Below are 56,643 nucleotides of genomic sequence, written 5' to 3'. Positions count from 1 at the left end.
GTACCGCAGCGGTGGGATCGAGCTGTACCTGAGCCTCCAGGAGGCCGGCCCCTTCACCATCCCCGCCTCGCTCCTCGTCACCCTGGCGCCCCTGCGCCACGCGGAACCGCTCCCGCCGGAGGACCTGGCACGCGTCCTCGCCGAGGACGCGGAGGCGGCGGAGGACGGGAACGCAGGCGCACCGGTGTCCGAGATCGCCGTCGAGGAACTGGCCGCGGGCACGGCCGTACGGGTCCGCAGACTCACCCGGCAGCCGGGCGAGAACGGCCCGGACGCCCCGCAAGCAGCCCATGCCTCCGTCTCGGTGGAGTACCACCTCCCCGTCCCCGGCACGACGGCGTACCTGCTGCTCACCTTCTCCACACCCCTGGAGCCGATCGCCGACGCGATGGCCGGCCTCTTCGACGCGATCGCCGGCTCGCTGACCTGGACGGAGTGACCCCGGACATGACCGCCGACGACCTGTCGAACCTCGGCCTGGAGTGCTCGGAGGACTGGGTTCCGTTCCCCGTCGCCGGGACGATCGACCTCGACTACTGGGCCAAGCACCAGGCCGGGGAGCTGGTCGAACGGTACGCACGCGATGGCGAGAAGGGCAACGCCCGCCTCCTGGCCCGCGATCTCAAACGTGCCGCGGCCGACAGCCGTACCCGCGAACCCCTGGGCGCCTTCGGCTGGTACCTCAGCGGCCACCAGACGGTGGCGGCCGTGCTCGAACTCGACGCGATCCACCCGGACGCCACGTTCCCGGAGGTCACCCTCCCGCTCCTCACCGAGCACATGACGGCGAGGGACTTCGGCGAACCCGACGTCCGCGAGGTGCGCCTTTCCCTGGGCGACGCGGTCCGCATCCGCCAGAACGTCATCGAGGAGAAGAAACGCCTCCTCGGTCCCCGCCCGGTCGTCCACACCCTCTTCTACGCCGTCCGCCCCGCGACGACGGACGCGGCCATCACCCTCCTGGTCTCCTGGACGGAACCGGTCCTGGACGAGCCACTGGAGAGCATCGTGGACACCATCGCGGGGACGCTCCACTTGTGACAACGAGGGCCGGAGGGCGCCGCCCGCGACTGGGCCGGCGGGACCCCGACAGCGCTACTTGTTGCTGCCGCCCTTGCTGCCCCGCTTGTCCTCCGTCTTCACGGCGTCGTTGACCTGCTTGGTGAGTTCGTCGTCAAGCTTCTTGAACTCGCGGACCACGGCGTCCGACATGCTGGCGAGTGCGTCGAGCTGCTGGGTGATGTCCTCGCGGCCGTCCTCCCAGTTGGACTCGAAGTCGCCGAGGGCGTCGTTGACGCTTCCGTCACCGATGTCGTCCTTGTAGGACTCGAAGAGCTTCTTCGTGTGGTTCAGCCGCGTCTTGAGCGACCGCAGCCGGCGTCCGTAGTCCTCCAGCTCGGTCAACGGCAGTGCGAGGTCGCTCTTGCCCATGGCCCGAAGTCCTCTCTGCGAGTCAGACGAAACGGAACGTGCCGGTCACAGCGTCGAAGATGTCGTGGAACGCCTCGGCGAGATCCAGCACCGGGCTGGCTCCGGAGACGAGGACGACCTGGTCGGTGGTTCCCGGGACGGGGATGTACGTCTGCGTCAGCACCATACGAAGGGTACGACTGTCGCCCGGCGCCACGGGCATGTCTTCCACGCCGTACGTCCGCGCAGCCGGGCCCACTTCAGGGATGTCGACGGTCGTCACCTTGCGCCAGGCGTCGCCGTCACGGCGCGCGGTGATCGTCCGCAGGCTGTCGGCGATGGCCCGGGGATCGGTGGACAGGGTGACCCCCTGTTTGTTCTTGGCACCGACGACGGACACGGTGACGGTCGCGGAGAGCGGAACACCGTCGAAGTTCTCGGCCATGCAGCCCAGGTAGAGTGCACCGGAGTCGTGAGCGTCCTTGGCCATCTTCCGGAGCATGGCGGTCAGGTCGATGCGGTAGGGGGCCAACTCCGGTGTCTCGTCGAGACGTTCATCCACCAGGGCTCGGATCGTCGCCTCCCGTCCTTCGGGACGGATGTCGAACTCCCACCACGACTCCGGAACCGAGATTGACATACCGAATGGAGCGTCCTGTTGCTCCTCGCCTGCCGACTGTCCGTCAATCATGCTTCATATCACCCAACCTGGTCCGGTGCGCATGTCATGTCTCCCCTTATTCGGGCAGCGGAATTCCTTCGGCTTCAGCAATCTCAAGTGTTCGCTCAATGGTAAGTTCCGGCGCAGTGAAGCTGAGAGATCGAATGTGATCGAGGAAATCGCGCGGCGGAGCTACTCGGTGATACTTGACGTAATCTGCCCAGGCGAGCTGCCAGACCCATGTTCCATCAGTCATGATCCCGACGCGAACGTGCATATCCGATGAATCGGAGAAGGGGTCGGGAACAGTTCCTGGCGAGAAAAGTACGGGCTCCGCCTCCTCAAGGAAGGTGGAGAGCTGATCGGCCAGTTGCTCATCGAGCGTGCCTGGCGCGAAGTCGGCCTCCATCTGAGGCTCGCCGATGCGGTGAGGTACAGGAACCCTAGTCATTTCTCTAAGCTCCCCCATTCGGGTAGAAGGTTTCGAACGCGCCGCGAAGTGTCGGGTGCATATAAGTCCCGGCATCGTTGAACGGTGCTACAGCCGTCCTGCCGTGAGGCCAAACCCAAAGGAAGTCATTAGGGGCCTCGACTTTTACGCCGAGAGTGTTTGCCAGGTTCTGTGCGAAACCGTCTGCTTTCATGCCGGTTTGGCAGGACAGGAGTCTAACAGGTTCTCCGTTCCACCCATGCGCCCGCATCAGCGACGCAATCTCGCGATGGTTGAAGCTGTGCCAGTTCTCGGCCAGGTGGGCGGCACCCTCCTTCACCTGGTAGCCCACCGAAGTAGGAGACCCATGCATCCCCACGTCGAAGGTGCCATTGTTTTTTACCCGGTTCATGCTTTTGAGGAGACGATCTCCCGGAGCGAAAACGAGCATGCCAGGGCGACCATCCTTGAAGGGCGTGACCTTGAGGGAGAGTGGCCTTTTACCACGGGACGCGAGCCCCTTTACGACCGAGACAATGTTGGCCGACCCGGATCGGATGCCGCCGGCAAGCCCCTTCAGGCCCCCGCCGATACCGCCCATGATCCCTGTACCGAGCGCCCTCAGCCCGCCCGCCTTCCACAGCTTGCCGAGCTTGGCGAGGCTGGTGAAGCCCTTGGTCGCGGGTATGCAGTCCAGCGCCGCCCATAGGAGATCTCCCCAGCCGGCTTCTCCCTTGATGACCTTTCTTATCGTGTCGGCCATCACCACAAGGGCTGCGGCGAATACCAGCCAGCCCAGCGGGCCGCCCACGATCATCACGATGATGCCGACGATCGTCACGACCCACTTGCATATGGTGACGATCTCGTCCCAGTGGTCGGAGACCCAGTCGCCGATCTCCTCCCACCAGTGCCGGTTCGGGATGCCGGCGTCGGAGGCTTCCCGGAGCTTGGTCACCGTCCGGCGAGCGGCCTCCTCGCGCAGGCCCTTCGCCTGACCGGCGAGCTTTTTGGCCGCGTCGAGGGCACTCTGGGCACTCGCCACGTTCCGCTCGGCCGCCGCCTGCCGGGCCTTCGCGTGCTGGGCGTCACGGGTGGCGCGGCGGACGTCGGCCTCGTCGGGCTTGGGGACGTCCTTGCCGCCGTTCTTTGCAGGGTCGTACGAGTCGGTCTTCTCGGTTGCCCTGCGCACCCAGTCTTCGGCACCGGTCAGTGCGGTCTGCGCGGTGGTGAGCTCCTCACGGGCCTTGCGGCCGTCGCGCAGCGCCTTGTCGGCCTTCTCCTGGGCATCCTGGAGATCGGGCCAGAAGGTGGCCAGCGCGTCGCCGGCCAGGTTGTACGACTTCTTCAGCTTGCGCAGCTTCTTCGGGGCGTCCTCGAACTCCTCGGCGAACACCTCCGCCGTCTTGCCCGCCCAGGAGAGGATCTCCTCTTCCTTGGCGATGCCCTTGAGGTCGCGGAGGACGTCGGACACGTCGTCGGCGAAGTCGTGCAGGGTACCGGCGAGTTTGCGAATGCGGTCAGGGTCGCCCGGCGTCGGGTCCTTGTCCAGGTCGAGTACGTGCCAGTCCGCCGGCCTGTGCGTCACCGTGTTCTCCCCCGTGCACGTGCGATGCCCTCGCTTTTGAACGCGCGTCCGAATTTATCGCATCCGACCGTGCGACCGGTCAGACAGTGGTCCTCTTGAGGCTCTGTATGAGGGCGCCGAAAGAGCCGACGGGGATGGTGAGCGTGCCCTGGGAGGGTGCCTTCGAGTCGCGTATCGCCACGCGCGTGCACAGGGCTGCGATCTCCACGCAGGTGTTGCCGTCGCCGCCGCCGGAGAACGACGACTTCCGCCAGCGCAGCGTCTCGGTCACTGCTCGCCTCACAGTTCCTTCGTCAAACGGTGGATGAAATCACGGGACGCCGCCGGGCTCAGCGACGCCTTCTCCACCTTACGGAACAGTGTTCGAAGCTGGTTCAGTTGAGGTTCCGCATCGATGAACGCAGTGCCTGTGGGCGAGTCCCGGAGCACCGTGTCCAACTGGGGCACAGGGCCGCATGCCTGCATCATCGAAGCTTCGGCGCCGGCGAAGCCGTCTTGGTCGGCGGGGATCACGCGGACGGTCGCGTGACCGTCCTCGCTCTGCGCCAGGATCTGGCGAAGCTGAGCCTGAGCCACGGCACGGTCGGCAACACGAACCCTGAGCGCGAACTCGTGAATGATCGTCTCGTACGGCGTCGGGTCGGCCCCCTCGATCACGCAGCGCCGCCGCATACGGTGTTCGACTCGCGGCGTCAGCTCGCTGTCGGGCAGTCCCGGCATCATGTACGTGTACACCGCACGAGCGTAGTCAGTGGTCTGGAGAAGTCCCGGGACGTGGGTGATCACGATCTCGCGCAGGGCTGTCGCGTGATGTTCCACCTCGGCGGTGTCCAGGAACACCGAAGGCAGTACACCCCGGTACTCCTCCCACCAGCCACGCGTGCGGTCGGTGGCCATGGACACCAGTGCCTCGATCAGCCCTTCGTCCGTGCAGGCGTAATGGGCCGCGAGACGGCGTACGCGGTTGGCGCTAACTCCGGCGACCCCAGACTCGATCTGGCTCATCTGGACCGAGTCGGCGCCGAGCAGTTCGGCGGCCTCCTTGGACTTCATGCCCATTGACTCGCGCAGTTTGCGCAGCTCAGACCCCAACCGCACCCTGCGGGCCGTGAGGTGTCTCTTCGGCGGCAACCAACGCCTCCTGATCTCAACTGCTCGCGCTGCGTAGCTCGTTCGGGGGTCAGAATACGGCAGGTGCTTGCAGTTTCCTAAAACTAGGAAATACCGTCGGTGACGTAACGCGCACTGTGTGATGTCAACGAGTGTCGGAAGTGCACCTTTTCATCATGTCTTGGTGAGCGGCGAAGCCACCGGCCAACCATCCGACCGACGAACGGGGTTCACTCATGCCCGAGAACGAGCCTGTCGATCCTGCGGCCCCCTGGGAGTACACCCTCTACATCCCCAACGACCCGCGTGCGGTGACCATCTGTCGCCGCACTCTTCGTCTCATCCTCACCATGCACGGCCTCATCCGCCTCGTGGACACCACCGAGCTGCTCGCGACCGAGCTGGTCTCCAACGCCGTACGGCACACCAAGGGGCCCGCCGCGTTGCGCGTGCGGTGGGCCGGCGGTGTTCTGCGGGTCGGGGCGTGGGACGCCGACCCGGGACCGCCGGAGCCGCCCGGGAACCTGGACGCGCTCACGGACGCGGAGGAGGGGCGGGGCCTCGCGCTCGTGCGGGCGTGCGCGGACTGGTGGGGGTGGCAACCGCTGGCCAGGGGCGGGAACCGGGGGAAGTACGTGTGGCGTGACCTTGTCGCGGCGTAGGGCGTTGATCACGTCGTACAGGAGGGAGAGCTGATGGTCGGCTCGTCGCACGAAGCGCTGCACCGGGTCTTTCAGAAGGACCCGGCGCTGCTGACCCGGGCGTTTCAGAAGGTGCTGCGCGTTCCCTTTCCGGAGCCGCGTGCCTTCGCGGTCCTGAACGCCGACGTCACGGAGATCGAGCCCGTCGAACGGCGCGTGGACACGCTGATGCGGGTGGAGACGGACGAAGGGGCCTACCTCCTCGTCGTCGAGGCGCAGGGGAAGCAGGACGAGAGGAAGCGGGGCAGCTGGCCGTACTACCTCGCGTACCTGTACGAGAAGTACCGCTGTGAGCCGGTACTCGTCGTGATCACGCAGAACAGCACGACGGCACGCTGGGCTGCGCAGCCCAGCCGGCGCGGGTTGCCCGGTTGGGAATCGCTGACGGTGCGACCGTTGGTGATCGGCCCGGAGAACGTGCCGGTGATCGCGAGTGAGCGGGAGGCGGAGAGGGACGTCCCGCTTGCCGTTCTGTCGGCCATGACACACGGGCGGGGCGCACGGGCCGCCGCCATACTGGAACCGTTGGCTTTCGCTCTGCGGACCGTCGACGGCGACAGCGCCGCGGTGTTCGGACAGCTCATCGAGTCATGCCTGGCCGATTCCCGGGCCAAGGAGATCTGGAGGGACCTGATGTCGGAGATCCGCTACTTCTTCAACAACCCGGTGGCCGAGCAGGTCCGTGAGGAAGGCCGCGTGGAGGGCCGTGAAGAGGGCCGTGAAGAGGGCCGGCTTGAGGATCGGGCCGGGATGACCCTCCGGATTCTGGAGTGGCGGGACATTCCGGTTTCCGAGGCCGTGCGTGAGCGGGTGCTGGCCTGTTCGGACCTGGGTCAACTTGAGGTCTGGGCCCGCCGTGCGGTGACCGCCGAGCGGGCCGAGGATCTCTTCAGCGGTTGATGGACTGGATCTCCTGGACTTCCATGTCCTGCGTGGTCTCGAAGGTGCCGTCCGGCAGGTCGCCCTGGGCTCCGCCGGTGCCCTCCCAGGAGATCTCCCAGGTGATCGAGGCCTTCAGCTGGTATGGCTCGCCGTTCGACGCGCGCAGGTAGCGGATGCCGCAGGGCGGGGTCTGGTCGGCCTTGCCCTTCGTGTACGGCGTACCGATGGAGCCGTCGGCGTTGATCTCGCAGTCGCCGGAGGCGGGGAAGGTCTCGGCGTCGTCCGTGCCGGGTTCCAGGTGGAGGGCGACGGGCTTGGCGGTTGTCTCCGCCCACAATCCGGTGCCCGGCAGCTCGGCCCCGACCTTGACCTCCTTGAAGGTGCCCTTGTCCAGCCAGACCCAGGTCGGCAGGTTCACCGTGGACTTCGCTTCCGGCTTCAGCTCGACCTCGGTCTTCGGTACGTCGATCTGGTCGTACGCGTAGGCGGCGAGCGTTTCGGGAGTGGGGGCGTGTTCGTCGTCCGGGATCGTGCCGGCGTCCTGCCAGAACATGACGCGGCCGCAGTCCCAGGCCTTGGTGTCGTGCTCGTGCCCCTTGCGGACCACGCTGCGCCAGAACATCCCGTTCTTACTCAGGTTGTAGTCCTTGTAGCCCTTCGCCATGGTGTTCTTCGACGAGTTGATGTCGAAGTTGTCCTGTTCCTCGCCCTCCTCGTAGTGATCCACGAAGATGCCCGAGGTCCAGAACTCATGGGCGTTCACGGCCCCCAGGCCACCGTTCTTCTTCAGGTCGGCGACGGCGGACTTGAGCTGCTCCGGGGTGAATACGGGTTCGTACCAGCAGACCGGCGGCTCCCAGTTGGGGTCGACCGAGGTCAGGTCCTCCATGGATCCGCTGCCGGTCCGGCCGTCGGGGTAGGTGACCTGAATCCTGGACTGGGAGACCGAGGCCAGCAGGGTGCGGTTGTTCGCATCGCCCTGTGGTTTGTCGCTGCCTCCCGGCGTCGGTGTGGTGCCGCCCACCGGCTTGTCGGCATGGGCCACTCCCGCGGCCCACAACATGGAACTGGCGGCAAGCGCCACGGCCCACTTCGTGCGGCCGGCAGCGATCAGCCTCGGCATTCCGTGGCCTTCCCCTCGACGGTAATCTGCTGAGCCCGCCACACCGGCGAGTCCTCCTGAGGAGCCATGAGGAGGCTGAACTTCTGATAACTGGCCAGGCTCTCCTCGGTGCGGTGAACCTTTCCGGTCTTCACCTCCTTGCCGTAGGCCTTGGACTGGTCCTCGCAGAACGTGACAAGGATGGACTTCGCCTTCTCGCCCTCACCCACAGGGCTGGTTTCCGCCTGGTAGTACCGGTCCTCGCCCGTCAGGGTCCAGCCGCCGTCCACGTACTCCTGGATCTGCGACTCGGCGTACCGGGCGGCACCGGCCGCCGAGTAGAAGCCATACGCAGGATCCTTGACGTCCTGCTCCGTGATGCCGTGATTCAGCGCTTTGATGTAGTTCGCGGCGTCACCCAGCGCGGCAGCGGCATCCGCGTCCGACGGCCTCTCGAAGTCGAAGGCCAGCTTCAAATCCTCGGGCAGGCTCACGTCCGGACGCTTCACGTCGGCCGCGCCCGATGCCGAAGCCGACGGTGAGGAAGTGCTCGCCCCCGTCCCCGCCCCCTTGATGTCGTCCGGCGACGTGCTGTCGTCGCCTCCGCCGCACGCGGTCAGGAGAAGGGCCGCCGTCGCGGCGAAGGTGGCGGCGGTCGTGGTGAGGGCGCTGCGGGCCACTGGTGTTCCCCCCGAGATACGGCGTGTGCGACAGGGAACGAAGCTACCAGCGGTGCGTGCACGGCCTCTGACCGGTTTTCGGGGATTGTGTGCGGAGTGTGAAGGGAATGCTCGCAGAATCGGACAAACAGCGTGAAGCGGGCGGAAGTTGTGATGTGGGCCTCCCTCGCCCCTTCGCCGCCGTCGGTGGGAGTCCATAAGATCTCGGTAGGCTCAGCACACCCCTGATACCGGACGCCCTCGTGGCCTCCTCCGCCCACGACCACGACCCAGGACTCCGCCCATGCCGCGACGCCGCACCTCAAGCTCCTCAAGCTCGACGGCTCCCTCGGCGCCCTCGGCTCCGAGGAACCGGACACCTCAGCCGGTAAGGGTGCGGCGGCGGTCGTTCGGGGACTTCGTCAAGGCGTTCCTCGCCTTCGTCGTGCTGGCGGGACTGGTCGTCGGGGTGCCCCTCGCGCTGGCCGTGACCGTCGGGTGGCCGCTCCCGGGGGGCGCGCCGAGCCTCGACTGGCTCCAGCGTGAGATCACGGTCCACACGTTCCTGTCCATCCTCACCGTCATCGTCTGGCTCGCCTGGGCGCAGTTCACCGCCTGCGTGCTCGTCGAGGTCAAGGCCGCGGTGTCCGGCGTCGGCGTGCCGGGGCGGGTGCCGGGGTCGGGGCCCAGTCAGCTGTTGGCCCGGCAGCTGGTCGCCGCTCTCCTCCTCGTCGGTGCCACCGCGGCGAGCCTCACGCCGGGGCTGTCGCAGCTCGGACAGAGCCTGGAAGGGAACCAGAAGCCGTCCGTCGCCGCGGCCCAGCAGACGCCGGGACTCTTCGGCCAGCAGCAGGAGCAGGCCGCCGCCACAGCCAACGCCCTTGCCGAGCAGGCGGGTCAGGCCGGGCAGGCCGCCGCCCGTGCCGACGGTGGTGCCTCCGCGGCGCACGGTGACACGAAGTACTACCGGATCCAGCCGCCCGAGGGCCGTCACCACGACTCCCTCTGGGAGGTGGCCGAACGGCACCTCGGTGACGGGCGGCGCTACAAGGAGATCTTCGAGCTCAACAAGGACCGGGTGCAGCCGGACGGGTCCCGCCTGTCGGAGGCCTCCCTCATCCGGCCCGGCTGGATCATGGAGATGCCCGGAGACGCCCGCGGCGGCGAGCTGGTCGAGATGCCCGACGAGGCGCCCAACGTCTCCGAGCAGGTGCAGCAGCAGATCAGCGACTACGCCCGGACCGGCGATCACGCGCAGGGCGGCGGGGGAGCCCAAGGCGGCGGCGACGTCCAGGTCTCCCTGCCCGAGCAGCGGCCCGCGCCCACGCCCGCGAACCCCGTCACACCGGCCACGCCCGCGACCCCGGCTCCCAGTGCCGGGCAGGAGCACGCCACCCCCGCCGCCGGACAGGCCGAGGACTCCTTCGGGCTGTCGGAGGCACTCCTCGCCGCGCCCCTCCTCGCCGCCGGTCTCCTCGGCGCCCTCGGGCGGCGGCGCCGGCAGGCGCTGTGGCAGTCGGCGCTCGGCGCGGTCGGCGGACGGCGCGGCATGGAGCCGCCCACGCCGACCGGGGACGCCCAGGACGTGCAGGACGCGCTGCTGGTCGGCGCCGACCCCGAGGGCGTACGCCTGCTCGACCGGTCGCTGCGCGGGCTGGCCGCCTCCCTCGCCGCGGAGTCCCGCCCGCTGCCCGTCGTCTACGCGGCCTGGATGAGCGGCAACGGCGACCTGCACCTCCAGCTCGCCCAGCCCGCCGGGAAGCCGCCCGCGCCCTGGCAGCAGGGGCAGGACCAGACCTTCTGGATGCTGGCCCGCGCCGACGCCGAGCGGTACGAGGAGGCGGAGACCGCCGCGCCCTACCCGGGGCTCGTCAGCCTCGGCACCATGGACGATTCCCGGCTGCTGCTCAACCTGGAGGCCGTGCCCGGCATCGTCTCCCTCAGCGGGGCCGAGGCCGACCGGGCCGCCGTGTTCGCATCGGTCGCCGCCGAGCTGGCCACCAACGGTTGGTCGGACCGTATGACCATCACCCTTGTCGGGTTCGGGGACGATCTCACTCCACTCGCGCCGAACCGGATCCGTCACCTCGACGGGTTCGAGGACCTCTTCGAGACCATGTCGGCCGAGACCCGGCAGCGGCGCGGCGCGCTCGGTGCCGCCGGGCACGACTCGGTGCTCACCGGCCGTACCGGACCCGCCCAGCACACGCGTTGGGCACCGCACCTCGTGCTGCTCGCCGCCCAGCCGTCCGACGAGGAGGCCCTGCAGCTCGCGGAGCTGGCCGCCGACGCGGGCCGGCTCGGCATCGGCTACCTCGTCGGCACCGGGGGCACCGACCTGCCCGGCGCGGCGTGGGAGATGGAGATCACCGGCGAGGGGCGGCTGCTCGCGCCGCTGCTCGGGCTCGAGCTGGACGCCCAGTTGCTGCCCCTCGCGCAGCAGCGTGCCGTCGTCGAGCTGTTCACCGACGCCGATCCGGACTCCGACCCGGGCTCCGGTCCCGGGGGCGCGCCCGGGCGGGCCAACACCCCGCCGTTCCTGGTCGACATCAGCGAACAGGGGCGGCCCGCCGTGTACGCCCGCCTCGTCGGGTCGTACGAGATCATGGGCCTGGACGCGCCCGACGGCGAGCGCAGCGCCCTGCTCCACGAGGCGCTGGCGCTGCTCCTGCTGCACCGCGAGGGAGTCCACCCGCGTGTGCTGTCCTCCGCTCTGTGGCCGCGCGGCGTGACGGCGGATGTGCGCGACGCGCTGCTGGAGCGGCTGCGGGCCTGGCTGGGCACCGACCCCGACGGCACGCCGCGGCTCGCCACCGACGCCACCGGACGGCTCACCCTCGCCAAGTCCGTCGTCTCCGACCTCGACGTCCTGCGCTCCCTCTACTACGAGGCCACGCAGGGCCGGGGCGTGGACAGCCGTCAGGTGCGCGGACGGCTGCTCACCGACGCGCTGGTGCTGGTGCGCGGGCCGCTGCTCGCCGACCGGCCCGAGGGCCGCTACCGCTGGCTCACGCACGAGATCATCGACGCCCAACTCCCGTTGCTCGTCGCCGACACCGGGCTGGCGCTCTCCGAGTTCCACCTGGAGAAGAACCGCGCGGAGAAGGCCATCGAGGCGCTCAACGCGGCCCTGCGCACCGCCCCCGCCGACGAGCGCCTGTGGCACGAACTGCTGCGCGCCACGCACACCACCGACGACCCCGACCGGCTGCGCGCCCTCGCCGCCGACCTTGTCGACCGCAGCGGGGCGCGCGGACTGCCGCCGCGCACCGAGGCGCTGCTCGACGAGTTGCTGCCGACCTGGCGCGAGGGCGTCGCCGCCGCCGGATGAGCATCAACATCGGCACCAACATCGGCATCGACCACGCCATCGACATCGATCTCGTGGTCGTCCTCGTCGCCGCGCTCTGGGGCGCGGCGACGGGCGCGTTGCTGCCGCGTGCCGCCTACCGGTTCTCCGCGCCTTCCGGGGAGGCGTGGCGGGACCTGTGCCCACGGGAGCACCCCCTCCGGGGCTGGCTCGGACCGGCCAGGTGCGGGCAGTGCGCGGCCGGCCACACCTCCTACGGCCTCCGTGCCGCATCCCTGGCCGTCGCCACCGCCCTCGTCTGCGCCGCCCTCGCCGCCGCCACCGGGCCCCGGCCCGAGGTCGCCGTCTGGCTGCTGCTCGCGCCGGCCGGAGTGCTGCTGGCCGTCGTCGACCTGAAGGCACGGCGGCTGCCCGACCCGCTCACCCTGCCGCTCGCCGGCGCCGCGCTCGCCCTGCTCGGCCTGACCGCGCTCGTGCCCGAGCACGCGGGGGAGTGGACCACCGCCCTGCTGGGCGCCCTCGCCCTCGGCGCCGGCTACTTCGTACTGTTCCTCATCAACCCGGCCGGCATGGGCTTCGGCGACGTCAAGCTCGCCCTCACAGCCGGTGCCGCCCTCGGCTGGTACGGCTGGCCCACGCTGATGCTGGGCACCTTCGCCGGGTTCCTGCTCGGGGCGTTGTACGGCGGCGCCCTCCTCGTCGCCCGGCGCGCGGACCGCAAGACCGCCATCCCCTTCGGTCCTTTCCTCATCGCGGGCGCCTTCCTGGGCGTCCTGGCCGGGGCGTACGCGGCCTGACCACGAGCGCGCGAGAGGCCTGGCGTACGCTGGTGCGGTCCGTCCACAACCCTTACGAACCTTGCGAAAGGGACGCCGGTGACCGAGAAGGCCGACCTTCAGCCCATCCTCGACCGCGCCGCCGCCGGTGGGCGGATCACCCCCGAAGAGGCGCTCGACCTGTACCGCGACGCCCCGCTGCACGCGCTGGGCGCCGCCGCCGACGCCGTACGCAGGCGCAAGTACGCCGGTACGGAGCACATCGCCACGTACATCATCGAGCGCAACATCAACTACACGAACGTGTGCGTCACGGCGTGCAGGTTCTGCGCCTTCTACGCCGCGCCCAAGGACACCGCCAAGGGCTGGACCCGCGACCTCGACGACATCCTGCGCCGCTGCGCGGAGACGATCGAGCTGGGCGGCACGCAGATCATGTTCCAGGGCGGCCACCACCCGGACTACGGCGTCGAGTACTACGAGAAGCACTTCGCCGCCATCAAGAAGGAGTTCCCCGAGCTCGTCATCCACAGCCTGGGGGCGAGCGAGGTCGAGCACATGGCGCGGATCTCGGGTGTCTCGGTCGAGGAGGCCATCACCCGTATCCACGCCGCCGGGCTCGACTCCTTCGCCGGTGCCGGTGCGGAACTCCTGCCCGAGCGGCCGCGCAAGGCCATCGCGCCGCTGAAGGAGTCCGGCGAGCGCTGGCTGGAGATCATGGAGATCGCGCACGGGCTGGGCGTCGAGTCGACGTCCACCATGCTGATGGGCACCGGCGAGACCAATGCCGAGCGCATCGAGCACCTGCGCATGATCCGGGACGTGCAGGACCGCACCGGCGGCTTCCGCGCCTTCATCCCGTACACCTACCAGCCCGAGAACAACCACCTGAAGGGCCGCACGCAGGCCACGCTCTTCGAGTACCTGCGGATGATCGCCATCGCCCGGCTGTTCATGGACAACGTCGCCCACATCCAGGGCTCCTGGCTGACCACCGGCAAGGAGGTCGGCCAGCTCTCCCTGCACTACGGCGCGGACGACCTCGGCTCGATCATGCTGGAGGAGAACGTCGTCTCCTCCGCCGGTGCCAAGCACCGGTCCAACCGGATGGAGATCATCGACCTCATCCGGAAGGCGGGGCGGGTGCCCGCCCAGCGGGCCACCACGTACGAGCACCTCGTCGTGCACGACGACCCGGCGAACGACCCGGTCGACGAGCGGGTCGTCTCGCACATCTCCTCCACGGCGATCGAGGGCGGCACGGCCCACCCCGAGCTGAAGCTGCTCGCCTCCAACTGACGCCGCCGTGCTGACGATCCACGTCTGTGAAGCCTCGCCCGAGGCGGCCGTCCTGGTCGACGGCGCGCATCTCGCCGCCGTCGGCCCGTACGAGGCACTGGCCGCCGACCACCCGCGGGCGCGGGTGCGCCGGTGGCCCGGACTCCTGACGCCCGGACTGCTCAACCCGTACGGTCCGGAACTGCTGGAACAGGCCTACCACCCCGACCCGCGCGAAGCGGACCGGCTCGGTACCGAGCCGGTCTTCGGGGAGCGCGCGCTCGCACTTCTCGCCGCCAACCCGTCCGCACGGGGCGCCAGCGCGCGCCGCGGAGTACAGCGCATGCTGGCGCACGGAACGGTTGCCGTCGCGGGTGAGCTGCGGGGGCGCGCGGCGCTGGACGCGGTGCGGGGAGCGGGGCTCGCCCTGGCGGGGCGTCCGGCCGGTCTGCCCGGGCCCGCGTCCTTCTCACCGGTGCCGCTCGTGCTGCTCCCCGGGCTCGCTCCCGGGAAACCCGCGCGGTTCGCGGTGTTCGACGTACCCGACCGGGCCGCGCTCGTGCGGGACGGCGCGTCCACGTGCGTGGCGACCGTCGTCGCGGGCCGGATCGTGTACCGGCGTCGCTGAGCGCGCTATCCCGCGAACGCCTTCGCGAACGCGCCGCTCTCCTGCTCCACCCCGCTGCAGTCGGTCAGCGCGTCCTGTGCGGAGGCGTCGTCCCCGCACTGCCGGTCCCGGAACGTCGCCCACATCGACACCCACGCGATGCCCTTCTCCTCGGCGAAGGCGCGGACCTCGGCCGCGTCCGCGAGCGTGAACGTCTCCCCGGCGACGTCGTTGACGCCGAGCATCGAGGTGAGCGCCATGCCCCGCCAGGCGTCCGCGTCGGAGGTGCCGAAGACGTTCTTGAGCTGGGTGTGGGCGGCCTTCGCCGAGGTGAGGGCGTAGTCGCCCATGTCGTCGGTGTAGGACTCGCCGTAGTTCATGGTCATGAGGTTGACGGTGGAGACCTGTACGCCATGGTTGTTGGCGGACGCCAGCAGCGCCAGGCCGTCGGTGTCCAGACCGGAGGGCATCACCGGGAGGGTGAAGGAGACCTCCAGGCCCTCCCGTTGCTCCTGGAGCAGCGCGATCGCCTCCGAACGCAGGGCGCGGGACTCGGCGTCGGCCAGCTCGTCGCCCTCGATGTCGAAGTCCGCCTGCGTCGCACCGGCCGCGTCCAGGGCCGCGCCGTACGCCTCGGCCAGTGCCGAGGCGCTGTCGCAGGCCGCCGCCAGCTCCGTGCCGGAGGCGCCGCCGAAGGAGACGCGGACGGTGGCGCCGGACGACTTGAGCTTCTCGACGCGGGAGGCGACGGAGGCGTCGTCGATGTCCTGGACGCCGTTCCAGCGCGGGACGCAGTCGTCGCCGGAGGAGATGACGAACGCCAGGTTGTACGTCGCCGGGGAGCCCGCCGCGTCGGTGGCGGAGGCGGTGGTGGCGCTGACGTAGGGGGCGTAGGCGGTCCCCGGCGACGACGACTCGGCCGGCGACGACGACTGGGCCGGCGACGACGACTCGGACGGTGCCGCCGGGGCCGCGTCGGTGGTGCCGGCGGCGTCGTCCCCTCCGGCGCAGCCCGCCGCGGCCAGGGTGAGCAACAGGGCGCACCCGGCCGCCGCCTTCCGGTAAGCCCTCATGTGCGTACGCTCCCGATCTCGTCGGCGTCTGTGTTCGGACGAGCGAAGATGGCATGCCGGCCTGGGTCTTCGCTGAGGAAAGGGCGCCTTCGGGCGCCATCTCCCAGGAAAAGGACAGGATGGGCCCCTTTTCACCGGGATCTCTCAAGAACCTCCCAGGTTGCGACAGGTAAGTCTCCCTAATGTCCGGGACATGCACTCCGAGCCTGCCTCCGCATCCCGCGCCGCGCCCGCTGCCGCCGCGCGCGGTCGCCGTCGCAAACGCGGCAAACGGTCCGCCGAGGGGCCCGTGTTCGTCGACAGCACCGGGCGCCGGGCCCGGCTGCTGCGCCGGCTCGGGCTCCTGCTCGGGGCCGTGTGCGTCGGCTACACGGCCGTCCTGGGCCTGGCCTTCATGGGCGTCGGCATCTCGGTCAACCCGTCCTCGCTGCTGCCCTTCGGCGTCGGCGGTGGTGGTGGCGGCGGACCGGAGGGCGGGCCGGGGCCCGGCGGCGGTACGCGCCCCCAAGGCGGCGGCGCTCCCACGGGTGCCCCGCCCAGCCCCGCGCCCTCCGTTTCCCCCAGCGCGGTCCCCAGCACCGCTCCCACCGCCGCCCTCACCGACTGACCGGACGCCTCCATCCTCATGACCACGCCCACCGCACCCCCCACCCCGCCCGCACGGGGTCGCCGCCGTGCCCCCTCCCGCATGGAACGGGCCGCCGGCCGGGCCGCCGCACTGCAACGCCCCCGCGTCCTCCTCGCCCTGCTGCTCCTGCTCGCGCTGACCTGCGTGATGCTCCTCGACGGCTATCTGCGCGCGGAGGTCGGCGGCGACCAGCGCGTCCGCTCCGGCGCCTCGGCGAGCGACGTCCCCGACGACGTACTCGACGGCGGGCCGATCCTCTCCTTCCCCGGCGGACAGGCCACCACCGTCTCCGTCCCCGACAAGACGATCGTGCTGACCTTCGACGACGGTCCGGACCCCACCTGGACGCCGCAGGTGCTGGAGATCCTCGAGAAGTACGACGTTCCCGGCACGTTCTTCCTGGTCGGCTCGATGGTCTCGCGCCACCCGGGCATCGTGCGGGACCTGGTCGAGCAGGGCAACGAGGTGGGCGTCCACACCTTCACCCACGTCGACCTCTCCTACCAGAGCCAGGCCCGCGTCACCCGCGAGATCGAGCAGACCCAGCTCGCCCTGGCGGGCGCCGCCGGCATCACCACCACGCTGTTCCGGGCGCCGTACTCCTCCCAGACGGACGCCATCGACAACTACAGCTGGCCCGTCTACGAGAGCCTGGGCGAGGACGGCTACACCAGCGTCTTCATCGACACCGACAGCGACGACTGGAAGCAGCCCGGCGTCTCGAAGATCGTCGAGTGGGCGACGCCGGAGGACGACGAGGGCGCGTCCGTCCTCTTCCACGACGCCGGGGGCGAGCGGTCGCAGACGATCGAGGCGCTGCCGAAGTACATCGAGAAGATGAAGGCGAAGGGCTACACCTTCACCACGGTCAGCGGTGTCATGGCCGAACAGCAGCCCACGGGCGGTCCCGCCGCGGCCCCGGACGCGACCGGTTCCGGCGACAGCCTCCAGGCCGCCCACCACAAGGCCACCGGAGCCACCCTCTACGAGGGCAAGGCGCTCGTCGCGGCCGTCGCGGTGGCCGAGTGGACGGTCCCGGCGCTGTCGGCCGGGCTCGTGATCGTGGGCGTGGCCGTCATGGGCCGGTTCGCGATGATGCTGGTCCTCGCCCGCCGTCACCACAGACAGCGCAACAGACGCCGCTTCAGCTGGGGCCCGCCCGTCACCGGGCCGGTGAGCGTGATCGTCCCGGCGTACAACGAGAAGGAGTGCATCGAGGCGACCCTGCGCTCACTGGCGGGCAGCACCCACCCGATCGAGATCATCGTCGTGGACGACGGCTCGACGGACGGCACGGCGGAGATCGCCGAGTCCCTGGGGCTGCCGGGCGTCCGCGTCGTGCGGCAGGCCAACGCGGGCAAGCCCGCCGCCCTCAACAACGGCGTCCGGCACGCCCGGTACGACATCGTCGTGATGATGGACGGCGACACCGTCTTCGAGCCCGACACCGTCCGGCACCTGGTGCAGCCCTTCGCCGACCCGTCCGTCGGCGCGGTCGCGGGCAACGCCAAGGTCGGCAACCGGCGCACCCTCATCGGCGCCTGGCAGCACATCGAGTACGTCATGGGCTTCAACCTCGACCGGCGCATGTACGACCTGCTGCGCTGCATGCCGACCATCCCCGGCGCGATCGGCGCCTTCCGGCGCGAGGCGGTCCTCCAGGTCGGCGGCATGAGCGACGACACCCTCGCCGAGGACACCGACATCACCATCGCCCTGCACCGCGCGGGATGGCGGGTGGTCTACGAGGAGCACGCCCGCGCCTGGACGGAGGCGCCCGGGTCGCTCGGCCAGCTCTGGTCGCAGCGCTACCGCTGGTCCTACGGCACGATGCAGGCGCTGTGGAAGCACCGCCGGTCCCTGACGGACAAGGGGCCCTCGGGCCGCTTCGGGCGGGTCGGGATGCCGCTGGTCGTGCTCTTCCAGGTGGTCACGCCGGTCTTCGCCCCGCTCATCGACGTGTTCACCGTCTACTCGATGCTCTTCGTCGACTTCCGCGCGGCGCTCCTCGCCTGGCTCGCGGTGCTGGGCGTGCAGCTGGTGTGCGCGGCGTACGCCTTCCGGCTCGACCGGGAGCAGTATCGGTACCTGCTGATGATGCCGCTCCAGCAGCTGGCGTACCGGCAGATGATGTACCTCGTCCTCATCCACTCCTGCGTCACCGCCCTGACCGGCGGGCGGCTGCGCTGGCAGAAGCTGAAACGGACGGGCGAGGTGGGGACCCCGGCCGGGACCACGGGGGCCGGCTGATGGGCGCGCACCGCAAGGGTGCGGTGCGCGGCGAGGGGCTGGTGCGCGGCGAGGGGGCGCGCGGCGAGGGGGCGGAACGGCGTGGCCCCGCCCCGGGCGCGGCGCCGGGGCGGGACCGCTACTTCGACACCCTGCGCGCCCTCGCCCTTGTCCGGGTCGTCGCGTACCACGCCTTCGGCTGGCCCTGGGCCGGGCTGGTCTTCCCCTCCATGGGGGTCATGTTCGGCCTGGCCGGCACCCTGATGGCCCGCTCGCTCCAGCGGCCCGCGGCAGCGGTGGTCCGGAGCCGGCTGCGCCGCCTGCTGCCGCCTTTCTGGTGCTGGGGCCTGTTCGTGGTGGGCGCGATGCTGGTGCGCGGCTGGATGCCGGGCCGGCAGATCGTCTACTGGGTCGTGCCGCTCGGCGACCCGCCGGGCAGCGCGTGGGGCGAGCAGGCGTGGGAGATCCTCTGGTACCTCAGGACGTATCTGTGGTTCGTCCTGCTCTCCCCGCTGCTGCTGCGGGTCTTCCGGGTCGCGCCCCGGACGGTGCTGCTGCTGTCCCTCGCGCCGATCGCGGTGTTCCAGTTCCTGTGGCAGCCGCCGGAGAACCGCTTCGGCACCGGACTGCTCGACCTGGCGACGTACCTCTTCTGCTGGATCCTCGGCTTCGCGCACCGCGACGGCGTGCTCGCCCGCCTCAGGCCGGTCGCCGTCGTCGTCCTGTCGCTCGCGGCCCTCGCCTTCGGCGCCTGGTACGCCTTCGCGCACCGGGCCGAGTACGGCACCTACGACCTCGACGACATCCCGTTCGCGCAGGCCTTCTGGTCGGCCGGGTTCGTGACGCTGCTGATGTACTCCAAGGCGCGGCTCGGGGTCGACTTCGCGGGACTGGCCCGGCTGCGGCGGCTGGACCGGCTGGTGACCGTGCTCAACGCCCGCGCTGTGACGGTCTACCTCTGGCACGAGCTGGCCCTCGTCCTGGCCGTGCCGCTGATCGACCGGTTCTGGGACGTGCCCGCCTTCGAGGCGTACCTGCCGCTGGAGAGCCAGTGGTTCCTGCTGGGGGTGGGCTGGGTCCTGATCGCGGTGTTCGTGCTGCTGTTCGGGTGGGTGGAGGACGTCGCCGCGCGGAAGAGGCCCCGCCTGCTGCCGTGAGCCCGTCCGCGGCGACAGGGGGAGGTGCTGCAACAATGGGCCCGTGACCCGCGCTTCCCTGAACAAGCAGCCGCACGAAGTCGCCTCGATGTTCGACCACGTCGCGGAACGGTACGACCTGACGAACGCCGTGCTCTCGCTCGGCCAGGACCGGGCGTGGCGCAAGGCGGTCGCCCAGGCCGTCGACGCCCGCCCGGCGCAGAAGGTCCTGGACCTGGCGGCCGGCACGGCGACCTCCTCCCTGCCCTTCGCCCGCACCGGCGCGTACGTCGTCCCCTGCGACTTCTCCCAGGGCATGCTCCAGGTCGGCAAGGAGCGGCACTCGTGGCTGCCGTTCACCGCGGGCGACGCGACCCGGCTGCCGTTCAAGGACGACGTCTTCGACGCCGTGACCATCTCCTTCGGGCTGCGCAACGTGCAGGACACGGACGCCGCGCTGCGCGAGATGTACCGGGTGACGCGGCCCGGCGGCCGGGTCGTCATCTGCGAGTTCTCGCACCCGACCTGGGCGCCGTTCCGCACCGTCTACACCGAGTACCTGATGCGCGCCCTGCCGCCGGTCGCCCGCGCGGTGTCGTCCAACCCCGACGCGTACGTCTACCTCGCCGAGTCCATCCGTGCCTGGCCCGACCAGGCGGCGCTCGCCGAGCGGCTGGGCAAGGCCGGCTGGTCCAGGGTGGCGTGGCGCAACCTGACGGGCGGCGTGGTGACGCTGCACCGGGGGTTCAAGGAGAGCTGACGGTCGCGCAGCGCGGCAGCGGCGTGTCCTCGACGGGCTCGGCCAGCTCCCGCCGGAGCCCGCCGTGCGGCGGTCCCGGCAGCCGCGGCTCGCGGATGCCTCCGCCGCCCTCGCCCTCCCCGAAGTCGAACCACACGTACACCATCGACTCCCGCGGCACCCGCGCGCCGGGCTGCGGGTACTGGCGTACGACGTGGTCGACGAGGGCGAGGTGGAGGTCCGGCCGGTCCGGCGCGAGCAGGGACAGGCCCCGCTCCCGGACCGTCTCCCGCGCGTCCACGGCCATCAGGCCGACCAGGCGCGGTACGCGTACGTCGGATTTCTCGGGTACCAGGCGCACGGACGTCACCCCCCAGCGGTACCGGGCAGAGTAGCCCCGCGGGGCACCGCCGGGAAGCGTCAAGTGGCTTACTGTGACAGTCGACTACTCTCCGTCACGCTCTCTGCAGGGGGAGCCGGTAGCAGTGGCCCTCCTGCTGTGAGACCGGGGTCGTGAAGACCTCGGCGAGCCGCATGCCCAGCCGCTCGGTGACCGCGATGGACCGGGTGTTGCGCGCGTTGACCATCGCGACCACCTCCGCCACGCCCGCGTCACGCACCCGCTCCAGCGTCTGCCGGGCGGCCGCCGTGACATACCCCTTGCCCCAGTGCGCCCGCCCGAGCCGCCAGCCGATCTCGATCTCGCCCTTGGGACCCCAGTCCCCCGGCCAGGGCTGGGCGCCGGTGAACCCTACGACCTGGCCCGACTCGTCGACCATGGTCCACAGACAGAAGCCGTGCTCCGCGTCGTGCCGGCGCTGGCGGACGGTCAGCTCCTCGTAGACGGACAGCTCCGCGGACCTCCCGCCGTGGAACTCCATGACGTCCGGGTCGTCGAAGATCCGGTGCCAGGCGACGGCGTCCTCGTCGGTGGGGACGCGCAACCGTACAGCGGGGAGAGGTCGCTTCACTGGGCAGCCCTTCAGCCGGGTGATCGGTGACGCTGAATAGACTGCCCATGACCAGTGCCGGTCGGCACGCAGATTCCGAACTTGGGGAGATCCCGCCGTGACCGTCGAGACTGAGCCGCTCTCCGAGAACACCGCCGACGTGATCGTCGTGGGCGCGGGGCCGGCCGGCTCCACCACCGCGTACCACCTGGCCAGGTCGGGACTCGACGTCCTGCTCCTGGAGAAGACCGCGTTCCCCAGGGAGAAGGTCTGCGGTGACGGCCTCACCCCGCGCGCGGTCAAACAGCTCGTCGCCATGGGCATCGACATCTCCGAGGAAGCAGGCTGGCTGCGCAACAAGGGCCTGCGCATCATCGGCGGCGGCTCCCGACTCCAGCTGGACTGGCCGGATCTGGCCTCCTTCCCCGACTACGGACTCGTCCGCAAGCGCGACGACTTCGACGAGCAGCTCGCCCGGCAGGCCCAGAAGGCCGGCGCCCGGCTGTACGAGCGCTGCAACGTCGGCGCCCCGATCGTCGACGACCGCACCGGCCGCATCACCGGCGTGCACGCCAAGCTGGGCGAGGACAAGCGCGAGGTCACCTTCCACGCGCCGCTGGTCGTGGCCGCCGACGGCAACTCCACGCGGCTGTCCCTGGCGATGGGCCTGCACCGCCGCGAGGACCGTCCCATGGGCGTCGCGGTCCGCACGTACTTCACCTCGCCCCGCCACGACGACGACTACCTGGAGTCCTGGCTGGAACTCTGGGACCGGCGCGGCCCGCAGGACCGCCTGCTGCCGGGCTACGGCTGGATCTTCGGTATGGGCGACGGCACCTCGAACGTCGGCCTCGGCGTCCTCAACACCTCCGCCGCCTTCAAGGAGCTGGACTGGCGCGAGATCCTCAAGGCCTGGTGCGCGTCCATGCCCGAGGACTGGGGCTACACCCCGGACAACATGACCGGCCCGATCCGCGGCGCCGCCCTGCCCATGGCCTTCAACCGCCAGCCCCACTACACCAAGGGCCTGCTTCTGGTCGGCGACGCCGGCGGCCTGGTGAACCCCTTCAACGGCGAGGGCATCGCCTACGCCATGGAGTCCGGCCAGATCGCCGCCGACGTCGTCGTCCAGGCTCACGCGCGGGCCACGCCGGCCCAGCGCGAGGTCGCCCTGCAGCGCTACCCGCGCGTCCTCAAGGACACCTACGGCGGCTACTACACGCTGGGCCGCGCCTTCGTGAAGCTCATCGGCAACCCGAAGGTCATGCAGATCGCGACCCAGCGCGGCCTCACCCACCCCGTCCTGATGAAGTTCACCCTGAAGATGCTCGCCAACCTGACGGACCCGACGGGCGGCGACGCGATGGACCGCATCATCAACGGACTGAGCAAGGTCGCACCGAAGGCCTGATCAGGCGCCGGTTGCGCCGTCAGCAGTCCGATCTCGGGCGAAGGCCGCGGCGTTGGCGGCCCGGCGCGCGAAGACCTCCTCGCGCCGGTCCGCCGACTGCCGCAGCGCCGCCTTCCGTTCCCGGCCGGAGAGCCGGTCCAGGTAGACCTGTCCGTTCACGTGGTCGGTCTCGTGGGCCAGGCAGCGCGCGAAGTAGCCGGTCCCCTCGACGAGGAGTGGCGCGCCGTCCTTGTCCAGGCCCCGCACGACGGCACGGTCGGGGCGCGGTACGGCCATGACGGCGCCCGGCACCGACAGGCACCCCTCGCCCTCGTCGAGCAGCCGCCGCGCGGCCGGGTCGAGGGGTTCCAGCACCGGGTTCACGATGTGCCCGACATGTCGGACACCTTCGTCGTCCGGGCAGTCGTAGACGAACAGGCGCAGGTCGACGCCGACCTGATTGGCCGCCAGCCCGGCCCCCTCCGCGACATACATCGTGCGGAACATGTCGTCGATGAGTGCGGTGAGGTCGGGGCCGAACTCCGTGACGTCCCGGCACGGCCGGTGCAGCACCCCCTCGCCGACCTCGGTGACGCGCCGCACCGATCCACGCCGGGCCTCGGGCGCGAACGGGGGGTAGGAGGCGGTGGGCCGCCCCTGTACGAACACACTCGGCATGACGCTCTCTCCTTCGGCTCGTGGACGGGCCGGAGGGAACCGGCCCGCGCCCGAGCATGCCAGGAGCCGCCAAAGAGCCGCGAGATCCCGGAGAGCCCGCGAGACGCCGGAGAGCCGCGAGATCCCGGAGGGCCGCAGCCCCCGAGCGGCTGCGGCCCTCCGCGCGGACGTGTCCGCGTCGTACGTGATGTGGGGGAGCGGGTTACAGCACCCGCACCGCGCCGCTCGGCGGGTCGTACGACAGCGGCTTCTGGACGACACCGGTGGAGGAGTTCTGCGCGCCGACGAACATGCCGTCGCCGACGTAGACGCCCACGTGGTACGCGCTGCCCGCGCCGCCCCAGTAGAGGATGTCGCCCGGCTGGAGGTTGTCCAGGCCGACCTGGGTGCCGGCCGTCGACTGCGCCTGGGAGACGCGGGGCAGGCTGATGCCGACCTGCTTGAAGGCGGCCTGCACGAGACCGGAGCAGTCGTAGGCGGACGGGCCGGTGGCGCCGGAGACGTACGCCTTACCGACCTGGGCCTGCACGAAGGAGACGACGGCGGCGGCCGAACCGGTGGCCGTGGACGTGGACGTGCTGGTGCTGCTGTCCGTGCCCGTGGAGGAACCGGCGTCCGCGGAGGCGCTCAGAGTGGCGCGCTCGGCGCTGCGCGAGGCGCGCTCGGCGGCCTCCTTGCGCGCGGCCTCCTCGGCCTTCTTCTTGGCTTCCGCGGCCTTCTTCTTGGCCTCGGCGAGGTCCGCCTTGGCCTGCTTGGCGGCCTTGGCGGCCGCCGCGTCACGCTCGGCCTGCAGCTGGTAGCTCGCGGCCGCCTGCTGCGTGACGTCCGCGGACTGGGCGACCTGAGCGGCCAGGTCGGCCGTCAGGGTGGGCAGTTCGAGGGTCTGCGTCACCGGTTCGGCCGCGTGGGCCGACCCCGACGCACCGGCCACTGCCAGGGTGCTGAGGACGCCACCGGCAACTCCGGTCCGCATCGCGATTGTCGACGCGCTGCGGCGGGGCTTCCGGTGGCTGCGTATGTGAGCGGTGTGGGACATAGGGACAACCGGTATCAGTAGCTCCTCCATACCTTCAAGAAACGTGTGCTGCGCCACAGTTGTTCAATCGGGCCGCCGAATCCCGGGCGTGTCGCTCTTTATTGACGCCGTAACGGACATTGCGGACGGGCCGTAACCGGCCTGTGATCACGGTGTTTGATCGTTACGCCCGAATTGCCCCGCGCTTACCACTTGTTGGGACACTTGGCCAAGCCCGGTTCTCAGACGCCTCTCATGAATGTGGCACAGGTCACGGAACGGTTACCCCGACGCGCGCGTCCGTCGCGTGCGAGCCGACCCGGCCGACCCGGCCGACCCGGCGGCCGAGTCGACGGTCGACCCGGCAGTCGACTCGACGGTCAACTCGACGGCCGACCCGGCAGTCGACTCGACGGTCGGCCCGGTGGTCGCTTCCGGCCGCTCGCGAATCGCTCGTGAACGCGCGCACGTGTCCACATCGCCCCCCGGCCCTCCCTCTGATGTGTGAACGCCTCCTCTATCAAGGGCAGGCGTCCAGCGCCAATTTGCATGCAAGAGAAGCATCTTGATATTGAGACGCTCCTCGCTCAACTCCTCTGGCCAGCGACGACGAGCGAAATTGTCACCTCTGGTGATCAGGTGAACGCTTCTTGTGTGAAGATCACTGCTCATCCGACTTCATGATCGTTCGTCAGGTGGTGGAGATCACAAAGCTTGTGCAATACCCCGTGTCGCAGATCACAGAGCGTCGGGCATAGGATGCGAGGCAGTTGGGCTTGTGACCTGCTTCACATGTTCGCGATCTTCGTCGGGACGGGCGGGGCTCGTGGGGCTGTTGGGGCGGCTGTGAGTCCGATGCAACCGCCAGCAGTCAGTGCCGACTGAGAGGAGCGAGGAGCGGTGAACGCGTATGCGCCCATCCTCGTACTGGGAGCCCTCGGGGCAGGCTTTGCGATCTTCTCCGTGGTGATGGCCACGCTGATCGGTCCGAAGCGGTACAACCGGGCGAAGCTCGAGGCCTACGAGTGCGGCATCGAGCCGACCCCCACGCCGGCCGGCGGCGGGCGCTTCCCCATCAAGTACTACCTGACGGCGATGCTCTTCATCATCTTCGATATCGAGATCGTCTTCCTCTACCCCTGGGCCGTCACCTTCGACGCCCTGGGGATTTTCGGGCTCGTGGAGATGCTGCTCTTCGTGCTCACCGTCTTCGTCGCGTACGCGTACGTATGGCGGCGCGGCGGCCTGGAATGGGACTGAGGGGCCTTTGACATGGGACTCGAAGAAAAACTGCCGAGCGGCTTCCTGCTGACCACCGTCGAGCAGGCCGCGGGCTGGGTGCGCAAGTCGTCCGTCTTTCCGGCCACGTTCGGCCTCGCCTGCTGTGCCATCGAGATGATGACCACCGGCGCCGGCCGCTACGACCTGGCGCGCTTCGGCATGGAGGTCTTCCGCGGCTCGCCGCGGCAGGCGGACCTGATGATCGTCGCCGGCCGGGTGAGCCAGAAGATGGCGCCGGTGCTGCGGCAGGTCTACGACCAGATGCCGAACCCGAAGTGGGTCATCTCCATGGGGGTCTGCGCCTCCTCGGGCGGCATGTTCAACAACTACGCCATCGTCCAGGGCGTCGACCACGTCGTCCCCGTCGACATCTATCTCCCCGGCTGCCCGCCGCGGCCCGAGATGCTGTTGGACGCCATCCTCAAGCTCCACCAGAAGATCCAGAGCTCCAAGCTCGGTGTGAACGCCGAGGAAGCGGCCCGCGAGGCGGAGGAGGCGGCGCTCAAGGCCCTGCCCACGATCGAGATGAAGGGGCTGCTGCGGTGAGCGACGCGAACAACACCGCGGGTGACGCGAACGAGGTCAACCCCGAGAAGGACCTGTCCGCGGAGAACCTCCCCGGCCAGCGCGGCCAGGGCGGAGAGGAGATCCGCGTCCAGCGCGGCATGTTCGGCGCCAACAACGGCGGCGACACCTCCGGCTACGGCGGCCTGGTCCGCTCCGTCCGGCTCCCCGGACCGGCGAGCAGGCCCTACGGCGGCTGGTTCGACGAGGTCGCCGACGAGCTCGAGGGCGCTCTGGAGGAGCAGGGGCTCCTGCCCGACAACGCCATCGAGAAGACGGTCGTCGACCGGGGCGAGCTGACCTTCCACATCGAGCGCGAGCACCTGGTCCGTGTCGCCCGCACCCTGCGCGACGACCCGGCCCTGCGTTTCGAGCTGTGCACCGGCGTCAGCGGCGTCCACTACCCGCACGACAAGGGCCGCGAGCTGCACGCCGTCTACCACCTGCGCTCGATCACCCACAACCGGCTGATCCGCCTCGAAGTCAGCGCGCCCGACGGCGACCCGCACATCCCGTCGCTGGTCCCCGTCTACCCGACGAACGACTGGCACGAGCGCGAGACGTACGACTTCTTCGGCATCGTCTTCGACGATCACCCGGCCCTGACGCGGATCATGATGCCGGACGACTGGCAGGGCTTTCCGCAGCGCAAGGACTACCCCCTCGGCGGCATCCCCGTCGAGTACAAGGGCGCCCAGATCCCGGCTCCGGACCAGCGGAGGTCGTACTCGTGAGCACTTCCCACGCCTCCCCCAGGGAGACGACCGAAGGCACCGTCTACACGGTCACCGGCGGCGACTGGGACGAGGTCGTCCAGTCCGCGGCCCGAGCCGACGACGAGCGCATCGTCGTCAACATGGGCCCGCAGCACCCGTCCACGCACGGCGTGCTCCGCCTCATCCTGGAGATCGACGGCGAGACGGTCACCGAGGCCCGCTGCGGCATCGGCTACCTGCACACCGGCATCGAGAAGAACCTCGAGTACCGGAACTGGACGCAGGGCACCACGTTCGTGACGCGCATGGACTACCTGACGCCGTTCTTCAACGAGGCGGCGTACTGCCTGGGCGTCGAGAAGCTCCTCGGCATCGAGGACCAGATCCCGGACCGGGCCACGATCATCCGGGTCCTGCTGATGGAGCTGAACCGGCTCTCCTCGCACCTGGTGGCCATCGCCACCGGCGGCATGGAACTGGGCGCCACCACGATCATGATCTACGGCTTCCGTGATCGTGAACTGATTCTCGACATCTACGAGCTGATCACCGGCCTCAGGATGAACCACGCGTACATCCGCCCGGGCGGACTCGCCCAGGACCTGCCGCCGGGCGCGGTGGACCAGATCCGCGAGTTCGTGAAGAAGATGAAGAAGAACCTCCCGGAGTACGACAAGCTCGCCACCGGGAACCCCATCTTCAAGGCCCGCATGCAGGACGTCGGCTACCTCGACCTGGCCGGCTGCATGGCCCTCGGCGCCACCGGCCCCGTCCTCAGGTCCACCGGCCTCCCGCACGACCTGCGCAAGACCCAGCCGTACTGCGGCTACGAGACGTACGACTTCGACGTCCCGACCGCCGACACCTGCGACTCCTACGGCCGCTTCCTGATCCGGCTGGAGGAGATGCGCCAGTCCCTGCGGATCGTCGAGCAGTGCCTGGACCGGCTCCAGCCCGGCCCGGTCATGGTCGCCGACAAGAAGATCGCCTGGCCCGCCCAGCTCGCCCTGGGACCGGACGGACTGGGCAACTCCCTCGACCACATCAAGAAGATCATGGGCACCTCCATGGAGGCCCTGATCCACCACTTCAAGCTGGTCACCGAGGGCTTCCGGGCGCCGCCGGGGCAGGCGTACACGGCGGTCGAGTCGCCCAAGGGCGAGCTGGGGGTGCACGTCGTGTCCGACGGCGGCACCCGCCCCTTCCGGGTCCACTTCCGCGACCCGTCCTTCACCAACCTGCAGGCCATGGCGGCGATGTGCGAGGGCGGCCAGGTCGCCGACGTCATCGTCGCCGTGGCGTCCATCGACCCCGTGATGGGAGGCGTCGACCGGTGACCACCTCTTCTTCGGAGCGGGGCGTCAGCCTGGGCATGCCGGAACTGCCCGCGCCCGCCTACCCGGACGACGTCCGGGCCCGGCTGGAGACCGACGCGCGCGAGGTCATCGCCCGCTACCCGGACTCCCGGTCCGCCCTCCTGCCGTTGCTGCACCTCGTGCAGTCGGAGGAGGGACACGTCACGCGCACCGGGATGCAGTTCTGCGCGGACATGCTGGACCTCACCACCGCCGAGGTCACCGCGGTCGCCACCTTCTACACCATGTACCGGCGCAGGCCGAGCGGCGACTACCAGGTCGGCGTGTGCACCAACACGCTGTGCGCGGTGATGGGCGGCGACGCGATCTTCGAGTCCCTCCAGGACCACCTCGGCGTCGGCAACGGCGAGACCACCGAGGACGGCAAGGTCACCCTGGAGCACATCGAGTGCAACGCGGCCTGCGACTTCGCACCGGTCGTGATGGTCAACTGGGAGTTCTTCGACAACCAGACCCCGGCGAGCGTCAAGGCCCTCGTCGACGACCTGCGCGCGGGACGGCCGGTGACGCCCACGCGCGGTGCGCCGCTGTGCACCTTCAAGGAGACCGCCCGGATCCTGGCGGGCTTCCCCGACGAGCGGGACGGCGCCGTCGCGGCCGGCGGCAGCGCGGGTCCCGCCTCCCTGGCCGGCCTGAAGCTGGCGAAGGGCGAGGCGCCCGCCGCGCGCGTGGTGCATCCGCGGGACGGCGGACCGCACGACGCGTCGCAGGACCGGGCCGTGCACGACCCGTCCCCGACGGAACACCTCAGCTCGCACGACGCGCCGCAGGACACATCGGCATCCGACCCGGCCCACCCGGCAGGGCCTACCGCCGAGGAGGGGGAGTGATGACCGTGGCAGCCGAGATCAGGGGCAGCAGCCCGGAGAAGCTGCTCGCACCCGTGCTGTCGGCCTTCTGGGACGAGGACGAGTCGTGGACTCTCGACGTCTACCGGAGGCACGAGGGGTACGAGGGACTCCGCAAGGCGCTGGCAATGGCGCCGGACGACCTGATCGCGTACGTCAAGGAGTCCGGTCTGCGCGGACGCGGCGGTGCCGGGTTCCCGACGGGGATGAAGTGGCAGTTCATTCCTCAGGGGGACGGCAAGCCTCACTATCTAGTTGTCAACGCCGACGAATCGGAGCCGGGGACCTGCAAGGACATCCCGCTCCTCTTCGCGAACCCGCACAGCCTCATCGAGGGCATCGTCATCGCGTGTTACGCCATCAGGTCTTCGCATGCCTTCATCTATCTGCGTGGTGAAGTCGTCCCAGTGCTGCGGCGGTTGCACGAGGCCGTGCGCGAGGCCTATGCGGCCGGCTTCCTCGGCGAGAACATCCTGGGCAGCGGACTCGACCTCACACTCACCGTGCACGCGGGCGCGGGCGCGTACATCTGCGGTGAGGAGACCGCACTGCTCGACTCGCTCGAAGGCCGCCGGGGTCAACCGCGGCTCCGTCCCCCCTTTCCTGCCGTCGCGGGCCTCTACGCGTGCCCGACTGTGGTGAATAACGTCGAATCGATCGCGTCGGTTCCCGCGATCCTGAACAAGGGCAAGGACTGGTTCAGGTCGATGGGCAGCGAGAAGTCCCCGGGCTTCACGCTCTACTCGCTCAGCGGCCACGTCGCGGGCCCCGGCCAGTACGAGGCCCCGCTCGGCATCACGCTGCGCCAGCTCCTCGACATGAGCGGCGGCATGCGGCCCGGCCACCGCCTCAAGTTCTGGACGCCCGGCGGCTCCTCGACGCCGATGTTCACCGACGAGCACCTCGACGTCCCCCTCGACTACGAAGGAGTGGGCGCCGCCGGTTCCATGCTCGGCACCAAGGCGCTCCAGTGCTTCGACGAGACGACCTGCGTCGTGCGCGCCGTCACCCGCTGGACCGAGTTCTACGCACACGAGTCCTGCGGCAAGTGCACACCCTGCCGCGAAGGCACGTACTGGCTCGTCCAGTTGCTGCGCGACATCGAGGCCGGCAAGGGACAGATGTCCGACCTCGACAAGCTGAACGACATCGCCGACAACATCAACGGCAAGTCCTTCTGCGCCCTCGGCGACGGTGCCGCCTCGCCGATCTTCTCCTCGCTCAAGTACTTCCGCGAGGAGTACGAGGAGCACATCACGGGCCGCGGCTGCCCCTTCGACCCGGCCAAGTCGACGGCCTGGGCCGACCGCACGGAGGTGAAGGCATGACCGTGACCACCAATGCTCCCTCGGGAGGGGGAGAAGCGGCGGTCCCGCCGGAGGATCTCGTCACGCTGACGATCGACGGCGCCGAGATCAGCGTGCCCAAGGGCACCCTGGTCATCCGGGCCGCCGAGCAGCTCGGCATCGAGATCCCCCGGTTCTGCGACCATCCCCTCCTCGACCCGGCCGGCGCCTGCCGCCAGTGCATCGTCGAGGTCGAGGGCCAGCGCAAGCCCATGGCGTCCTGCACCATCACCTGCACCGACGGGATGGTGGTGAAGACGCAGCTCACCTCGCCGGTCGCGGAGAAGGCCCAGCACGGTGTGATGGAGCTGCTGCTCATCAACCACCCGCTGGACTGCCCGGTCTGCGACAAGGGCGGCGAGTGCCCCCTGCAGAACCAGGCGATGTCGCACGGCCAGGCCGACTCCCGCTTCGAGGGCAAGAAGCGGACCTACGAGAAGCCCGTGCCGATCTCCACGCAGGTCCTGCTCGATCGCGAGCGCTGCGTGCTGTGCGCCCGCTGCACCCGCTTCTCCAACCAGGTCGCGGGCGACCCGATGATCGAGCTGATCGAGCGGGGCGCGCTCCAGCAGGTCGGCACCGGCGAGGGCGACCCCTTCGAGTCGTACTTCTCCGGCAACACCATCCAGATCTGCCCGGTCGGCGCGCTGACCTCGGCGGCGTACCGGTTCCGCTCCCGGCCCTTCGACCTGATCTCCTCGCCGTCGGTGTGCGAGCACTGCTCCGGCGGCTGCGCGACCCGCACCGACCACCGGCGCGGCAAGGTCATGCGGCGCCTCGCGGCCAACGAGCCCGAGGTCAACGAGGAGTGGATCTGCGACAAGGGGCGCTTCGGATTCCGCTACGCCCAGCAGCGCGACCGGCTCACCACGCCCCTGGTGCGAGGCGTCGAGGGCGAGCTGGAGCCGGCCTCCTGGCCGGAGGCGCTGCAGATCGCCGCGCAGGGGCTGCTCGCCTCCAGGGGCCGCACCGGCGTCCTGACCGGCGGGCGGCTCACCGTCGAGGACGCCTACGCGTACAGCAAGTTCGCGCGCGTGGCGCTCGACACCAACGACATCGACTTCCGCGCGCGCGTGCACAGCGCCGAGGAGGCCGACTTCCTGGCCGCCCACGTCGCCGGACGCGGCCGTGACCTTGGGGGCACCTCCCGGACGGAGTCCGGGGGAGGCACCGGCGTCACGTACACGTCGCTGGAGCAGGCGCCCGCCGTCCTGCTGGTCGGCTTCGAGGCCGAGGAGGAGGCGCCCGGCGTCTTCCTGCGGCTGCGCAAGGCCTGGCGCAGGCACGGGCAGAAGGTCTTCTCGCTGGCCACGCACGCCACGCGGGGCCTGGAGAAGGCGGGCGGCACCCTGCTCCCCGCCGCTCCCGGCACCGAGACCGAGTGGCTGGACGCCCTCGCGAGCGGCGTCGGGCTGGAAGAGGGCGGCGCCCAGGCGGCCGAGGCCCTTCGCGCCGAGGGCGCCGTGATCGTCGTCGGTGAACGGCTGGCGTCCGTGGCCGGCGGCCTCACCTCCGCCGTACGGACCTCGGCGGCGACCGGCGCCCGGCTGGTGTGGATCCCGCGCCGGGCCGGGGAGCGCGGCGCCATCGAGGCGGGCGCGCTGCCGTCGCTGCTGCCCGGCGGACGCCCGGCGACCGACCCCCGCGCGCGTGAGGAGGTCGCCGCGCTGTGGGGCCTGGCCGACCTTCCGCACCGCTACGGCCGCGACACCGGCGAGATCGTCGAGGCCGCGGCCCGGGGCGAACTCCAGGCGCTGCTCGTGGCGGGCGTCGAGGTCGCCGACCTGCCCGACCCCACGCGCGCGCGTGCGGCACTCGACGAGGCAGGGTTCGTGGTGTCGCTGGAGCTGCGGCCCAGCGAGGTCACCGAACGCGCCGACGTCGTCCTGCCCGTCGCCGCGGTCGCCGAGAAGCCCGGCACCTTCCTCAACTGGGAGGGCAGGGTGCGCTTCTTCGAGGCCGCGCTCAAGCCCGACCAGATGACCCGCCGTCTCGCGCCCGCCGACGCCCGCGTCCTGCAGATGCTGGCCGACGCCATGGACGTCCACCTCGGCCTGCCCGATCTGCGCACCACGCGCGCGGAGATCGACCGGCTCGGCTCCTGGGACGGGCCGCGGGCCGGCGAGCCGCTGCAGACCGCGAGCGCGCTGCCGCGGCCGGCCGCCGGAGAGGCCGTACTGGCCGGCCACCGGCTGCTGCTCGACCAGGGCCTGCTCCAGCAGGGCGACGAGGCGCTCGCCGGCACCCGGCACGCCGCACGCGCGCGCGTGTCGGCCGCCACGGCCGCCGAGGCGGGCGTCAAGGACGGCGACGTCCTCGCCGTGACCGGACCCGCCGGAGCCGTCGAATTCCCGCTGCAGGTCACCGAGATGCCCGACCGGGTGGTCTGGCTCCCGCTGAACTCGGCCGGCAGCGGCGTCGCCTCCGACGCCGGAGTACTGCCCGGAACCCTCGTCCGCATCGGTCCGGCGACGCCCGCGGGCGCCGCCCCCAAGGAGGTGGAGGCATGAGCCCGTACCTCGCCGCTGAAGACCTCTCGATGTTCGGCACCGACCCCTGGTGGCTGGTGGTGATCAAGGCGGTCTTCTGCTTCGCCTTCCTGATGGTGACCGTGCTGTTCTCCATCGTGTGGGAGCGCAAGGTCGTCGCCTGGATGCAGTTGCGCATCGGCCCGAACCGGCACGGCCCCTGGGGCATGCTCCAGTCGCTCGCCGACGGCATCAAGCTGATGCTCAAGGAAGACGTCATCGTCAAGCGCGCCGACAAGGCGGTGTACGTCCTCGCGCCGGTCGTCGCGGCCATCCCTGCCTTCATGGCGATCGCCGTGATCCCCTTCGGTCCGGCCGGCAACGAGGTCTCGATCTTCGGCCACCGCACCGCCATGCAGCTGACCGACCTGCCGATCGCCATGCTGTTCATCCTGGCGGTCGCCTCGGTCGGCATCTACGGCATCGTGCTCGCCGGCTGGAGCTCGGGATCGACCTACCCGCTGCTGGGCGGGCTGCGGTCCTGCGCGCAGATGATCTCCTACGAGATCGCGATGGGCGCCGCGTTCGCCTCGGTGTTCCTCTACTCCGGGTCCATGTCCACCTCGGAGATCGTCGCCCAGCAGAGCGACCGCTGGTACATCGTGCTGCTGCCGGTCTCCTTCATCCTCTACATCGTCACGATGGTCGGCGAGACCAACCGCGCCCCCTTCGACATGCCCGAGTCCGAGGGCGACCTGGTGGGCGGCTTCAACACCGAGTACTCGTCGATCAAGTTCGCGATGTTCATGCTCGCCGAGTACGTGAACATGGTGACGGTCTCCGCGGTTGCCACCACGCTGTTCCTCGGCGGCTGGCGGGCCCCCTGGCCGATCAGCACCTTCTGGGAGGGCGCCAACCACGGCTGGTGGCCGCTGCTCTGGTTCGTGGTCAAGGTCCAGCTGCTGCTGTTCTTCTTCATCTGGCTGCGCGGCACCCTTCCCCGGGTCCGCTACGACCAGTTGATGAAGCTCGGCTGGAAGGTCCTCATCCCGGTCTCCCTGGTCTGGCTGATGCTGGTCGCGACCGTGCGGGCCCTCAGGAACGAGAACTACGGCTTCTCCGACATCGCCCTCTACATCGGCGGCGGCGTCCTGGTCCTGCTGCTGTTGTCCTTCCTCGTGGACATGTACCGCGACAAGGGCGCGAAGGCCGCCGAACAGCCCGCCGAGGCCGAGGCCGCGTTCGACCCGATGGCCGGCGGATTCCCCGTGCCGCCGATGCCCGGGCAGGCAGTGCCGCCGGTGCCGAGGCGCCGTCCCCGCCGGGAGCGGGAGCTGATTGTCAGTGGTGGGCCCGATACTCACAGTGATGGACCTGTGGGCGGTTCTACGGATGGAAAGGAGGCGTCCGATGGCTGAGGAACACAAGGAGCACAACGAACACATGGAGCACAAGGGGACCGACCCCGGTTTCCTGAACCCCGTGGCCGGCTTCGGCGTGACCTTCAAGGCCATGTTCAAGAAGCGGCTGACCGAGCAGTACCCGGAGCAGAAGAAGACCACTGCTCCGCGCTTCCACGGACGGCACCAGCTCAACCGCCATCCGGACGGCCTGGAGAAGTGCGTCGGCTGCGAGCTGTGCGCCTGGGCGTGTCCCGCCGACGCCATCTACGTGGAGGGCGCGGACAACACCGACGAGGAGCGCTACTCGCCGGGCGAGCGGTACGGCCGCGTCTACCAGATCAACTACGCCCGCTGCATCCTGTGCGGCCTGTGCATCGAGGCGTGCCCCACGCGCGCGTTGACGATGACCAACGAGTTCGAACTGGCCGACTCCAGCCGCGCCAACCTCATCTTCACCAAGGACCAACTGCTCGCCGGCCTCGAGGAGGGCATGGTCGACTCGCCCCACGCCATCTACCCGGGCACGGACGAGCAGGACTACTACCGCGGCCTGGTGACCGAGGCCGCGCCCGGCACGGTCCAGCAGGTCGCCCACTCCAAGGGGGAGGTCGTCCAGGAAGGCGACTCGACCTTCGGCGGGACGGAACCGGCGTCGGAGGAGGTGATCCGCCGATGAGCACGCAGCTCGCCGCCGCGGCGACTCTCTCCGCCGGCACCTCCACCGGAGAGGCCGTCCAGTTCTGGATCCTCGGCACCGTCGCGGTGATCGGCGCCCTGTGCACCGTCTTCATGAAGAAGGCCGTGCACAGCGCGCTGTGCCTGGCCGGGACCATGATCGTCCTGGCGGTGTTCTACCTCGCCAACGGCGCCTACTTCCTCGGCATCGTGCAGATCGTCGTCTACACCGGCGCGATCATGATGCTGTTCCTGTTCGTGGTGATGCTCGTCGGCGTCACCGCGGCGGACTCGCTGAAGGAGACCATCAAGGGCCAGCGCTGGCTGGCCCTGCTGTCCGGGCTCGGCTTCGGCATCCTGCTGATCGCCGGCATCGGCAACGCCTCCGTCACGGAGTTCACCGGCCTCGCCCAGGCCAATGCGAACGGCAACGTGGAGGGCATCGCGTCCCTCGTCTTCACCAAGTACGTCTTCGCCTTCGAGATCACCGGCGCCCTGCTCATCACGGCCGCCGTCGGCGCCATGGTGCTCACCCACCGCGAGCGCACCGAGCGCGCACGGACCCAGCGCGAGCTGTCCGAGCAGCGCGTCCGCGACGGCAAGCACCTGCCGCCGCTGCCCGCGCCCGGTGTCTACGCCAGGCACAACGCGGTCGACATCGCGGGTCTGCTGCCCGACGGCACCCCCTCCGAGCTGACCGTCAGCAAGACGCTGCGCGAGCGGGGCCAGATCCGTGACGTGTCGATGGAGGCGCTGAACGACCTGAAGGCGCTGGAACAGCGGGCCGAGGAACGGCTGGAACGCAAGGCGGTCGGCCCGGCGGGATCCGGTCGGCCCGACTCCGGGCCGTCCGACTCCAAGAGGTCCGAGGAGGCGTCGAAGTGAATCCCGTCAACTACCTCTACCTCGCGGCCCTGTTGTTCACGATCGGCGCCACCGGCGTGCTGATCCGGCGCAACGCGATCGTGGTCTTCATGTGCATCGAGCTGATGCTCAACGCCTGCAACCTCGCGTTCGTCGCCTTCTCCCGGATGCACGGCAATCTCGACGGCCAGATCATCGCCTTCTTCACGATGGTCGTCGCCGCCGCGGAGGTCGTGGTCGGGCTCGCGATCATCGTGTCCCTGTTCCGTTCCCGCCACTCGGCCTCGGTCGACGACGCCAGCCTGATGAAGCTGTGAGGGGTCGCTGAATCGTGGAGAATCTGATTGCGCTGCTCGTGGCGGCGCCCCTGCTCGGAGCCGCGGTCCTGCTGTGCGGCGGACGCCGGCTGGACCGTGTCGGTCACTGGATCGGCACGCTGCTGGCCGCCGTGTCCTTCGTGATCGGCGTCGTCCTCTTCGCCGACCTGCTCGGCAGCGGTGCCGAGGACCGTACCCTGACGCAGCACCTGTTCAGCTGGATCCCGGTGGAGGGATTCCAGGCCGACGTCGCTTTCCGGCTCGACCAGCTGTCGATGACGTTCGTCCTGCTGATCACCGGCGTCGGCTCGCTCATCCACCTGTACTCGGTCGCGTACATGGAGCACGACGAGCGGCGCCGCCGCTTCTTCGGCTACCTGAACCTGTTCCTCGCGGCGATGCTGATCCTCGTCCTCGCCGACAACTACCTGCTGCTGTACGTCGGCTGGGAGGGCGTCGGCCTCGCCTCCTACCTGCTGATCGGCTTCTGGCAGCACAAGCCCAGCGCCGCCACCGCCGCGAAGAAGGCATTCCTGGTCAACCGCGTCGGCGACATGGGCCTGTCCATCGGCATAATGCTGATGTTCCTGTGGTTCGGCACCTTCGCCTTCGGGCCGGTGCTCGGCGGCCACGGGGAGGCCGGGCTCGCGGCCGGGGCGGACGAGGGCAAGCTCACCGCGATCGCCCTGATGCTGCTGCTCGCCGCCTGCGGCAAGTCCGCACAGGTGCCGCTGCAGTCCTGGCTCGGCGACGCGATGGAGGGCCCGACCCCGGTCTCCGCCCTCATCCACGCCGCGACCATGGTGACGGCGGGCGTGTACCTGATCGTCCGCTCCGGCGCCATCTTCAACGGCGCGCCGGACGCGCAACTGGTGGTCACCATCGTCGGCGCGGTCACGCTGCTCTTCGGTGCGATCGTCGGTTGCGCCAAGGACGACATCAAGAAGGCCCTGGCCGGCTCGACCATGTCGCAGATCGGCTACATGGTGCTCGCCGCGGGCCTCGGCCCCATCGGCTACGTCTTCGCGATCATGCACCTGGTGACGCACGGCTTCTTCAAGGCCGGGCTGTTCCTAGGCGCCGGTTCCGTCATGCACGGCATGAACGACGAGGTCGACATGCGCCGCTACGGCGGGCTGCGCAAGTACATGCCGGTCACCTTCGTCACCTTCGGTCTCGGCTACCTCGCCATCATCGGCTTCCCGGGCCTGTCCGGCTTCTTCTCCAAGGACAAGATCATCGAGGCGGCGTTCGCCAAGGGCGGCACCGAGGGCTGGATCCTCGGCGCCTGCGCCCTGCTGGGCGCGGCCATCACCGCGTACTACATGACGCGCGTGATGCTGATGACGTTCTTCGGCGAGGAGCGCTGGCGCAACGCCCCGACGCCGTCGCCCGCGAAGCCCGACGTGGAGCCCGCCGCCGAGACGCGCGGCGAGTACGAGCCCCCGCACCCGCACGAGTCGCCGGGGCTCATGACGATCCCGATGATCGTGCTGGCCGTCGGATCGGTCGCGGGCGGTGCCTTCTTCAGCATCGGCGACCGCTTCCTGCACTGGCTGGAGCCCATCACCGGGCACAGCCACGGCGACGCGCCGATCAGCGCCGGCGTGGTCACCGGGGCGACGGTGGCCTGCATGGTCGTCGGCGTCGCCATCGCCTGGGCGCAGTACGGGCGCCGTCCGGTCCCGGCTGTCGCCCCCCGCGGGTCGCTGCTCACCCGGGCCGCCCGGCGCGACCTGCTCCAGGACGACTTCAACCACGTCGTCCTGGTCCGCGGCGGCGAGCACCTCACGCGGTCCCTGGTCTACGTCGACCACACCCTGGTCGACGGGGTCGTCAACGGCACGGCGGCCTCGGTCGGCGGCCTGTCCGGGCGGATGCGCAAGCTGCAGAACGGCTTCGCGCGCTCGTACGCGGTCTCGATGTTCGGCGGTGCGGCACTCCTCGTCGCCGCGACCCTGCTGATGAGGGCGGTCTGATACCGATGTCCTTTCCCCTGCTGACAGTCACGGCGGCCCTCCCGGCCGTCGGGGCGATCGCCACGGCAGCCGTGCCGGCCGCGAAACGCACCGCGGCCAAGTGGCTGGCGCTGCTGGTCTCGCTGGCCACGCTCGCGCTGGCCGTCACGGTCCTGGTCCGCTTCGACCCCGACGGCGACCGCTACCAGCTCACCGAGTCCCACTCCTGGATCGCGGACTTCGGCGTCCGGTACGAACTGGGCGTGGACGGCATCGCGGTGGCGCTGATCGCGCTGACCGCGCTGCTGATCCCGTTCATCATCCTGGCGGGCTGGCACGACGCCGACCCGCTGGAGACGGGCAGCAGCCGGTGGCGGCCGACGCAGGGCTTCTTCGCCCTGATCCTGGCCGTCGAGGCGATGGTGATCATCTCTTTCGAGGCCACCGACGTCTTCCTCTTCTACATCTTCTTCGAAGCCATGCTGATCCCGCTGTACTTCCTGATCGGCGGCTTCGGGGACCGGGCCCACGAGCACGGCGAGAAGACGGCGGCGACGCAGCGGTCGTACGCCGCCGTGAAGTTCCTCCTGTACAACCTGGCCGGCGGTCTGATCATGCTGGCCGCGGTGATCGGCCTGTACGTGGTCGCCGGGAACTTCTCGCTCACGGAGATCGCCGAGGCCCGGGCCAACGGCTCGCTGGACATGGCGACCAGCACCGAACGCTGGCTGTTCCTCGGCTTCTTCTTCGCCTTCGCGGTGAAGGCGCCGCTGTTTCCGCTGCACACCTGGCTGCCCAACGCCATGGGGGAGTCGACCGCGCCGGTCGCCGTGCTCATCACGGCGGTCGTCGACAAGGTCGGCACCTTCGCGATGCTCCGCTTCTGCCTCCAGCTCTTTCCGGAGGCGAGCAAGTGGGCGACGCCGGTGATCCTGGTCCTGGCGGTCGTCAGCATCATCTACGGCGCGCTGCTCGCGGTCGGCCAGCGCGACATCAAGCGGCTGATCGCCTACGCGTCGATCTCGCACTTCGGCTTCATCATCATGGGCATCTTCGCGATGACCAGCCAGGGCCAGTCCGGCGCCACGCTGTACATGGTCAACCACGGCATCTCGACCGCGGTGCTGATGCTGATCGCCGGATTCCTGATCTCGCGGCGCGGCTCGCGGCTCATCGCCGACTTCGGCGGCGTGCAGAAGGTCGCCCCGATCCTGGCCGGCACCTTCCTGATCGGCGGTCTGGCGACCCTGTCGCTGCCGGGACTGGCACCCTTCGTCAGCGAGTTCCTGGTCCTGGTCGGCACGTTCACCCGCTATCCGGTGATCGGCATCATCGCCACCTTCGGCATCGTCCTCGCCGCGCTCTACACCCTCGTCCTCTACCAGCGGACGATGACGGGCCCGGTGAAGGCCGAGGTGAACGGCATGCCCGACCTGCGGGTGCGCGAGTTGGTGGTGGTGGCGCCGCTGGTGGCGCTGCTGATCTTCCTGGGCGTGTTCCCGAAGCCCGTGACGGACATCGTCAACCCGGCCGTGGAACAGACCATGTCCGATGTACACAAGAAGGACCCCCAGCCTGAGGTGGAGGCGGCCAAGTGAGCGCAACAGCCGTCCACAGCCTGTGGACAACGGCGGCGACGGCGGCCGACCCGATCGCCAAGATCGACGCGCCGAAGATCGAGTACGGGCAGCTGTCGCCCGTCCTCATCGTCATCGGCGCGGCGATCATCGGAATCCTGGTCGAGGCCTTCGTCCCGCGCAGGTCCCGTTACTACGCCCAGATGTTCGTGTCCGCCGTCGCCCTGATCGCGGCGTTCGCCGCGGTCGTCGCGCTCGCGGCGCGCGGGTACGGCACGACCAAGGCCGGCATCACGGCGATGGGTGCCGTCGCCGTCGACGGACCGGCCCTCTTTCTCCAGGGCACCATCCTGCTGACGAGCCTGGTCGGCCTGTTCACCTTCGCCGAGCGGCGTCTCGACCCGGAGCTGCACGGCAACCGCGTCGACTCCTTCGCCGCGCAGGCGGCGGCCGTACCGGGCAGCAAGAGCGAGCAGAATGCGGTCAAGGCGGGCTTCACCACCACGGAGGTGTTCCCGCTCCTGCTCTTCGCCGTCGTCGGCATGCTGGTCTTCCCGGCGGCCAACGACCTGCTGACGCTCTTCGTGGCCCTGGAGGTCTTTTCTCTCCCGCTGTACCTGCTGTGCGCGCTGGCCCGCCGCAAGCGGCTCATGTCGCAGGAGGCGGCGGTCAAGTACTTCCTGCTCGGCGCCTTCGCCTCCGCCTTCACCCTGTTCGGCATCGCCCTGCTCTACGGCTACGCGGGCTCCATGTCGTACGGCACGATCGCCCAGGTCGTGGACGGCACCGTCCAGAACGTCACCCCGGCGCTCGCGAACACCATGGGCAACGACGCGCTGCTGCTCGTCGGCTCCGCGCTGATCGTCATGGGCCTGCTGTTCAAGGTGGGCGCCGTGCCGTTCCACATGTGGACGCCGGACGTGTACCAGGGCGCGCCGACGCCGGTGACCGGCTTCATGGCGGCGGCGACCAAGGTGGCCGCCTTCGGCGCCCTGCTCCGCATCCTCTACGTCGTCCTGCCCGGCCTGCGCTGGGACTGGCGGCCGGTGATGTGGGGCGTGGCGATCATCACGATGCTGGCCGGCGCGATCGTCGCGATCACGCAGACCGACATCAAGCGGCTGCTGGCGTACTCGTCGATCGCGCACGCGGGCTTCATCCTCGCCGGTGTCATCGCGACCACTCCGGAGGGCATCTCGTCCGTCCTCTTCTACCTGGCCGCGTACTCCTTCGTCACGATCGGCGCCTTCGCGGTCGTCACGCTGGTGCGCGACGCGGGCGGCGAGGCGACGCACCTGTCGAAGTGGGCCGGGCTCGGCCGCAGGTCGCCGCTGGTGGCGGCGGTGTTCGCGGTGTTCCTGCTGGCCTTCGCCGGTATCCCGCTGACCTCCGGGTTCTCGGGGAAGTTCGCCGTGTTCAAGGCGGCGGCGGAGGGCGGTGCGGCCCCGCTGGTCGTGATCGGTGTGATCTCGTCGGCGATCGCGGCGTTCTTCTACATCCGCGTGATCGTGCTCATGTTCTTCAGCGAGCCGAGCCCGGAGGGCCCGACCGTCGCGGTGCCGTCACCGCTGACGATGACGGCGATCGGTGTCGGGGTCGCGGTCACGGTGGTGCTCGGCGTGGCACCGCAGTACTTCCTGGACCTGGCGGGTCAGGCGGGGGTGTTCGTGCGCTGACGCGGCGCTCGCGGCTTCGCGGCTGTGGTCCGGCACTTCTTCGAGGAGGTGCCGGACCACAGCCGTTCGCGGGGGAGGGGGCTACTCGCCGCTGCGGCGCGGTTTGATGGCGGTCAGATCCAGGTCCATCGGGAAGGGCGCGCTCACCTTCATGCGCTCGCGGAAGATGCCGACGCTGGTGTAGGCGCCGGTGGTGGGCTCCAGCTCGAAGGCGTGGACGACGGCGAGTCCCTTCTCGTTCTCGACCCGCCAGTAGTGGGCGATACCGGCCCGGGCGTACTTCAAGGGCTTGGTCTCGCGGTCGCGGGAGACCGATTCGGGGGAGACTACCTCGACGGCCAGGGTCACGGCCTCGGCGGGGAAGCGCGTCTGCCCCGGGTCCTGGACTACGTCTTCCCGCACGACGATCACGTCTGGCTCGGGCCGGTTCTGCCGGTCGATGTCGATGGTGAACTCTCGGATCACATCGAACTCCGCCGGGGCGAGAGAGTGGAGCTGCCACTCGAAGAAGCTCACAGCACGTGAGTGGAAGATGGTCTGCGGACTCACGAAGACGAGGCTCCCGTCGATCAGCTCCGTATGCGGAGGCAGGTTCGGAAGCCGGTCCAGGTCGTCCGCGGTCCAGCCGCCCTCCGGCGGGGTCGGCCAGTCGGGTGTGGACGCCTTCGGTGCGACGCTCATCAGTGCTCCCATGGGACGGAGTCTCGCGGGTGCAATCAGACTATCCGCCGGAAACGGGCGGGTCTCCCGCGAACGTGTGAACGATCGTCTTGTTCTCGACGCGGGCCGCGTCGGGCAGCCTGTGGATAACTCCGGGGCTGTCGGCGCGGACCCCTATCGTTGAGGCAGTGGTCGGGGCAGGACGGACCAGACAGACCAGACGGGCCCGGCAGTGCGTACGGGGGAACAGACGATGGGCGGGACGGGCGTGATCGGCGAGATGACAGAGACGGCGCAGGTGAGGGACCGGGACAGCGAGGCGCTGGCCACCCTGCACCGGGTCTTCGGATACGACGCCTTCCGCGGCGAGCAGGAGACGATCGTCGAGCACGTGATCGCCGGCGGTGATGCGCTCGTGCTCATGCCGACCGGCGGCGGAAAGTCGCTGTGCTACCAGATCCCGTCCCTGGTCAGGCCCGGCACGGGCATCGTGGTCTCGCCGCTGATCGCGCTGATGCAGGACCAGGTCGACGCGCTGCGGGCGCTCGGCGTGCGGGCCGGGTTCATGAACTCCACGCAGGACTTCGACGAGCGGCGCGTGGTGGAGGCCGAGTTCCTCGCCGGTGAGCTGGACCTGCTGTACCTGGCGCCCGAGCGGCTGCGCCTGGACAGCACCCTCGACCTGCTCTCCCGCGGCAAGATCTCCCTCTTCGCCATCGACGAGGCGCACTGCGTCTCCCAGTGGGGCCACGACTTCCGGCCCGACTACCTCGCCCTGTCGCTGCTCGGTGAGCGCTGGCCGGACGTGCCCCGCCTCGCGCTCACGGCCACGGCCACCGACGCCACCCACCGCGAGATCACCGAGCGGCTGAACATGCCGGCGGCGCGGCACTTCGTGGCCAGCTTCGACCGGCCCAACATCCAGTACCGGATCGTGCCGAAGTCCGACCCCAAGAAGCAGCTCCTGAGCTTCCTGCGGGAGGAGCACCCCGGGGATGCGGGCATCGTGTACTGCCTCTCGCGCAACTCCGTCGAGAAGACCGCCGAGTTCCTCTCGCGCAACGGCATCGAGGCGGTGCCCTACCACGCGGGCCTGGACGCGGGCACCCGCGCGGCGCACCAGTCGAGGTTCCTGCGCGAGGAGGGGCTGGTGGTCGTGGCGACCATCGCCTTCGGCATGGGCATCGACAAGCCGGACGTGCGGTTCGTCGCCCACCTGGACCTGCCCAAGTCGGTCGAGGGCTACTACCAGGAGACCGGCCGCGCGGGGCGGGACGGCCTGCCCTCCACGGCCTGGATGGCGTACGGCCTCAACGACGTCATACAGCAGCGCAAGCTGATCCAGTCCGGCGAGGGCGACGAGGCGTTCCGCCGCCGGGCCCAGTCCCACCTGGACGCGATGCTCGCCCTGTGCGAGACCGCACGGTGCCGCCGCGGCCAGCTCCTCGCCTACTTCGGACAGGACCCGGACCGGGCCGGCTGCGGCAACTGCGACACCTGCCTGACCCCGCCCGAGACCTGGGACGGCACGGTGGCGGCACAGAAGGTGCTGTCGACGGTGGTGCGGCTGAAGCGGGAGCGCGGGCAGAAGTTCGGCGCCGGGCAGATCATCGACATCCTGCTCGGCAAGCGCACCGCCAAGGTGATCCAGTTCGACCACGACCAGCTCTCCGTGTTCGGCATCGGCGAGGAGCTGACCGAGGGCGAGTGGCGGGGCGTCGCCCGGCAGCTGCTGGCCCAGGGACTGCTCGCGGTCGAGGGGGAGTACGGCACGCTGGTGCTGACCGAGAGCAGCGGCGAGGTGCTGCGGCGGGAGCGGGAGGTGCCGCTGCGCAAGGAGCCCAAGAAGCCCGCCGCGGCCAGGTCGGCGGGCGGCGGACGCGGCGAGCGCAAGGCGAAGGCGGCCGCGGCCGAGCTGCCCGCGGAGCTGGTCCCCGCCTTCGAGGCGCTGCGCGCCTGGCGTGCGGAACAGGCCCGCGAGCAGGGCGTCCCGGCGTACGTCATCTTCCACGACGCCACCCTCCGGGAGATCGCCACCGTCTGGCCCACCTCGGTCGAGCAGCTCGGCGGCATCAGCGGGGTCGGTGAGAAGAAGCTGGCGACGTACGGGGAGGGTGTGGTCGAGGTGCTGGCGGGGCTGGAGGGACCGGCCGCCGCCCCGGCGTCCGCGCCGGCTCCGTCGGCCGGTCCGGGCACCGGTTCCGCGTCCCGCTCCGGCGCGGACGACTGGCCCGAGCACGAGCCGGAGCCCGAGCCCGAGCCCGAGCCCGACCACTGGATATAGGCACGCGCCGGGGGGAAGCCTCCGCGTCCGTCGGCGGCGTCACAACGCCCGTGTCGCGTACGCCCTGACGTCGGCGTCCGTGTCGCTCGTGACGGTCGCGAGCGCCGTCCGGGCGTCCTCGGTGGTGGCCGTGTGCCGGGTCGGGGCGAGGACGGCCGCCTTGCGCACGTCGGCGTTCCGGTCGGCGAGGGCCTTGGCGAGGACGGGGACCGCGCTGTCGGAGGCGGCGGCGGACAGCGCGGTGGCCGCACCCGCCCGCACCTGCCAGCCGGGGTCGGACAGCGCGGTGACCGCCCGGGCCGCCGGCGGGGCAGGGCAGCCCGTGTCCGCCAGGGCCGCGAGGGCGGCGCCGCGGGACAGGACGTCGGGATCCTCCGTGAGCCGGTCGAGGGCACCGCCGGTGCGAGGCGCCGCCCGCAGCGTCCCCAGAGCCTTGGCGACCGCGACCCCGCAGTTGACGGGCCCGGTCGGCGCGCAGCCGTCGCCGCGTGCGGTGGGCGGTGACGGTGGTCGCGCCCTGGCCGGCGTGGTCTCGGAGGCGGTCGGTGGGCGGCATGGCTGGAACCATACCTATCCGGTGGACTTAGCGGTGTTGCTGGAATGTTGCGCCACCTCGGTCTCCGCCGGTTGCCGGGTGAGCTGGGGTTTCTCTCGAGGGCGGGGGAGATCTGCCACTGGGCGCTTCGTGCCGGCTTCGTGGGGGCGGCCCGGCGCTACGGGGGTGCCGCTGCGCCCTTCCCCGTGCCGCTCCGGCGCCACGACTGCCCGCAGCCCAGGGGTTACGCCAGTGCCGTCAGGCCCGGCGCGAAGGTGATCAGGAGGGGGATCAGCGGGACCAGGGCGGCCGTCGCCGTGGTCAGGGCGCGGTGGCGGCGAGGCATGCGGGGCTGCGGTTCCAGGAGGCGGTCGACCCGCTCGCCGAGGAGGCGGTGGCTGGAGGCGCAGGAGAGGACGCCGCGGTGCTGGTTCAGCTCGATCAGGGCCAGCGCGGTGGTCAGATGGCCGCAGCGGCGGGAGGCGGTGTCGTCGGCCGAGAGCTCGATCAGGCGGTGGGTCTGGTCGCAGAAGTGGGCGAAGAGCGGGACGCTCGGGAACCCGGTGGCCAGGGCGGTGGACAAGTGCAGCAGCCAGTCGTGGCGGGCCCGGGCGTGGCCGCGCTCGTGGGTGAGGACGGCGTCCAGCTGATGGTCGGTGAGCCGGTGCAGGGCACCGGTGGTGACGATCAGCTGGGGCGGGTTGCCGGGCATCCACCAGGCGTCCGGGTACTCGTCCTCCAGGACCAGCAGGGGGCCGCGGGCGGCGGGGAGCCCGGCGGGCAGGTCGGGGGCGCGTTCACGCAGGTGGGCGCGTGAGCGGGCGCGCCGGCGGCGGGCCTCGACGAGTTCGCGGGCGAGCATCGCGGTCGTCCAGGCGGCACCGCCCGCCAGCAGGAGGGTGAGGACGGCCGCCCAGGCCGGTCCGGCGGAGAGGTTGTACGCCGCGGTCACCGCGGGCGGCGCCGGAGCGAAGAGCTGGGCGCGGACGGTGCCGAAGACGGCGGCGGTGCCGAGGACGAGCGCGGTCAGACAGCACAGCAGTACGGTGGCGACCAGGCACTGCCACACCCACAGCGCGACCACGGGATCCCGCTCGGGCCACGCGGAACGGGTCAGCGCGCGAGGCACCGGCACCGCGGCGGTCACGGCGACGACGAACAGCAGGAGCAGGCAGACGGTCATGCCACTGGCTCCGGATCCTGGTCGAAGGATGGGCGGCTCTGGCTGTACAGGGGCTGTGCTGTGCTGAGTTGGGTGGTGCTGGGCCGGTGGTGCTGGGCCAGGGGCGAACACCGCCCGACGCCAGTATGACGGCGCCGGGCGGTGTGAGTCAGGTGTCGCGGGCACCGGATTCGAAACCTCGGCGCACGGATCTTGGACGTACGGGTCCTGGACGTACGGATCTTGGACGTACGGATCTTGGACTACAGATCCTGAACGTACGGATCTTCGACGTACAGATCCTGGGCCTACGGATCCCGCACCCCGTCAGTCGTACCGTCAGGCGTCCCGTCCGGCCCCCCGTCCAGCCACCCGACCGGTCACCTCGCCCAGACCCACCCGGACGCCGCCCGGTCCCGGGGCCCAGGCCGACAAGGTCACCACGTCCCCGTCCTCCAGGAACGTCCGCTTGCCGTCGGGGAGTTCCAGCGGGTCGCGGCCGTTCCAGGTCAGCTCCAGCAGCGACCCGCGCTCCCGCTCGGTGGGCCCGCTCACCGTGCCCGAGCCGTAGAGGTCGCCGGTGCGCAGCGAGGCGCCGTTGACCGTCATGTGGGCCAACTGCTGAGCGGCCGTCCAGTACATGGTGGAGAACGGCGGCTCGGAGACGACGTGGCCGTTGACGGCGACGGAGATCCGCAGGTCGTAGCCGCCGGGGCCGTCCTGGTCGTCGTTCGTGTCGTCCAGGTAGGGCAGCAGGTCGTGCGTGCGCTCGGGCGGCGCCACCCGTGCCTCCTCCAGGGCGTCCAGCGGGGTGATCCACGCGGATACCGACGTGGCGAAGGACTTGCCGAGGAACGGGCCGAGGGGGACGTACTCCCAGGCCTGGACGTCCCGCGCGGACCAGTCGTTGAGCAGGCAGAGCCCGAAGACGTGCTCGCGGAAGTCGCCGAGCGCCACCGGGCTGCCCAGTTCGGACGGCACGCCCACCACGAAGCCGACCTCGGCCTCGATGTCGAGGCGGACGGACGGGCCGAAGACGGGAGCGGCGTCGGTCGGGGCCTTGCGCTGCCCCGACGGGCGTACGACGTCCGTGCCGGAGACGACGACGGTGCCGGAGCGGCCGTGGTAGCCGATCGGAAGGTGCTTCCAGTTCGGGGTGAGGGAGTCGGCGGCGTCGGGGCGGAAGATCTGGCCGACGTTGCGGGCGTGGTTCTCGGAGGCGTAGAAGTCGACGTAGTCCGCGACCTCGAAGGGCAGGTGCAGGGTCACCGACGACAGCGGGTGGAAGAGGGGCTCGAGGATCTCGCGGTGGGACGGGACCGTCACCCACGCCGTCAGCGCGCGTCGCACGTCCGACCAGGCCGTGCGCCCGGCGGCCAGCAGCGGGTTGAGGGTGGGCCGCGCGAGCAGGGACGCGTACGGCGAGCCGAGCGCGTGGGCCGCCGCGCCCGCGTCGAGGACGTGGTCGCCGAGCCGGACGCCCACCGTCCGTTCCCGCGAGCCGGGGATCGAGAACACGCCGTACGGAAGGTTGTACGGGCCGAAGGGGTCGCCCTCGGGGACATCGAAGGGGGGCATCGGGTGCTGCCTCGCTTTCGTGCTCGCCATGTGCGCCGTGCGCGCCGTGTGTGCTGTGTGCTGCGTGTACCTGCGTGTCACGTGATCGGTGTGTGCCGCGTGACATGTGGTCGGGCCACACGTTACGGGTGACATGCCGGTCTTGGGCAGTGCGGCGGGAGGTGGCGCCGCCTGGCGAGGGAGGGCACGCGGGCAGGCCGGCAGGCGGTGGATATGGCGCTGCACGTCGATCGGACGTGGATGTGGCGCTCCGCGTCGATCGGATACGGCGGGCTGGCCACAGGTCGGACACGATCTCGGCGGAGTCACGGCCGGGGTTCGGGGCGAGGTCCTGGTCCTGGCGCAGGCAGCAGCGGGCCGTTTTGTCGTCAACCGGCGCGCAGGTCTTGAACCGGCTGTAGCCGATGGTGTGTCAGGTTTTGGACATGATCGGGCGTCCACGTGCATCCGCGTGCGGGTTCGAACGCACTCGCTACGTCCTCGTTCGGAAGCGGTCGCGGGTGAGTCGGACGGGTGCGGTGTCCGTATTCTCTGATCATGGACCGCACCGCGTATTCACTCGTCGCCACCGACCTGGACGGCACGCTGCTCCGCGGCGACGACACCGTCTCCGAACGGTCGCTGGCCGCGCTGGCGCGGGTCGCCGGGGCGGGTGCGCGGCACCTGGTGGTGACGGGGCGGCCGGCCCCCCGGGTGCGCTCCCTGCTCGACCGCCTCGGCTGCACGGGGCTCGCGGTGTGCGGGCAGGGCGCGCAGGTGTACGACGCCGGTGCGCACCGAATGCTGTGGTCGGTCACCCTGGACCGGGAGCTGGCCGAGACCGCGCTCGGCAAGATCGAGGCCGAGGTGGGCCAGGTGTACGCCGCCGTCGACCAGGACGGCGTCGACGGCCTGACGCTCATCGAGCCGGGCTACCTGATGCCCCACCCCACCCTGCCCGCGGTGCCCGTCGAGCGGCGCGAGGAACTGTGGAGCACGCCGATCAGCAAGGTGCTGCTGCGCCATCCCGAGCTGACCGACGACGAGTTGGCGGCGACGGCGCGTGCGGTGGTCGGTTCCCTGGCGACGGTCACCATGTCGGGCCCCGGCACGGTGGAGCTCCAGCCGTGCGGCATCACCAAGGCGACCGGCCTGGCGCTGGCCGCCGAGCACCTGGGCCTTCAGCGGCGACGGACGATCGCCTTCGGGGACATGCCCAACGACATCCCCATGTTCCAGTGGGCGGCCCACGGCGTCGCCATGGCCGGCGCCCACCCCGAACTCAAGGCGGTGGCCGACGAGGTCACCACGACGAACGAGGACGACGGCGTGGCCGTCGTCCTCGAGCGGATCTTCGGTACCTCTTAGTGCGCTACTGCGGTACCTCTCGGTGCGTCACCGCGGCGGTACGGCTCAGTACGCGCTGAAGACGTTGTCCATCGAGCCGTAGCGGTCGGCCGCGTAGTTGCAGGCGGCGGTGATGTTGGCGACCGGGTCGTACGGGTCCCAGGAGGTGCCCTCCACGTGGTACGCCTGGAAGGTCGGGTCGATCACCTGGAGCAGACCCTTGGACGGGGTGCCGTTGATGGCGTTGATGTCCCAGTTGTTGATGGCGAGCGGGTTGCCGGAGGACTCCCGCATGATGTTGCGGTGGATGCCCTCGTAGGTCCCGGGGATGCCGTGCTGCGCCATGATGTCGAGCGACTCGCGGATCCAGCCGTCGAGGTTGTCCGGGTACGTCGTCGCCGCCGTGGTGGCGGTCGTGGCGGTAGTGGCGGCGGCCGGGGTGGCCGCGGAGGCGGTGGTGGCGCCGATGAGCGGCAGCGCGAGCACCGCGGCACCGGTGCCGGCCACGGCGAGCTTGCGGGCGAGGCGGCCGGTGAAGGCGTGACGGTTCTGACCGTTGGCAGACATGCTGTGTCCCTCTCCTTACGCCTGCGAGGTGAGCTGTCGGGTTCGGGCGGGGAGGTGCCCGGCCGCGCCCTGACGGGTACGGCTTCACCCCGAGCCGCTCCGGTGGTGACCGGTGCGGCGACTTACCTGGGTCCCCCGCTCCTGCCGGCGAGTTTGTTGGCGGATGACTGTGCGTCCGGGCGGTGGCAGGATTCGGCGTCCGCCCGACAGGCCGGGAACGTATGCGAGAGCACATGTCCGGAACAAGTGCAGGAATCACCCAACGTGCCTGTTGACCTTGTTCTGAGGCGTTTGAGGCTCTTGATCCTTTGCGGTTGCCAAGCCCCAACTGGCTTGCGGGGCAAAGGGAGGGCACAGGTTGCGGCGAGGTTGCCTGCGGGCGGTTCGGCGTGAGCCAACTCACTGGCGCCAATAAGCGCGGCAAAACGGGCATTAGCCTCAATCGGTTGTCAACCGGCCACGGTTGAGGACGGCTTCGGGTGTCGGGCGAGGAGGAGGGGGAAGCGGGGTGGTGGGCAGGGCGGAAAGGGGGGGCGTGTCGTGCCTGCCGGACGGACGCATGCCGACGGGTGCGGGTGCGGGTGCGGGTGCGGGTGCCGGCGTGGGTACGAGCGTGGACGCGGACGTGGGCACGAGCGTGGACGCGTGCGTGGGTACGAGCGTGGACGCGGACGCGAGCGCGGCCCGGGTGTGCGTGTCGATTGGGTGACGTTCTCGCGGTGCGGGCCGTTGGGAGGAGTGATGGGATCTTGAATGGCGGCTTCCGGCCCGCTCGCCCTCCTGGGGTCCGGCTCGTCCCCTCTGGCGATATCAGTCAAAATCTGCTCATATCACCTGATCAAAAACATACCGTTCATGATCTGATACCGACCGGCCTGTAACGGTGGGCGCTCGCGGTGATCGAAACGTGACCGGATACGCTGACTTGAGTGGTGGCAGCGACCTATCGACAAACCAGGTAATCGCCAGTAGACACCAGCAGACAGGAGACCCCTCGTGACCGTCGTCGGGCCGTTCGGGCTGAGCGTGCGGGACCAGGCTCTGGAAGCCGATGTCCAGGCCGGATTGGTTGCTGTCGAGGAAGGGTTGCTTGAGGCAACCAAAAGCGAGGTGCCGTTCATCACGGAGGCCGCCCAGCACCTGGTGCGGGCCGGCGGGAAACGGTTCCGGCCGCTGCTGGTGATGCTCTCGGCCCAGTTCGGCGACCGCTACGCCCCGGGCATCGTGCCCTCGGCCGTGGTTGTGGAGCTGACCCACCTCGCCACGCTGTACCACGACGACGTGATGGACGAGGCCGCCGTGCGGCGCGGGGTGCCCAGCGCGAACACCCGCTGGGGCAACTCGGTCGCGGTCCTCACCGGCGACTTCCTGTTCGCCCGCGCCTCGCAGATCCTCGCCGACCTCGGACCCGAGGCGGTCCGCGTCCAGGCCCTCGCGTTCGAGCGGCTGGTCACCGGTCAGATCCTGGAGACGGCAGGACCGCAGGACGGCCGCGACCCGGTCGACCACTACCTGGACGTGCTGGGCGGCAAGACGGGCTCGCTGGTGGCGGTCTCCTGCCGGTTCGGCGCGATGATGTCCGGCGCCGACGAGACGGTGGTGGACGTGCTGACCCAGTACGGCGAGCGGCTCGGCGTCGCCTTCCAGCTCGCGGACGACGTCCTGGACATCGCCTCCGACTCCGACGAGTCCGGCAAGACGCCAGGCACGGACCTGCGCGAGGGCATCCCCACCCTGCCGGTACTGCGGCTGCGCGAGCGGGCGGCCCGGCTGGGGCTCGCCGAGGACATCGCCCTGTGCGAGCTGCTCGGCTCCGACCTGAGCGACGACGCGCGGCACGCCGAGGCGCTGCGCCTGCTGCGCGCCCACCCCGCGCTGGAGCAGGCGCGCCGGGACACCGTCCGGTACGCCGAGGAGGCCCGGGCCGCGCTGGCCCCGCTGCGGGAGTGCGACGCGAAGGCGGCGCTGGTGGAGCTGTGCGACGCGGTGGTGCACCGGGCCGGGTGACCGCCCCGGCGCCCGTCTGTCACGTGCTGTCCGCCGTCCGCCGTCCGCCGTACACCGGACCCTACGGGTAGGGGGAGCCGCCGCCCCTCCGTGTCATCCCGCAGGAGTAGGCGGAGTTGAGCCCGCGGTCTGACGCTTGTGCTCCGGTGATTTGGTCAGATGGACACCACGGAAAAACACCAATCCTCACCGATTCGGGTGAGAATGGCGGCTCACGGGTGAACAAGTGCGAGGTCGCGAGACAGCCGCCGCCGACGACGGAGGTAGGGCACACATGGCACCGATCGATTCCGACGACAACACGACCGCCGGGGAGGGCGAGGAGCTGCGGGCCGGACGGCGCAAGGCCGCGCGGTACGTCGTCCCGGTCGCGGTGATGGGAGTGGCGGCCGCGACGATCGGGCTCGTCCCCGCGCTCGCCGACTCCGGGGACCCCGACCTGCCGAAGGTCACCGCGGAGCAGCTCATCGAGAAGATCGCCAAGTCGGACGTCGAGCAGCTGTCCGGCACGGTGCGCATCAGCACCGACCTGGGCCTGCCGGACCTCGGCGGACTGGAGAGCGGCCTGATGTCCGGAATGTCCGGAGGTCCGGGCTCCGGCGGGGACGACGAGGGCTCCGCCGCCGACCCGTCGGCCAAGCTCACCGAGCTGGTGTCCGGTAGCCATACGCTGCGCGTCGCGGCCGACGGTCCCGGCCGGCAGAAGCTGTCCCTGCTGGAGAACGCCGCCGAGTACAGCCTGATCCACAACGGCAAGGACGTCTGGGGCTACGACAGCAAGTCCAACGAGGTCTACCACTCCACCACCTCGGGCAGCGCCGAGCGGCCGGAGCCGGAGAAGGACGTGCCGGCCACCCCGAAGGACTTCGCCGACCAGGCGCTCAAGGCGGTCGACGACACCACGTCCGTGACCGTCGGCGGCACCGCGCAGGTGGCCGGCAGGGACGCGTACCGCCTGGTCGTCGAGCCCAAGCAGGACGGTTCCACGGTCGGTGCGATCACCGTGGCCGTGGACGCCGAGACCGGCACGCCGCTGAAGTTCACGCTGACCCCGGCCGGCGGCGGCGCCGCCGTCGTGGACGTGGGCTTCACCAAGGTCAGCTTCGCGAAGCCGGACGCGTCGACGTTCGACTTCACGCCGCCCAAGGGCGCGAAGGTGACCGAGGGCGACGAGACCGCCAAGGCCCCGGAGCACGGGCGCAAGGCCGAGGGCGACCTCGCCGGGGGGATGGACGGGCTCGAGGTCATCGGCGAGGGCTGGAACTCGATCGCCACCTTCGACACCGGCGCCCAGGGCGGCCTGCCCACGGCATCCGCGGGCGGTGACCTCGGCGCCCTCGGTGGCTTCCTCGGCTCCTTCGGTGACCAGGTCAAGGGCGACTTCGGCTCGGGCACGGTCTTCAAGACCCGCCTCGTCAACGCCCTGATCACGGACGACGGCAAGGTCTACGCCGGCGCGGTCACCAAGGACGCGCTGGTGAAGGCGGCCGACGCCGCGAAGTAGGACGTACGCAGCCGGGCGTACGCAGCCGGACGGAGACAGCCGGACGTACGCAGCCGGACGTGAGCAGCCCCCCACCCGTACGGCGAAGAGGACGAAAAGAGGGAGCCGATGGCCGAACCGTCCGCCACGGAGCCGGAGCGCCCGGACCAGGAGAGCGCGGATGACGCCGTCATCGCCACCCGCGGGCTCACCAAGCGCTACCGCGGCGGACAACTCGCCGTAGACGGTCTGGACCTGACCGTCCCGGCGGGCAGTGTCTTCGGCTTCCTCGGCCCCAACGGCTCCGGCAAGACCACCACCATCCGCATGCTGATGGGGCTGATCGAACCCACCTCGGGCAGCGCCCGGGTCCTCGGCCGGCCCATGCCGCGCGCGTCCCGCACCGTACTGCCCCGGGTCGGCGCCCTCATCGAGGGCCCGGCCCTGTACGGCTTCCTCTCCGGGCGGGACAACCTGCTGCGCTACGACGCCGCCGACCCGACCGCCGATCCGCGCACCCGGCGCGAGCGCGTCGCCGCGGCGCTCGACCGGGTGGGACTCGCGGCCGCGGGCGGCAAGAAGGCGAAGGCGTACTCGCTCGGCATGAAGCAGCGGCTGGGCCTCGCCGCGGCGCTGCTCCAGCCGCGCCGCCTGCTCGTCCTGGACGAGCCGACCAACGGGCTCGACCCCCAGGGCATGCGCGAGATCCGCACCCTCGTGCGCGAACTGGCCTCCGACGGCACCACCGTCTTCCTCTCCTCCCATCTGCTGGACGAGATCGAGCAGGTGTGCACCCACGCCGCTGTGATGGCACAGGGGCGGCTGATCACCCAGGGCGCGGTCGCCGACCTGGTGGCCGGGGCGCGCGGCCGGCTGGTGGTGACCACGCCGGACGCGGGCGACGCCGCCCGGGTCCTGAAGGAGCAGGGGGCGTCGGACGTGGTCGTCGACGGGGACCGGGTGACGGCGGAACCACCGGAGCGCGACCTCGCCGAGGTGAACGCGGCGCTGGTCGCGGCCCGGGTCCGGGTCAGGGGCTTCGTCGTGGAACGGGCCTCGCTGGAGGACGCGTTCGTGGCGCTGACGGGGGAGGGCTTCGATGTCGCGGGCTGAAGTGCGGGGAGAGCCGGTGGGGGAGGCCGCCGTCGCGGCGCCGGGCGCGGTGCCGGACCCGGATGCGGCGCGGGTTGCGAGTCCGCTGTGGTCACTCGGGCTGCTCCGCAGCGAACTGCTGACCACGTTCCGGCGCTGGCGCACCCTCGCCCTGCTGGCCGTGCTCGCCGCCGTGCCGGTCCTGGTCGGCATCGCCGTGAAGATCGAGACGAGCGACGGCTCCTCGCCGGGCGGCGGTGGCGGCGAGGGACCGGCGTTCATCTCGCAGGTCAGCAACAACGGGCTGTTCCTGGTCTTCACCGCGCTCGCGGCGACCCTCCCGTTCTTCCTGCCGATGGCCATCGGCGTCGTCGCGGGCGACGCGATCGCGGGCGAGTCGAGCGCGGGCACGCTCCGCTACCTGTTGGTCGCCCCGGCAGGCCGCTCCCGGCTGCTGCTCACCAAGTACGCGATGGTGATCGCCTTCTGCCTCGCGGCCACCCTGGTCGTCGCGGTCTCGGCGCTCGCGGTCGGGGCGCTGCTGTTCCCGGTCGGCGACCTGATCACCATCTCCGGCACCCGGATCAGCTACACCGAGGGCCTGGGGCGGGCGCTGCTGATCGCCCTGGTGGTGGCCGCCTCGCTCGTCGGCGTCGCGGCCCTCGGCCTGTTCGTCTCCACCCTGACGGGCAGCGGCATCGCGGCGATGGCGACCACGGTCGGGCTGCTGATCACCGTCCAGATCCTCGACCAGATCCCCCAGCTCGACGCCCTCCAGCCGTACTTCTTCTCGCACTACTGGCTCTCCTTCGCCGACGTGATGCGCGAGCCGGTCTACTGGGACGACCTGGTGAAGAACCTGGGCCTCCAGGCCCTCTACGCGGCGGTCTTCGGCTCGGCGGCCTGGGCGCGGTTCACGACGAAGGACGTCACCGCATAGCCGCGGCCCGCGGGGTACGGCTGCGGTCAGCGCACCCGCCGGGTGAGGCGGACCAGCGATTCGGTCCCCCGGGGCGGGCCGGCGTCGGCCTCACCCAGGCGCCAGCCGGTGACCCAGGGCACGCGGTGGACGTCCACGGCGGATTCGAGCAGTCTCACGCGCTGGGTGAGCGGCCGGGGAAGCCGTCCGGGGGCGTCCGCGACCAGGACGACGGAGTGGAGGTCGAGTCCCGCCGGGGTTCGTCCGCGCCGGAAGTCCTCCACGGCCCGGGCCACGGCCGCCAGTCCGGCCGCGTGCGTACGGGCCACCAGCAGCACCGACGCCGGGTCCGCCGGGCCGGGCCAGCGGCGCCCGCAGTCGTGCCCGCCGTAGACCGCGGCGAGCGTCGAGACGCCCGCGCCGCCGTGCGTGCCGACCCAGGAGAAGCGCCGTGCGCCTGAGCCGGGCTGCTCCGGCGCGGGTGCCTCTGGTGCCGGAGCCTCTGCTACCGGAGCCTCGGGCGCCGGAGCCTCCGGGGCGGGGGTCTGCGGGGCGGGTGGCTGTGGCGCGGGCGCCTGCGGCACGGCCACCGGCCCGCGGAGCCATATCTCGGGTCCCTGTCGCATGCCCGTCCGCCTGCCCGCTCGCGTGCCCAGTCACTCTCGGCCCCGCGGACGTCCCGCAACCGTCTCGCCCCCACCCGCGCCGACCTCGCCGATACGGGCGTGACCTCCTGGAACGAGCCTGTGACACCCCGGTGACGTGAGAATCGCGAGCGAGCGGAGAGACTCGACAGTAGGTGCACGACAGGCATGACAGGCATGACAGGCATGACAGGCTCTGGACGGCAGGGGAACGGAAACCGCCGACGGAAGCCGCCGATGAGTGGGGGAACGATGTCTCGACTCGGCCGCGACAAGCAGCGGGAGCACGAGCGCGCCGAGCGCTCGCCCGATCCCGCGGCGACGCCGATCGACGTCCGCGTGCCGGAGGGCGACTCCGGCGTACGCGGCGCCTCGGTCGACGGTTCACTGGTCGTCGCGGCCCCGGGCGAGGAGATCCAGAACGCCGTCCTGAACCGCCTCCACCGCCTCGCCCTCGCCGCCGGCCACCCCGTCCTCGCCACCATCCACGACCGGCGCATCGGTTACTCCGTCCCCCTCCGGGTCGATCCGGACGGCTCCAGCCACCTCGCCGCGGACCCGGTGCCGACGGCGCCCGAGGAGGCACCCGTACGGCAGGACCGGCCCGCGGACGGGCCCGCGGACCGGCCCACGTACGTCCTGCGCTCGGTGGCGCCGGTCGGGGACAGCGCGCCGACCTTCCCGCTGCCGGTGGTGCCCGAGACGCAGCGGGAGGTGTCCGGCGGCGAATCCGCGCCGACGTTCACGCTTCGCGCCCTGCCGGAACCGGCCGGGGGGACGGCCTCGCAGGGCAGGGCGCACAGGGGCACGCCACCCGGCACGGTGGCGCCGCCGACGGGGGTCTTCGGGCCGCCGCCCCGCATGGACGGTGCTGCCACGACCGGTGCCTCGGAAGACGCGGAGCCACGGCCCATGCCCGGCCCGGCCGCCGCACCGGAGCCGACCGCCGCACCCGCACCCGCGCC

53 protein-coding genes, 1 pseudogene and 1 riboswitch (2 of these 55 running past the window's edge) are annotated in these 56,643 nt (G+C 70.5%); of the genes and pseudogenes, 34 read left to right on the top strand and 20 right to left on the bottom strand.

Going from position 1 to position 56,643, the window contains the following annotated elements:
• Positions 1-439, top strand: the 3' portion of a protein-coding gene (locus ABS735_RS33980) for a hypothetical protein (protein ID WP_373901326.1). It extends 200 nt beyond the left edge of the window; 439 of the gene's 639 nt are visible here — the last part of the coding sequence; the start codon falls outside the window, past its left edge; it ends in the stop codon at positions 437-439.
• Between the two features lie 8 nt (positions 440-447).
• The gene (locus tag ABS735_RS33975) at positions 448-1,041 is read left to right on the top strand and encodes a hypothetical protein (RefSeq protein ID WP_373901327.1); all 594 of its coding nucleotides are present in this window, start codon (positions 448-450) and stop codon (positions 1,039-1,041) included.
• A 54-nt stretch (positions 1,042-1,095) separates the two neighbouring features.
• Here ABS735_RS33975 and ABS735_RS33970 read toward each other — a convergent pair whose 3' ends face one another.
• From ABS735_RS33970 to ABS735_RS33945, 6 genes are all read right to left on the bottom strand, one after another.
• Complete coding sequence (locus tag ABS735_RS33970; RefSeq protein WP_373901328.1) at positions 1,096-1,431, bottom strand: hypothetical protein; 336 nt, start codon at positions 1,429-1,431, stop codon at positions 1,096-1,098.
• A gap of 22 nt (positions 1,432-1,453) precedes the next feature.
• On the bottom strand, positions 1,454-2,050 hold the full coding sequence (locus ABS735_RS33965) for a hypothetical protein (RefSeq protein WP_373901329.1): 597 nt from the start codon (positions 2,048-2,050) through the stop codon (positions 1,454-1,456).
• Positions 2,051-2,147: 97 nt separating this feature from the next.
• The gene (locus ABS735_RS33960) at positions 2,148-2,480 is read right to left on the bottom strand and encodes a hypothetical protein (RefSeq protein ID WP_373901330.1); all 333 of its coding nucleotides are present in this window, start codon (positions 2,478-2,480) and stop codon (positions 2,148-2,150) included.
• A gap of 46 nt (positions 2,481-2,526) precedes the next feature.
• Positions 2,527-4,089, bottom strand: coding sequence for a putative T7SS-secreted protein (locus ABS735_RS33955; RefSeq protein ID WP_373901331.1), 1,563 nt, complete (start codon positions 4,087-4,089; stop codon positions 2,527-2,529).
• A gap of 79 nt (positions 4,090-4,168) precedes the next feature.
• Positions 4,169-4,360: a DUF397 domain-containing protein gene (locus ABS735_RS33950; RefSeq protein ID WP_373901332.1), complete on the bottom strand. Its 192-nt coding sequence runs from the start codon at positions 4,358-4,360 to the stop codon at positions 4,169-4,171.
• Between the two features lie 8 nt (positions 4,361-4,368).
• Positions 4,369-5,142 (bottom strand): DUF5753 domain-containing protein, encoded by a 774-nt coding sequence (locus ABS735_RS33945; RefSeq protein WP_373901333.1) that lies wholly within the window; start codon positions 5,140-5,142, stop codon positions 4,369-4,371.
• Between the two features lie 293 nt (positions 5,143-5,435).
• On the opposite strand from ABS735_RS33945, the gene ABS735_RS33940 reads away from it, so the two are divergent.
• Together ABS735_RS33940 and ABS735_RS33935 are read left to right on the top strand one after the other, a co-directional pair.
• Positions 5,436-5,861: an ATP-binding protein gene (locus ABS735_RS33940; protein ID WP_373901334.1), complete on the top strand. Its 426-nt coding sequence runs from the start codon at positions 5,436-5,438 to the stop codon at positions 5,859-5,861.
• A gap of 33 nt (positions 5,862-5,894) precedes the next feature.
• Positions 5,895-6,800, top strand: a complete 906-nt coding sequence (locus ABS735_RS33935) for a hypothetical protein (protein ID WP_373901335.1) — start codon at positions 5,895-5,897, stop codon at positions 6,798-6,800.
• Here ABS735_RS33935 and ABS735_RS33930 read toward each other — a convergent pair.
• A complete protein-coding gene (locus ABS735_RS33930; protein WP_373901336.1) occupies positions 6,790-7,905 on the bottom strand; it encodes a hypothetical protein in 1,116 nt (371 codons plus the stop codon). The genes ABS735_RS33935 and ABS735_RS33930 overlap by 11 nt on opposite strands.
• The gene (locus ABS735_RS33925; RefSeq protein ID WP_373901337.1) at positions 7,893-8,564 is read right to left on the bottom strand and encodes a hypothetical protein; all 672 of its coding nucleotides are present in this window, start codon (positions 8,562-8,564) and stop codon (positions 7,893-7,895) included. The genes ABS735_RS33930 and ABS735_RS33925 overlap by 13 nt, the downstream gene beginning before the upstream one ends.
• A gap of 283 nt (positions 8,565-8,847) precedes the next feature.
• Here ABS735_RS33925 and ABS735_RS33920 point away from each other — a divergent pair, with 283 nt between their 5' ends.
• The 4 genes from ABS735_RS33920 to ABS735_RS33905 all read left to right on the top strand — a co-directional run bounded on the left by ABS735_RS33920 (position 8,848) and on the right by ABS735_RS33905 (position 14,535).
• Positions 8,848-11,874, top strand: coding sequence for a BTAD domain-containing putative transcriptional regulator (locus ABS735_RS33920; protein WP_373901338.1), 3,027 nt, complete (start codon positions 8,848-8,850; stop codon positions 11,872-11,874).
• On the top strand, positions 11,871-12,650 hold the full coding sequence (locus ABS735_RS33915; protein WP_373901339.1) for a prepilin peptidase: 780 nt from the start codon (positions 11,871-11,873) through the stop codon (positions 12,648-12,650). The genes ABS735_RS33920 and ABS735_RS33915 overlap by 4 nt, the downstream gene beginning before the upstream one ends.
• A 78-nt stretch (positions 12,651-12,728) precedes the next feature.
• Positions 12,729-13,928: a cyclic dehypoxanthinyl futalosine synthase gene (mqnC, locus tag ABS735_RS33910; RefSeq protein ID WP_373901340.1), complete on the top strand. Its 1,200-nt coding sequence runs from the start codon at positions 12,729-12,731 to the stop codon at positions 13,926-13,928.
• A 7-nt stretch (positions 13,929-13,935) separates the two neighbouring features.
• On the top strand, positions 13,936-14,535 hold the full coding sequence (locus ABS735_RS33905) for an imidazolonepropionase-like domain-containing protein (protein ID WP_373901341.1): 600 nt from the start codon (positions 13,936-13,938) through the stop codon (positions 14,533-14,535).
• 5 nt (positions 14,536-14,540) lie between these two features.
• On the opposite strand, the gene ABS735_RS33900 is transcribed toward ABS735_RS33905, so the two are convergent.
• Positions 14,541-15,587, bottom strand: coding sequence for a chitinase (locus ABS735_RS33900; RefSeq protein WP_373901342.1), 1,047 nt, complete (start codon positions 15,585-15,587; stop codon positions 14,541-14,543).
• 193 nt (positions 15,588-15,780) lie between these two features.
• On the opposite strand from ABS735_RS33900, the gene ABS735_RS33895 reads away from it, so the two are divergent.
• The 4 genes from ABS735_RS33895 to ABS735_RS33880 are packed head-to-tail and all read left to right on the top strand — an operon-like array spanning position 15,781 to position 20,340.
• Entirely contained in the window at positions 15,781-16,194 is a 414-nt protein-coding gene (locus tag ABS735_RS33895) for a hypothetical protein (RefSeq protein ID WP_373901343.1), read from the top strand.
• Positions 16,195-16,212: 18 nt separating this feature from the next.
• Positions 16,213-18,465, top strand: coding sequence for a bifunctional polysaccharide deacetylase/glycosyltransferase family 2 protein (locus ABS735_RS33890; protein WP_373901344.1), 2,253 nt, complete (start codon positions 16,213-16,215; stop codon positions 18,463-18,465).
• Complete coding sequence (locus ABS735_RS33885; RefSeq protein ID WP_373901345.1) at positions 18,465-19,601, top strand: acyltransferase family protein; 1,137 nt, start codon at positions 18,465-18,467, stop codon at positions 19,599-19,601. The genes ABS735_RS33890 and ABS735_RS33885 overlap by 1 nt, the downstream gene beginning before the upstream one ends.
• Before the next feature lie 43 nt (positions 19,602-19,644).
• The gene (locus tag ABS735_RS33880; protein WP_373901346.1) at positions 19,645-20,340 is read left to right on the top strand and encodes a demethylmenaquinone methyltransferase; all 696 of its coding nucleotides are present in this window, start codon (positions 19,645-19,647) and stop codon (positions 20,338-20,340) included.
• On the opposite strand, the gene ABS735_RS33875 is transcribed toward ABS735_RS33880, so the two are convergent.
• A complete protein-coding gene (locus ABS735_RS33875) occupies positions 20,327-20,680 on the bottom strand; it encodes a PASTA domain-containing protein (RefSeq protein ID WP_373901347.1) in 354 nt (117 codons plus the stop codon). The two genes, ABS735_RS33880 and ABS735_RS33875, sit on opposite strands and share 14 nt — an antisense overlap.
• A 94-nt stretch (positions 20,681-20,774) precedes the next feature.
• Positions 20,775-21,290, bottom strand: a complete 516-nt coding sequence (locus ABS735_RS33870) for a GNAT family N-acetyltransferase (RefSeq protein ID WP_373901348.1) — start codon at positions 21,288-21,290, stop codon at positions 20,775-20,777.
• Between the two features lie 97 nt (positions 21,291-21,387).
• Here ABS735_RS33870 and ABS735_RS33865 point away from each other — a divergent pair, with 97 nt between their 5' ends.
• On the top strand, positions 21,388-22,680 hold the full coding sequence (locus tag ABS735_RS33865; protein WP_373901349.1) for a geranylgeranyl reductase family protein: 1,293 nt from the start codon (positions 21,388-21,390) through the stop codon (positions 22,678-22,680).
• Here ABS735_RS33865 and def read toward each other — a convergent pair whose 3' ends face one another.
• Complete coding sequence (def, locus tag ABS735_RS33860; RefSeq protein WP_373901350.1) at positions 22,681-23,337, bottom strand: peptide deformylase; 657 nt, start codon at positions 23,335-23,337, stop codon at positions 22,681-22,683.
• Between the two features lie 202 nt (positions 23,338-23,539).
• Complete coding sequence (locus tag ABS735_RS33855) at positions 23,540-24,373, bottom strand: C40 family peptidase (RefSeq protein ID WP_373901351.1); 834 nt, start codon at positions 24,371-24,373, stop codon at positions 23,540-23,542.
• Positions 24,374-25,252: 879 nt separating this feature from the next.
• Between ABS735_RS33855 and ABS735_RS33850 the strand changes: the two genes are divergently transcribed.
• The 14 genes from ABS735_RS33850 to nuoN are packed head-to-tail and all read left to right on the top strand — an operon-like array spanning position 25,253 to position 41,421.
• Positions 25,253-25,612, top strand: coding sequence for an NADH-quinone oxidoreductase subunit A (locus ABS735_RS33850; RefSeq protein ID WP_003974383.1), 360 nt, complete (start codon positions 25,253-25,255; stop codon positions 25,610-25,612).
• 12 nt (positions 25,613-25,624) lie between these two features.
• Positions 25,625-26,179: a NuoB/complex I 20 kDa subunit family protein gene (locus ABS735_RS33845; RefSeq protein WP_030565381.1), complete on the top strand. Its 555-nt coding sequence runs from the start codon at positions 25,625-25,627 to the stop codon at positions 26,177-26,179.
• Positions 26,176-26,931: an NADH-quinone oxidoreductase subunit C gene (locus tag ABS735_RS33840; RefSeq protein ID WP_373901352.1), complete on the top strand. Its 756-nt coding sequence runs from the start codon at positions 26,176-26,178 to the stop codon at positions 26,929-26,931. The genes ABS735_RS33845 and ABS735_RS33840 overlap by 4 nt, the downstream gene beginning before the upstream one ends.
• A complete protein-coding gene (locus tag ABS735_RS33835) occupies positions 26,928-28,250 on the top strand; it encodes an NADH-quinone oxidoreductase subunit D (RefSeq protein ID WP_373901353.1) in 1,323 nt (440 codons plus the stop codon). The genes ABS735_RS33840 and ABS735_RS33835 overlap by 4 nt, the downstream gene beginning before the upstream one ends.
• On the top strand, positions 28,247-29,119 hold the full coding sequence (nuoE, locus tag ABS735_RS33830) for an NADH-quinone oxidoreductase subunit NuoE (protein WP_373901354.1): 873 nt from the start codon (positions 28,247-28,249) through the stop codon (positions 29,117-29,119). Before ABS735_RS33835 ends, nuoE begins: the two co-directional genes overlap by 4 nt.
• Positions 29,116-30,465: an NADH-quinone oxidoreductase subunit NuoF gene (gene nuoF, locus ABS735_RS33825; protein WP_171987339.1), complete on the top strand. Its 1,350-nt coding sequence runs from the start codon at positions 29,116-29,118 to the stop codon at positions 30,463-30,465. The genes nuoE and nuoF overlap by 4 nt, the downstream gene beginning before the upstream one ends.
• Positions 30,462-32,993: an NADH-quinone oxidoreductase subunit G gene (locus ABS735_RS33820; protein WP_373901356.1), complete on the top strand. Its 2,532-nt coding sequence runs from the start codon at positions 30,462-30,464 to the stop codon at positions 32,991-32,993. The genes nuoF and ABS735_RS33820 overlap by 4 nt, the downstream gene beginning before the upstream one ends.
• A complete protein-coding gene (gene nuoH / locus ABS735_RS33815; RefSeq protein ID WP_373901357.1) occupies positions 32,990-34,369 on the top strand; it encodes an NADH-quinone oxidoreductase subunit NuoH in 1,380 nt (459 codons plus the stop codon). Before ABS735_RS33820 ends, nuoH begins: the two co-directional genes overlap by 4 nt.
• Complete coding sequence (gene nuoI / locus ABS735_RS33810; RefSeq protein WP_373901358.1) at positions 34,362-35,030, top strand: NADH-quinone oxidoreductase subunit NuoI; 669 nt, start codon at positions 34,362-34,364, stop codon at positions 35,028-35,030. Before nuoH ends, nuoI begins: the two co-directional genes overlap by 8 nt.
• Entirely contained in the window at positions 35,027-35,914 is an 888-nt protein-coding gene (locus ABS735_RS33805) for an NADH-quinone oxidoreductase subunit J (RefSeq protein ID WP_373901359.1), read from the top strand. The genes nuoI and ABS735_RS33805 overlap by 4 nt, the downstream gene beginning before the upstream one ends.
• Complete coding sequence (gene nuoK / locus ABS735_RS33800) at positions 35,911-36,210, top strand: NADH-quinone oxidoreductase subunit NuoK (protein ID WP_003974374.1); 300 nt, start codon at positions 35,911-35,913, stop codon at positions 36,208-36,210. The genes ABS735_RS33805 and nuoK overlap by 4 nt, the downstream gene beginning before the upstream one ends.
• Before the next feature lie 14 nt (positions 36,211-36,224).
• A complete protein-coding gene (gene nuoL, locus ABS735_RS33795) occupies positions 36,225-38,189 on the top strand; it encodes an NADH-quinone oxidoreductase subunit L (RefSeq protein WP_373901360.1) in 1,965 nt (654 codons plus the stop codon).
• 5 nt (positions 38,190-38,194) lie between these two features.
• Positions 38,195-39,766, top strand: coding sequence for an NADH-quinone oxidoreductase subunit M (locus ABS735_RS33790; protein ID WP_373901361.1), 1,572 nt, complete (start codon positions 38,195-38,197; stop codon positions 39,764-39,766).
• A complete protein-coding gene (nuoN, locus tag ABS735_RS33785) occupies positions 39,763-41,421 on the top strand; it encodes an NADH-quinone oxidoreductase subunit NuoN (RefSeq protein WP_373901362.1) in 1,659 nt (552 codons plus the stop codon). Before ABS735_RS33790 ends, nuoN begins: the two co-directional genes overlap by 4 nt.
• Positions 41,422-41,502: 81 nt before the next feature.
• Here the strand turns inward: nuoN and ABS735_RS33780 are convergent, their stop codons facing one another.
• Positions 41,503-42,102 (bottom strand): Uma2 family endonuclease, encoded by a 600-nt coding sequence (locus ABS735_RS33780; RefSeq protein WP_373901363.1) that lies wholly within the window; start codon positions 42,100-42,102, stop codon positions 41,503-41,505.
• Between the two features lie 232 nt (positions 42,103-42,334).
• On the opposite strand from ABS735_RS33780, the gene recQ reads away from it, so the two are divergent.
• The gene (recQ, locus tag ABS735_RS33775) at positions 42,335-44,365 is read left to right on the top strand and encodes a DNA helicase RecQ (protein ID WP_373901364.1); all 2,031 of its coding nucleotides are present in this window, start codon (positions 42,335-42,337) and stop codon (positions 44,363-44,365) included.
• A gap of 39 nt (positions 44,366-44,404) precedes the next feature.
• Here recQ and ABS735_RS33770 read toward each other — a convergent pair whose 3' ends face one another.
• From ABS735_RS33770 to fahA, 4 genes and pseudogenes are all read right to left on the bottom strand, one after another.
• On the bottom strand, positions 44,405-44,698 hold the full coding sequence (locus tag ABS735_RS33770; RefSeq protein ID WP_476755893.1) for a HEAT repeat domain-containing protein: 294 nt from the start codon (positions 44,696-44,698) through the stop codon (positions 44,405-44,407).
• Positions 44,699-44,816: 118 nt separating this feature from the next.
• A pseudogene (locus ABS735_RS33765) lies at positions 44,817-44,921 on the bottom strand (GntR family transcriptional regulator); the annotation flags it as partial.
• A 223-nt stretch (positions 44,922-45,144) separates the two neighbouring features.
• Positions 45,145-46,083, bottom strand: a complete 939-nt coding sequence (locus ABS735_RS33760; RefSeq protein ID WP_373901365.1) for a M56 family metallopeptidase — start codon at positions 46,081-46,083, stop codon at positions 45,145-45,147.
• A 318-nt stretch (positions 46,084-46,401) separates the two neighbouring features.
• Positions 46,402-47,640, bottom strand: coding sequence for a fumarylacetoacetase (fahA, locus tag ABS735_RS33755; RefSeq protein ID WP_373901366.1), 1,239 nt, complete (start codon positions 47,638-47,640; stop codon positions 46,402-46,404).
• Positions 47,641-48,177: 537 nt separating this feature from the next.
• On the opposite strand from fahA, the gene ABS735_RS33750 reads away from it, so the two are divergent.
• The gene (locus ABS735_RS33750) at positions 48,178-48,987 is read left to right on the top strand and encodes an HAD family hydrolase (RefSeq protein ID WP_373901367.1); all 810 of its coding nucleotides are present in this window, start codon (positions 48,178-48,180) and stop codon (positions 48,985-48,987) included.
• A 45-nt stretch (positions 48,988-49,032) separates the two neighbouring features.
• Here ABS735_RS33750 and ABS735_RS33745 read toward each other — a convergent pair whose 3' ends face one another.
• Positions 49,033-49,533 (bottom strand): transglycosylase SLT domain-containing protein, encoded by a 501-nt coding sequence (locus ABS735_RS33745; RefSeq protein ID WP_373901368.1) that lies wholly within the window; start codon positions 49,531-49,533, stop codon positions 49,033-49,035.
• Positions 49,534-49,537: 4 nt separating this feature from the next.
• A riboswitch (cyclic di-AMP (ydaO/yuaA leader) is annotated at positions 49,538-49,705 on the bottom strand.
• An 824-nt stretch (positions 49,706-50,529) separates the two neighbouring features.
• Here ABS735_RS33745 and ABS735_RS33740 point away from each other — a divergent pair.
• The 4 genes from ABS735_RS33740 (at position 50,530) to ABS735_RS33725 (ending at position 55,055) form a co-directional block, all read left to right on the top strand.
• Positions 50,530-51,540: a polyprenyl synthetase family protein gene (locus ABS735_RS33740; protein ID WP_373901369.1), complete on the top strand. Its 1,011-nt coding sequence runs from the start codon at positions 50,530-50,532 to the stop codon at positions 51,538-51,540.
• Between the two features lie 274 nt (positions 51,541-51,814).
• Positions 51,815-53,044 (top strand): LolA family protein, encoded by a 1,230-nt coding sequence (locus ABS735_RS33735; protein ID WP_373901370.1) that lies wholly within the window; start codon positions 51,815-51,817, stop codon positions 53,042-53,044.
• Positions 53,045-53,152: 108 nt separating this feature from the next.
• On the top strand, positions 53,153-54,136 hold the full coding sequence (locus tag ABS735_RS33730; protein ID WP_373901371.1) for an ABC transporter ATP-binding protein: 984 nt from the start codon (positions 53,153-53,155) through the stop codon (positions 54,134-54,136).
• On the top strand, positions 54,123-55,055 hold the full coding sequence (locus ABS735_RS33725) for an ABC transporter permease (protein ID WP_373901372.1): 933 nt from the start codon (positions 54,123-54,125) through the stop codon (positions 55,053-55,055). Before ABS735_RS33730 ends, ABS735_RS33725 begins: the two co-directional genes overlap by 14 nt.
• Positions 55,056-55,081: 26 nt before the next feature.
• On the opposite strand, the gene ABS735_RS33720 is transcribed toward ABS735_RS33725, so the two are convergent.
• Positions 55,082-55,660: a DUF6668 family protein gene (locus ABS735_RS33720; RefSeq protein ID WP_373901373.1), complete on the bottom strand. Its 579-nt coding sequence runs from the start codon at positions 55,658-55,660 to the stop codon at positions 55,082-55,084.
• 270 nt (positions 55,661-55,930) lie between these two features.
• Between ABS735_RS33720 and ABS735_RS33715 the strand changes: the two genes are divergently transcribed.
• A protein-coding gene (locus ABS735_RS33715) for a tetratricopeptide repeat protein (RefSeq protein WP_373901374.1) crosses the window boundary here: on the top strand, positions 55,931-56,643 show its 5' portion. 628 nt of this gene lie beyond the right edge of the window; 713 of the gene's 1,341 nt are visible here — the first part of the coding sequence; it begins with the start codon at positions 55,931-55,933; its stop codon lies beyond the right edge, outside the window.

This window comes from Streptomyces sp. MMCC 100 (genome assembly GCF_041538145.2).
Classification (GTDB): domain Bacteria; phylum Actinomycetota; class Actinomycetes; order Streptomycetales; family Streptomycetaceae; genus Streptomyces.
Note: the sequence above shows the minus strand (reverse complement) of the source record. Positions and strands in the feature narration are given on the sequence as shown.

Excerpts from the sequence above, each read along its gene's own strand:
- ABS735_RS33750 (WP_373901367.1), top strand. The coding sequence starts at position 48,178 with ATGGACCGCACCGCGTATTCACTCGTCGCCACCGACCTGGACGGCACG.
- ABS735_RS33930 (WP_373901336.1), bottom strand. The coding sequence starts at position 7,905 with ATGCCGAGGCTGATCGCTGCCGGCCGCACGAAGTGGGCCGTGGCGCTT.
- ABS735_RS33780 (WP_373901363.1), bottom strand. The coding sequence starts at position 42,102 with ATGAGCGTCGCACCGAAGGCGTCCACACCCGACTGGCCGACCCCGCCG.
- ABS735_RS33805 (WP_373901359.1), top strand. The coding sequence starts at position 35,027 with ATGAGCACGCAGCTCGCCGCCGCGGCGACTCTCTCCGCCGGCACCTCC.
- ABS735_RS33735 (WP_373901370.1), top strand. The coding sequence starts at position 51,815 with ATGGCACCGATCGATTCCGACGACAACACGACCGCCGGGGAGGGCGAG.
- ABS735_RS33970 (WP_373901328.1), bottom strand. The coding sequence starts at position 1,431 with ATGGGCAAGAGCGACCTCGCACTGCCGTTGACCGAGCTGGAGGACTAC.
- ABS735_RS33940 (WP_373901334.1), top strand. The coding sequence starts at position 5,436 with ATGCCCGAGAACGAGCCTGTCGATCCTGCGGCCCCCTGGGAGTACACC.
- ABS735_RS33725 (WP_373901372.1), top strand. The coding sequence starts at position 54,123 with ATGTCGCGGGCTGAAGTGCGGGGAGAGCCGGTGGGGGAGGCCGCCGTC.
- ABS735_RS33855 (WP_373901351.1), bottom strand. The coding sequence starts at position 24,373 with ATGTCCCACACCGCTCACATACGCAGCCACCGGAAGCCCCGCCGCAGC.
- ABS735_RS33915 (WP_373901339.1), top strand. The coding sequence starts at position 11,871 with ATGAGCATCAACATCGGCACCAACATCGGCATCGACCACGCCATCGAC.
- ABS735_RS33920 (WP_373901338.1), top strand. The coding sequence starts at position 8,848 with ATGCCGCGACGCCGCACCTCAAGCTCCTCAAGCTCGACGGCTCCCTCG.
- ABS735_RS33745 (WP_373901368.1), bottom strand. The coding sequence starts at position 49,533 with ATGTCTGCCAACGGTCAGAACCGTCACGCCTTCACCGGCCGCCTCGCC.
- ABS735_RS33945 (WP_373901333.1), bottom strand. The coding sequence starts at position 5,142 with ATGAAGTCCAAGGAGGCCGCCGAACTGCTCGGCGCCGACTCGGTCCAG.
- def (WP_373901350.1), bottom strand. The coding sequence starts at position 23,337 with ATGCCGAGTGTGTTCGTACAGGGGCGGCCCACCGCCTCCTACCCCCCG.
- recQ (WP_373901364.1), top strand. The coding sequence starts at position 42,335 with ATGGGCGGGACGGGCGTGATCGGCGAGATGACAGAGACGGCGCAGGTG.
- ABS735_RS33760 (WP_373901365.1), bottom strand. The coding sequence starts at position 46,083 with ATGACCGTCTGCCTGCTCCTGCTGTTCGTCGTCGCCGTGACCGCCGCG.
- ABS735_RS33790 (WP_373901361.1), top strand. The coding sequence starts at position 38,195 with ATGTCCTTTCCCCTGCTGACAGTCACGGCGGCCCTCCCGGCCGTCGGG.
- nuoI (WP_373901358.1), top strand. The coding sequence starts at position 34,362 with ATGGCTGAGGAACACAAGGAGCACAACGAACACATGGAGCACAAGGGG.
- ABS735_RS33895 (WP_373901343.1), top strand. The coding sequence starts at position 15,781 with ATGCACTCCGAGCCTGCCTCCGCATCCCGCGCCGCGCCCGCTGCCGCC.
- ABS735_RS33890 (WP_373901344.1), top strand. The coding sequence starts at position 16,213 with ATGACCACGCCCACCGCACCCCCCACCCCGCCCGCACGGGGTCGCCGC.
- ABS735_RS33960 (WP_373901330.1), bottom strand. The coding sequence starts at position 2,480 with ATGGAGGCCGACTTCGCGCCAGGCACGCTCGATGAGCAACTGGCCGAT.
- ABS735_RS33720 (WP_373901373.1), bottom strand. The coding sequence starts at position 55,660 with ATGCGACAGGGACCCGAGATATGGCTCCGCGGGCCGGTGGCCGTGCCG.
- ABS735_RS33965 (WP_373901329.1), bottom strand. The coding sequence starts at position 2,050 with ATGTCAATCTCGGTTCCGGAGTCGTGGTGGGAGTTCGACATCCGTCCC.
- ABS735_RS33730 (WP_373901371.1), top strand. The coding sequence starts at position 53,153 with ATGGCCGAACCGTCCGCCACGGAGCCGGAGCGCCCGGACCAGGAGAGC.
- ABS735_RS33975 (WP_373901327.1), top strand. The coding sequence starts at position 448 with ATGACCGCCGACGACCTGTCGAACCTCGGCCTGGAGTGCTCGGAGGAC.
- ABS735_RS33845 (WP_030565381.1), top strand. The coding sequence starts at position 25,625 with ATGGGACTCGAAGAAAAACTGCCGAGCGGCTTCCTGCTGACCACCGTC.
- nuoH (WP_373901357.1), top strand. The coding sequence starts at position 32,990 with ATGAGCCCGTACCTCGCCGCTGAAGACCTCTCGATGTTCGGCACCGAC.
- ABS735_RS33935 (WP_373901335.1), top strand. The coding sequence starts at position 5,895 with ATGGTCGGCTCGTCGCACGAAGCGCTGCACCGGGTCTTTCAGAAGGAC.
- ABS735_RS33885 (WP_373901345.1), top strand. The coding sequence starts at position 18,465 with ATGGGCGCGCACCGCAAGGGTGCGGTGCGCGGCGAGGGGCTGGTGCGC.
- ABS735_RS33900 (WP_373901342.1), bottom strand. The coding sequence starts at position 15,587 with ATGAGGGCTTACCGGAAGGCGGCGGCCGGGTGCGCCCTGTTGCTCACC.
- ABS735_RS33820 (WP_373901356.1), top strand. The coding sequence starts at position 30,462 with ATGACCGTGACCACCAATGCTCCCTCGGGAGGGGGAGAAGCGGCGGTC.
- fahA (WP_373901366.1), bottom strand. The coding sequence starts at position 47,640 with ATGCCCCCCTTCGATGTCCCCGAGGGCGACCCCTTCGGCCCGTACAAC.